The sequence below is a fragment of the Acinetobacter sp. S54 genome, from assembly GCF_016624945.1.
In the GTDB taxonomy this organism is placed as follows: Bacteria; Pseudomonadota; Gammaproteobacteria; order Pseudomonadales; family Moraxellaceae; genus Acinetobacter.
In genome coordinates, this window is sequence record NZ_JACVUI010000004.1 from 173,015 (window position 1) to 230,685 (window position 57,671).

Here is a 57,671-nt window from a genome sequence, read left to right on the forward strand (position 1 = left end):
GCATTCATGCATAACTCAGCGCGAGATGAAGAACCAGTTTTAGTGGTGGGTTTATTATTGGGTGCAGTTGAGAAAAACCAACTTTATGAAATCAAATTGGGCAGGTTGTTTACGATAGTCTTGGAGAAGTAGTTGATATTTTTATCATTGATCCACAAGAATCTTCAAATTTATCTGGTTATCTGCTTGAGACCGAACCTTTTTATCTGCGTCAAAATAAAAACGAGCTTTCTTTACTCAGTTATTTTCACGAAAATAATGCAAAATAAATGGCTAAAAATAGAAAATGAATTCCGTTAAACATGTAATCTTTCTTCCTGGCGCATCAGGAAGCACTTCATTTTGGTTTCCTTTAATTGAGAAGTTACCCCAAGATATCACTCTACAAATGATGGCTTATCCTGCTTTTGCGAATGAGCCTGCACATCCAGACATCCATAATTTTGACCAATTGCAGCAATATATCCTTGAAAAAATTGATCGCCCATCGGTATTAATCGCTCAATCAATGGGAGGGATTTTTGCTGTAGCAGCAGCTTTGCAGAAAACAGAATTGATACAGGGTTTAGTACTGATTGCTACATCGGGCGGTATTGATCTGAGCAAATTCAAAGTGGCTGATTGGCGACAACATTATGCAAAAGAATTTTTAGATTATCCGGACTGGTTTATCACCACTAATATAAATTATGAGGATCAACTTGCACAGATCCAGCAGAAAACTCTGTTAATCTGGGGGGATCAGGATCTCATCAGTCCTGTTGACGTGGGCCAATATCTAGAGCAGTCATTCAAAGATGCTAAACTGAAGATTATTCAGGGTGGAGAACATGATTTAGCCCATCACTATGCTGAACAGGTGGCAAAAGAAATTATGCTATATTTATATCAGATCGATAAGAATATTTTAACTTAAGCAAGGAGAAATGATGTGATGCTTGATAACCATCAACTTCTTGAAATGTGGCTTAAAGAACGCACTATTCAAAATCAGTCTGAACATACGATTCATGCATATCAACGAGATTTAAATGATTTTTTTGTGTTCTGTGAGAACAAAAAGTTGGGGCTCAATGAGATTGAAGCCTCAGATTTACGAGAATACCTAGCCTTTAAAGTCGAACAGTCAAATTTGAGTAGCAGCAGTATTCAACGCCATTTATCTGCGATTCGTCAGTTTATGAAATGGGCACAACAAAGTAATTATCTCAACATGAATCCAACTGAGGACTTTAAGCTCAAACGTAAAGCACGACCTTTACCCGGCATGATAGATATTGAAACAGTTAATCAAATACTGGACCAGCCGGCACCAGAAAAAGTAAAGGATCAACAACTTTGGCTACGTGATAAAGCCATGTTGGAATTACTTTATTCCAGTGGTCTGCGTTTGGCAGAACTGCAAAGTTTGAAAATGAATGATCTTGATTTTAAACGTCAGCTTTTACGTGTAACGGGTAAAGGCAATAAAACTCGTATCATCCCTTTTGGAAGTAAGGCTAAACAAAGCTTAATAGAATGGCTGAAAATTTATAAGATTTGGAAAGGGAATGTTCTACCAGATAGCCCTGTCTTTGTTTCACAAAAAGGGGGGGCGCTTACACCACGCCAAATTGAATCAAGAGTGAAAATTCAGGCACAACGTGCGCAGGTCAATGTTGACTTGCATCCACATTTATTACGTCATTGCTTTGCGAGTCATATGTTGAGTGCCAGTGGTGATTTACGTTCAGTTCAGGAAATGCTCGGCCATAGCAATCTTAGTACGACCCAGATTTACACACATGTCGATTTTGATTATTTGGCACAAAGTTATGATAAAGCCCATCCTAGAGCCTAGGATTTTCATCTTAAAAAGATGAGTTGAGTTTTATTGTTACATTTCGAATGGCTTAAATATTTAAAAATTAATGGACTGACATTTTTGATCTGATGAGTCAGTAACGGTCAAATATCTAATTTTGTATAAAAGCTAAGCAAAAAAAGTGGCCTATCAGTCAGACTGATGAATTAAATCAAAATAAAACATATTATAAATCAAACATTAATAAAATATAAAAATTGCTGTAATTTCATGGAGAAACCTCCAAGAAAAAAAAGAATGAACTGACCATTTCAGGCTTTTTACGACTTTTTCGCATTGTTGGTGTAATTGTGACTTGACCGAAATGCCAAACACATTGCAAGATAAAGCACCTAAAAAATTCAATATGAAGCGTTAATATAACTCTTCTCAACATTTACTTGCTGAAACAGCCGAGGATTACATGAAGGCTCTTGTTGCTGTAAAACGTGTGGTTGATGCCAACGTTAAAGTTCGCGTTAAGCCGGACAATAGTGGGGTTGACCTTACTAACGTTAAAATGTCAATTAACCCATTCTGTGAAATCGCAGTGGAAGAAGCGGTTCGCCTAAAAGAAAAAGGAACAGTATCTGAAATCGTTGTGGTTTCTGTTGGTCCTAAAGAAGCTCAAGAACAAATCCGTTCTGCAATGGCTTTAGGGGCAGATCGCGGTATCTTGGTTGAAACGACTGATGAAATTGGTGCTTTGGAAGTTGCCAAAATTATTAAAGGTGTCGTAGAACAAGAAAAACCAGAATTGATTCTCCTTGGTAAACAAGCGATTGATGATGATTCAAATCAAGTTGGTCAAATGCTTGCTGCGTTGCTTGGTGCAGGTCAAGGTACTTTTGCTTCAGAAGTAAAAGTCGATGGCGGTAAAGTTCAGGTTACTCGTGAAGTTGACGGTGGTTTACAAACTGTTGAGCTTGCGCTTCCAGCAATCATCACCACAGATCTTCGTTTGAATGAGCCACGCTATGCGGCACTTCCAAACATTATGAAAGCGCGTAAAAAACCGCTTGATACTAAATCGCCTGCGGATTATGGCGTGGCTACAGGTACTAAACTTAAAACAGTTAAAGTTGAACCACCTGCTGAGCGTAAAGCTGGCGTGCAAGTGAAATCTGTTGATGAACTTGTTGAAAAATTGAAAAATGAAGCGAAAGTGATCTAATACAGAAGGATAAAATCATGAGTATTTTAGTAATCGCTGATCACAACAACCAAGCGCTTAACGGTGCGACTTTAAACGTTGTTGCGGCAGCTCAAAAAATCGGTGGTGATATTGCTGTATTGGTTGCTGGTTCTGGTGCTCAAGGCGTAGCGGATGCTGCGGCTAAAGTTGCTGGTGTAAGCAAAGTATTACTTGCAGACAATGCACTTTATGCTAACCAATTGGCTGAAAATGTTGGAAAACTAGTGGCCGATGTTGTGAAAGAAGGTGGCTATAAATATGTTTTAGCTGCTTCCACCACAACAGGTAAAAATATTTTACCACGTGTTGCCGCATTACTTGATGTCAGCATGATCACGGATATTATTTCTGTGGAATCTGCAAATACATTTAAACGCCCAATCTACGCGGGTAACGCGATTGCGACGGTTCAATCTGATGAAGCAGTGATTGTGGGTACTGTACGTGGTACAGCATTTGATCCTGTGGCTGCAGAAGGTGGTTCTGCTGCGGTTGAAACTGTGGGTGAAGCGGCTGATGCTGGCGTTTCTTCTTTCGTAAATGAAGAAATCGTGAAACTTGACCGCCCTGAATTGACTGCTGCACGTATTGTTGTTTCGGGTGGTCGTGGTGTCGGTTCTGGCGAGAACTACCATAAAGTTCTTGATCCATTAGCGGATAAACTAGGTGCTGCACAAGGTGCATCGCGTGCTGCGGTAGATGCTGGTTTTGTTCCAAACGATTTCCAAGTGGGTCAAACTGGTAAGATCGTTGCACCTGATCTCTATGTTGCGGTTGGTATCTCTGGTGCGATTCAGCATTTGGCAGGTATGAAAGACTCTAAAGTAATTGTTGCGATCAACAAAGACGAAGAAGCACCAATCAATAGTGTTGCTGACTACTGGTTAGTAGGCGATTTGAACACTGTTGTACCAGAATTGGTATCTAAGCTTTAATTCTTAGGATTAAGTCTTAGTCAACGCCTTTAAGCAAATCCTGAAGTTAAATACTTTATGATTTGTTTTAAAGGCGTTTTTTATTAGAAGTGATAAAAATAATGTGGTTTTATACCATTTTGCTGTTAAATATTTCACAAATTTTAAAAAAGAATGTGTTCTAAGTATTTGATTTATTCCATTACGAATAGATCTGTGGAACTGTCTGTTTTTTCAGCATAAATTTACTCAAATATAAAGAGATACACTGCATTAATCCATCACATTATCCGCATGATTTATGCTATACTTTTTAGCTATGTTTTTTACTTTTAGTTCAGTCTTTTGGACTAAGTTTTGCGAGATTAATACATAATTTGTGGCTAGCTTTGCTTTGCCGCATAGAAAGGAGTATGCATGAGCGTATCGGAAATCCGACCGATTGCCATTGAAGATGAGCTTAAAAACTCATATCTCGATTATGCAATGAGTGTAATTGTTTCACGTGCATTACCTGATGTGAGAGACGGCCTGAAACCAGTTCACCGTCGTGTGCTCTATGCGATGCATGAGCTAGGTAACGATTATAATAAAGCTTATAAAAAGTCTGCTCGTGTGGTGGGTGATGTGATCGGTAAATATCACCCGCATGGTGATACTGCTGTTTACGATACCATTGTTCGTATGGCTCAGGATTTTAGTCTGCGTTATCTTTTGGTAGATGGTCAGGGTAACTTTGGTTCTGTCGATGGTGATAGCGCTGCTGCAATGCGTTATACCGAAGTTCGTATGACAAGACTAACTCATGAGTTATTAGCGGATCTTGAAAAAGATACGGTTGATTGGGTCGATAACTACGATGGTTCAGAGCGTATTCCCGATGTATTGCCAACACGTGTTCCTAATTTATTAATTAACGGTGCAGCAGGTATTGCGGTCGGTATGGCGACTAATATGGCGCCACACAATTTAAATGAAGTGATTCATGCTTGTCTGGCATATGCAGATAATCCGAATATTTCGATTGAAGGATTGATGGAACATATTACGGGGCCAGATTTTCCGACAGGTGGTATCATTTACGGTAAATCAGGTATTGTAGATGCTTACCGTACAGGTAAAGGCCGTTTACATATTCGTGGTAAATACCATTTTGAAGAAGATGAGAAAACAGGTCGTACGACGATTGTTTTCACAGAAATTCCCTATCAGGTCAACAAGGCACGTGTCATTGAACGTATTGCTGAATTGGTAAAAGAAAAGAAACTGGAAGGAATTTCTGAGCTGCGTGATGAGTCTGATAAAGACGGAATGCGGATTGCGATTGATTTAAAGCGCGGTGAAAATGCTGAAGTTATCGTCAATAATCTGTTCTTAAATACTCAACTCGAAAATTCGTTTAGCATCAATATGGTCTGTCTGGATAACGGACAGCCAAAATTGATGAATTTAAAAGATATTATTGCGGCCTTTATCCGACATCGTCAGGAAGTCGTGACTCGCCGTACCATGTTCGAATTGCGTAAAGCACGTGAGCGTGGTCATATTTTGGAAGGTCTAACTGTTGCCCTTGCCAATATTGATGAAATTATTGAAACCATCAAAACCTCTGCTAACCCTGCAGAAGCACGTGAGCGTTTACAAGCGGGTGAATGGGCGGGTGGTGGCGTAACAGCTTTACTTGAAAAAGCAGGTGCGATCTCAGTACGTCCTGATGAAATCGAAGGTGAAGATCCAAATCGACCATTTGGTTTGTCTGGTGATATTTATCGTTTGTCACCAACACAAGTTGCTGCGATTTTAGAGTTGCGTTTACATCGTTTAACGGGACTTGAACAAGATAAACTTCATGCAGAATATTCTGAGATTCTTGCGCAAATTGCTGAACTCACTGCTATTTTGAATGATTTTAATCTTTTGATGGGTGTTATTCGTGAAGAATTGGCTCAAATTCTTCAGCAATATGGTGATGCTCGTCGTACCGAAATTATTGAATCACGCGTAGATTTCTGCCGTGAAGATTTGATTCCAGAAGAACAGGTCGTATTGACTGTTTCTCAAACTGGTTATGCCAAAACGCAACCATTGTCTGACTACCAAGCACAGCGTCGTGGTGGTCGTGGTAAATCTGCAACCTCTATGAAAGATGACGATATTATTCGGCATCTTGTAGTGGCTTCAAACCATGCAACTGTGTTGTGCTTTACCAATGTGGGTAAAGTTTATCGCCTGAAAGTATTTGAAGTTCCTCAGGCTTCGCGTGGCGCTAAAGGTCGCCCAATGGTGAATTTGTTACCACTGGATGCCAACGAAACAATTACTGCAATTTTACCTTTGACAGAGTTCCTCGAAAATCACTACGTCTTTATGGCAACAGCTTCGGGCACAGTAAAACGAGTTGAACTTGAGCAGTTTGCCAATATTCGTTCAAATGGTTTACGTGCTATTGAACTGAATGACGAAGACACTTTGATTGGCGTTGCCATTACAGATGGTGAGCAGCAAATTATGTTGTTCTCCAATGAAGGTAAGGCGATTCGTTTTGCTGAAACCGATGTTCGTGCGATGGGACGAACTGCTAAAGGTGTACGTGGTATGCGCGTGACGCTAGCCGCAACACTGGATGTGGAAGAACCAGACGTTGAAAATGATGATTCAGATGAAAGTGATGATTCAGATTCGAATGTAGTGAGTCGCATTGTATCGTTGGTGGTTGTGCCTGAAACTGGCGAAGTATTATGTGCTAGTGCTAATGGCTACGGTAAACGTACGCCAGTCGATGACTTCCCGACCAAAAAACGTGGTGGGAAAGGGGTCATTGCGATCAAGACTTCAGAGCGTAATGGTGAATTAATCAGTGCGGTTTCAATTGATGAAACGAAAGAACTTATGTTGATTTCTGATGGCGGTACTTTAGTGCGTACTCGTGCAGCTGAAGTCGCGACTACAGGTCGTAACGCACAAGGCGTTCGTTTGATTCGTTTAAGTGAGGATGAAACACTCGTTGGTGTAGTTTCCATTGAAGCGGTAGAAGAAGATGATGAGATTCCTCAAGTGATTGAAACGGAATTATCTGAAACTCCACCTGAAGATGCTATCTCTCAAAATGACGATATCAGTGAAGAATAATTAATTTCCTGATTACTATAATAAAAAAACCTGAGTTTTCGTACTCAGGTTTTTTTATTTTGAAACTGTCATATTTCATCTTTTTTACGGATTTGTCTTTTGCTTTAAATCCATCAAAATAGGGCAACAATCAGTTTCTGTCGATTTACATTCATCAATCCAACTGCTTAGGCGTTGCTTTAGACCCTGTAACTCTTGAATACGCAGATCAATTTTTTCAAGCCGTTGTTCAATGACGTGGCGAACTTGTTCGCGATCATCAAGTTGTAACTGAAGAAGTTCTTTAATCTCAGTCAGTTGTAATCCTGCATCTTTGGCTTTTTGTATAAAACTTAAAGTTTCTTTATCCTGATCATTATAATAACGATAATGATCAATTGTTTCAGGGGTACGCATGAGACCAATACGTTGATAATAACGAATCGTTTCGACATTTAAATTTGCTTGTTTTGCGAGTTTTCCAATGGTCAACATGTGTAATATCTCTTATCTGTATAAATAAAAAGCTTGACTCCGTACCTAGGTACAGAGTTTATCTTAACATAATCCTAAAAAATATGAGAACATCACTATGACTGAGCAAAAGCAAACCTCATGTTGTTCTGAACCTACTGTACAGTCGAAATCAGTTGTTTTGATTGATCCTGTGTGTGGTATGAAGGTCTCGGAAGATAGTCAGTATTTTGTTGATTTGGATGACGTTCGTTATCTATTTTGTTCAGCCAGTTGTAAACAAAAGTTTGAGCAGAATCCTGAAAAATATTTGGATAAAAGCGCTGGATCTAAGACATCTAGTTGTTGTTCGGATCAAGTTGTAAAAACTAAACAGCCAGAAAAAAGTTGTTGTGATGAAAGTTTAGAAAATAAAACGATGGCATCAGGATGTGGATGTTCCAGTCAAAAACAGTCTAAAGCTGTTTCAAATTGCTGTGGCAATGATTCAAAGCAAATAGATCGAATGACGAAGGTGACTGAAACTCCAGAAATGGCATCATGCTGTGGGGAAAAAACCGTTGAAGCAATTATACCTCAAGCTAAAAGCTGTTGTGGTGGTGGACAGCATCAGCATGTCGATCAGGAAAACTCTCAAACGGAAATAGATCCAGTTTGTGGTATGAAAGTCAGTACAACAAGTCCCTTACATACAAATTATCAGGGTAAAGAATATTACTTCTGTAATCCTTCCTGCCTAGAAAAATTTAAAAACGATCCTGAAACCTATTTGATCCCGCCAGAGGAACGTCCAGTACCAGAAGGTGCAATGGATATTGATTATACCTGCCCAATGGATCCTGAAATTGTGCAAAAAGGCCCTGGAACCTGCCCGATTTGTGGGATGGCTTTGGAGCCTATGCAACCCACACTTGATGAAGGACCGAATCCTGAACTGGTCGATTTTAGTAAACGGTTCTGGACGACGTTGCCTTTAACCTTATTGGTAGTCGTATTAGCAATGGGTTCACATATTCATGCTTTTATTTCACCGCATATACAACCTTGGATTGAATTGGTTTTAAGTATTCCTGTTGTTTTATGGGCAGGGTTGCCATTTTTGGAAAGATGCTGGATTTCCTATAAAACCCGTCATTTGAATATGTGGAGCCTGATTGGTGTCGGGGTGCTTGCAGCTTTTATATATAGTGTTATCGCGACTATTTTCCCATCCATGATTCCAATGGAAGCGAAAACAGGGCATGGCGTTGCAGTGTATTATGAAGCGGCTTGTATGATTGTCTCTCTGAGCTTACTTGGGCAAATCATGGAGCTTAAAGCACGAACACAGACGGCGGATTCTCTGAGAGCATTATTACGTTTACAACCGCATACTGCAAAACGTGTACGTAACGATGTGGTTGAAGAAGTGGATATCAGTCAGATTAAAGAAAATGATATTTTACAGATTTCTTCTGGTGAGCAAATTCCGTTAGATGGTGTCGTGACTGAAGGAAAGACTTATGTCGATGAATCGATGATGACTGGTGAACCTTTACCTGTAAAAAAACAAGCAGAAGACAAAGTGATTGGGGGAACGGTCAACCAGCAGGGGAGCATTCGTATTCAAACCACAGCGGTTGGAACGAATACGACATTATCAAAAATGATTCAGGCAGTAGCAGAAGCACAGCGTTCAAAAGCTCCATTGCAACGGATTGCTGATGTTGCAGCCAAATACTTTGTAATGGCAGTACTTTCGATTAGCGTGATTACCTTTCTAGTGTGGATGTTATTTGGGCATGCTCAGTTTGATTTGGCCTTAATGTGTGCTGTGGCGGTCTTAATTATTGCTTGTCCTTGTGCATTAGGTCTGGCAACCCCAATGTCGGTCATGGCGACTACAGGCCGTGCTGCGCAAAAAGGAGTGTTATTTAAAGATGCCGAAGCAATTGAAGCATTGAGTAAAGTCAATGTTTTAATTATTGATAAAACAGGAACATTGACAGAAGGAAAACCCAGCTTAAAACACATTCAGTTATTAAATGAAACTCTCGAGCAAAAAACAGTTGAACTTTATATTGCTTCCATTGAGCAATATTCAACTCACCCTATTGCCCAAACCTTAACAAAACTTGTGAAGACAGAAGAATTATTAAAAGTAGATGACTTTGAGGACGTAACGGGCTTTGGGGTAAAGGGACTTGTGAATGGCCAAAGTTATTATATTGGTAGTCAGAAGCTCGTTGATCAGCTTGGATTAAAGCTAGATGCAGCTATTTCACATGAATTGGATCAACGACGTGAGCAAGGCGATGTCATTAGCTTCTTACTTGATGAAAATGCAGTCATCGCTTATATCGTGATTCATGATGCGATTAAAGAAAATGCTAAAGCTGTGATTGATCAATTACATCAAGATGGTATAGAAGTCATTATGGCAACAGGTGATCATGATAAAAATGCGCAAATGGTTGCGGGCCAATTAGGTATTGAACATGCCTATGGTGATTTAGATCCAAAACAAAAATTAGAGATTGTTAAACGTTATCAATCGCAGAACAAAACGGTTGCAATGGCGGGAGATGGTATTAACGATGCACCTGCACTGGCACAGGCAAATGTTGGTATTGCAATGGGTACTGGTACTGACATTGCCAAACAAACTGCTCAGATTACATTGGTAAAAGGTGATATACAGGGCGTAGCTCAAGCGGTGCATATGGCCAAACAAGGCGTAAAAAACATGAAACAGAATCTTGCATTTTCATTTATTTATAATGGATTAGGGGTGCCTGTTGCAGCAGGAATTTTTTATCCACTCACAGGCTGGTTATTAACTCCGATGTTTGCCGCAATTGCGATGTCACTAAGTTCACTTTCTGTCGTACTAAATGCTTTACGACTACGCAAGCTTTAATCATATTGAAAAACGGGAACCGTAATCTGGTTCCCGTTCTATTCGCTGGATTTAAGTTTTATTTGTGTTTATTTAAAAAGATCAAGTATTGCTGTGCGAGAATCTGATCAGCTTCCAGAATGGGCATATGGCCTATACCTTTTAAAATCAAAGGTGATTCAGCATTTTTTAGTAAATCTTTTAATTCTTGAGCAGCTTCAACATTGATAATTTTATCCTTGTCTCCCCAAACAATATAAGTTGGTACATCAATAGACTTCGCGGCAATAGCAAAAGTCTCTGGTGTGTAAACCTTAGACATGGCAACCAATTGATCAACCATGCGCTGAGTACTTTTTGACTGAGAAATCATCAACTTTTCCTGCTCGGTTTTTAACTCAGTCGGAATAAAGGGTGGGGTAGCAGTGGCAAGTTGAAATAGTTTGTCAAAATCCCCTGGTTTTTTAACAATCAGCTCGCTTAATAAAGTCGGATTTTTCAAATAAGGTGTATTTGCTGTTTTAAACACACCTGCACTATCAACCAATAATAATGATTTTGTTTCGGTTGGATACTGTGCTGTATATAACAGCGCAATTGCACCACCCATACTATGTCCCGCTATATTGGTTTCTTTTTCAAAATGTCCAGCTTCAGCAAAACGTCTTAATTTTTCAGTTAAATTGGGAATAGATAAGTCAAAGTCATCGGCAACTTTGGTGTCGCCATGTGCAGGCAAATCCGGAATAATCACATGGTAGTCAGGCGTTAAATAACGTGCTACACGGTTCCAGTTATCCCGAGTACCCGCTAATCCATGAATGAGAATGATGGTGGGTTTTGAGGATTGCCCCCCTTCACTGTAAACCCATTCGATTTCGCCCACTTTAAGTTTTTTGGTTTGTAATCCCGCCCATGCACGTTCTTGTTGTAGAACATTCTGAATATTAATGCTTGGGGCTGCCATTGTACTACTGGAGTAGCAAGTGATTATTGTCGTTCCTAAAGTAAGGCTTAGCGCTAAGCATAGATGAGATAACGTCCGTTTCATTGTAATGTGCTCTAGTTTTATTCGTCCTGTCATGGGAGTCTATCTAAAAGCCTGACTTAAAACATTTGCAACAAATACAGCAACAAATAAATAAAAGCCAATACAGTGGAACCATTAAGAAGTTGTGGCATGACAAAGTATAAGACTGTTAGCTGCTTTTAACTTTTATAAAATTCGACTGTATTGTGTCTTGAATCAGTTGCTATCCTACATGTTATGCTTATACTTTTGATTTTTGATGGAATTTATGTGTTTAAATTTACGTGGTTTTTTAAAACTCTCTTTCAAATAGATCGATTTTCTTTATGAATTTAATCTATATCACTAATATTTAATGTATTTGTATTTAAACTTTGTCTTTTTGGGTTAATCACCTTAAAAGTTAAGAAGGAACGATATTGAATGATTTTTTGTCACTTTGATTTAATTTTAAACGTTTAGTCTTTTTATACATTTTTTCTGATTAAAACTGTTTGACACGCTGCGGAAATCGCCCTAACATACGCCCACCTCTGAAACGTCCCTATCGTCTAGAGGCCTAGGACATCGCCCTTTCACGGCGGTAACCGGGGTTCGAATCCCCGTAGGGACGCCAATTTATTTATACTATTAAATATTACATAACTTATTATTTTCTCAGTTTCAGTTATTATCTTTTAGATCTCACATAATGTAATTTTTATTTATATGGAAATTTATTCTTTATTTTTTACTCGCGTTTAGGCTTAATCTTTATTCGGATATTTTCATTTTAATAGGCGATATATCCTAATTATCATGAATACTCACAACTTATTTTCGTATAGATATAGAACATTGAACACCAAAATTAAAACAAAGTCATGGATACAGCGAGATTGATGTAAAAATAATGAATTAAAAAAGGAATTTATTGTCTTAAACAAATTCCCCGAAGAATTATTTGCCTCAAAGTCTTTTTTTGAATTATTGCATTGTGTTTAAAAGTATTAAAAAGTTAAATTGATCAATTACCTCGATAAGTAGAATAGCCATAAGGACTCATAAGTAGAGGAATATGATAGTGATCGACAGTTCCATCAATAACAAAAACGACAGGAACTTCGGGAAAGAAAGAACGCTGATTGTGTTCACGAAACCAATCGCCCGTTTTAAAAGTCACTCTGTAAATACCCTTATCTATAGCTTTATCGCTAGGATAAAGTGCAGTGATTCGCCCATTTTCATCGGTCTTTGCCTGATTAATCTGAACCCATTTTTCACCTTGTTGCGCTTCAAGTACAACATTTACATCTGACGAAGGTAGACCATTTTCTAAATTGAGTACATGTACGCTTAAAGGATTTTGGGCAAATGTAAGCGTCGTCGCGGCTAGACTTAAAGCAAAAAAAATTGTTTTATACACAGGATTTTTAACCATAATTAAACGATGAATTTTATTCTATGGCTTTGTCTTAATAATTTTGATAGAAAATATGTAAAATTAAATCAAAAAAATGTATGAATAGCTATTGAAATAACTGGCTTTGGCCTCATATAAGGGGTGTATTGATGTCTAACGGTTTATTCAAGCTAAAAAAATAACAAATTTAACGCATCAGGGCTGTGAAGATGTGTCCCTATTATTTTCTGGCGAAATGTCGTTATCACTGGATATTACGTTGACTGAAATGCAATGAGAGTCGATACTCTCAGGGTTTTATTTAAGCAAATCGGTTCGTAGGAGAGGGTCACAAGCTCGTTCCTCACAACTCAATCCAAAGCAGGAGATATATATGGCTGGTGGAAAGTCAACAATCATTTACACACTGACCGATGAGGCGCCACTATTAGCGACCTACTCACTGCTTCCAATCATTGAGACTTTTACCAAGCCAGCTGGCATTGAGATTGATAAAAGCGATATCTCTGTGTCTGCACGCGTACTCGCAGAGTTCTCTGAATATTTAAAAGATGAGCAGAAAGTACCCAACAATCTTGCAGAGCTTGGTCGTCTTACACAAGATCCTGATACCAACATTATTAAATTGCCAAATATCAGTGCTTCAGTTGCCCAGTTAACAGCATGCATCAAAGAATTGCAGTCAAAAGGATTCGCAATTCCAGATTATCCTGAAAATCCTGCGAATGAAGAAGAAAAGGCACTTAAAGTACGTTATGGTAAATGCTTGGGTTCAGCAGTAAACCCAGTTTTACGTGAAGGTAACTCTGACCGCCGTGCGCCTGCTGCGGTAAAAAACTATGCCAAAAAACATCCTCATTCGATGAGCGAATGGAAACAGTGGTCTCAAACTCACGTTTCACATATGGAAGAAGGTGACTTCTATCATGGTGAAAAATCATTGACACTTGATCGTGCGCGTAAAGTGAAAATGGAGTTGATTACCAAGAGTGGTGAAAACATCGTGCTTAAGCCAGAAGTCGCTTTGCAAGATGGAGAAATCATTGACTCTATGTTTATGAGCAAAAAAGCACTTTGCGACTTTTATGAGAAACAACTCGAAGACTGTCGTGAAGCGGGTATTTTGTTCTCGTTACATGTTAAAGCGACCATGATGAAGGTTTCACACCCGATTGTATTTGGTCACTGTGTTAAAATTTACTATAAAGATGCATTTGAAAAACACGGTAAATTATTTGACGAGTTAGGCATTAACGTCAATAACGGTATGGCAGGTCTTTACGAAAAAATTGAAACATTGCCGACGTCATTACGCGAAGAAATTATTGAAGATTTACATGCATGTCAGGAACATCGTCCTGCATTAGCAATGGTAGATTCAGCTAAAGGTATTACTAACTTCCATTCGCCAAACGACATTATCGTTGACGCTTCTATGCCTGCAATGATCCGTGCTGGTGGTAAAATGTGGGGTGCTGACGGTAAACAGTACGATGCTAAAGCGGTAATGCCAGAATCGACCTTTGCACGTATTTATCAAGAAATGATTAATTTCTGTAAATGGCATGGTAACTTTGACCCGCGTACAATGGGAACTGTGCCAAACGTGGGTTTGATGGCACAAAAAGCGGAAGAATACGGTTCTCACGACAAAACTTTTGAAATTCCAGAAGCTGGTATTGCCAATATTACGGATATTGAAACGGGCGAAGTATTGCTTTCTCAAAATGTTGAGGAAGGAGATATCTGGCGTATGTGTCAGGTAAAAGATGCACCGATTCGTGATTGGGTAAAACTTGCGGTAACACGTGCACGTAACTCTGGTATGCCGGCAATTTTCTGGCTTGATCCATACCGTCCACACGAAAACGAATTGATCAAAAAAGTTGAGAAATACTTGAAAGATCACGACACGGCTGGACTTGATATCGAGATCATGTCACAAGTCCGTGCAATGCGTTATACGCTTGAGCGTGTGGCACGTGGTTTAGATACTATTTCTGTGACGGGTAATATCTTACGGGATTACCTGACCGACTTGTTCCCAATTATGGAACTTGGAACTTCTGCGAAAATGCTTTCTATCGTTCCGTTAATGGCGGGCGGTGGGATGTATGAAACAGGTGCAGGTGGTTCAGCACCAAAACACGTACAACAGTTAGTTGAAGAAAATCACTTACGTTGGGATTCTTTGGGTGAATTCCTTGCTCTCGCGGTTTCTCTTGAAGAGCTTGGTATTAAGGAAAATAACGAACGAGCTAAGCTACTGGCGAAAACCTTAGATCAAGCGACGGGTAATTTACTAGATAATGGTAAATCACCATCACGTCGTACTGGCGAGATTGATAACCGTGGTAGCCATTTCTATTTGGCATTATATTGGGCTCAAGCACTTGCTACTCAAAATGAAGATGCTGAGTTAAAAGCGAAGTTTGCACCTCTTGCCAAAGCCTTGGCCGACAACGAAGCTAAGATCGTTGCAGAACTTGCAGAAGTTCAAGGTAAACCTGCTGATATCGGTGGTTACTATGCAGTAGATCCAGCGAAAGTGAATGCAGTGATGCGTCCAAGTTCGACATTAAATGCTGCGCTTGAAACGATTTAAGTCAAAACAATATTGGTAATTCTACTAATGCTGTAAAAAAAAACCGATGCAAACGCATCGGTTTTTTTATGCCACAGTATTTTGTGTGATGATATAAAAAAAAGCCCACTTTTGTGAGCTATAAGAATTTTCTAAATCTTAACGGCCATTACGGTTACGGCCACGTGGTGCTTTGGTGTTTGGACGAGTGGTACCATTCGTTTTACGACGCGGCTTCTCATTTTCATCCATTTGCCAGATGCGTTTGGTTCCTGACTTTTTCTTATTCGGGTCTTTTTTATCCCCTTCAGGTTTCTTATGCTGTATAGGTTTTCCACCTGTGCCCCCTGGTTTTTTTACATAAGAACGTGAGCGATACGGTTTATCCTCTGGCACACCTTTAAAGTCAGGATAAAGTAAGGGTTCAATTTCAGCTTGTTCCCCAGGTTGCAGACCCAACCGGACTAAATCAATAGAACCAATTTTGGTGCGAATCAAGCGTAAAGTTGGAAAACCAACGGTTGCAGTCATACGCCTTACTTGACGATTACGACCTTCACAAATCGAAATTTCAACCCATGAGGTTGGAATACTGGCGCGATAACGTACAGGTGGATTACGTTCCCAAAGCCACTCTGGTTCTGAAACTTTTATCGCTGTAGCGGGTAAGGTTAAACCGTCAGCAAGTTCAACACCTTTACGTAATTGTTGTAATGCTTCTTCTGTAATATCGCCATCCAACTGAACCAGATAGGTTTTATATTTTTTATTACTCGGATGGGTAATAAATTGATTTAATCCCCCATGATCGGTCAGAAACATAAGGCCTTCCGAATCTAAATCCAAACGTCCTGCGATGCGTAAATCAGGATCATTGATAAAACTCGAAACAGTCAAATGCGCACTGTCTTCACGAAACTGAGACAAGACATCAAATGGTTTGTTGAATACAACTATTTTCATATAAATAAACTACTTGGGGTTATAGTCATAACCGTTAATAAAAGGTTTTTATTTAATGGAAAAATGTAGTTATTCATCCTTTAAATCTCAAAAAAACCTATGTTGGATTAGACTATCAATGATTAAAAAATAAATTTGAGAGTATGTCCTCTAGGGCATACCTTCTATTCGCCAGCTACATAAAGGAGAACCTGCACAATGGGTTATCAAAAGATCGTGGTTCCTGCGGATGGTGACAAAATTACAGTCAACGCGGATTTGTCACTCAATGTTCCCAACCATCCGATCATTCCTTTCATTGAGGGTGACGGTATTGGTGTGGATATTACACCAGCAATGAAGGCAGTGGTAGATGCTGCTGTGCTAAAAGCGTATGGTGGCAAACGTTCGATCGAATGGATGGAAGTATACTGCGGCGAGAAAGCAAATACCATTTATGGTACGTATATGCCAGAAGAAACTTTTGAAGCATTGCGTGAATATGTGGTGTCAATTAAAGGTCCACTTACTACGCCGGTCGGTGGTGGTATTCGTTCACTCAATGTTGCTTTACGTCAGGAGTTGGATTTATATGTTTGTATCCGTCCAGTTCGGTGGTTTAAGGGAGTGCCTAGTCCAGTTCAGCATCCTGAACAAACCAATATGGTGATTTTTAGGGAAAATTCAGAGGATATCTATGCGGGTATTGAATGGAAGGCAGATTCACCTGAAGCCAAAAAAATGATTAAATTTCTTGAAGAAGAAATGGGAGTTACCAAAATCCGTTTTCCTGAAAGTTGCGGTATTGGGGTTAAACCTGTTTCTAAAGAAGGGTCACAGCGTTTAGTACGTAAGGCGATTCAGTTTGCTATTGATAACGACAAGCCGAATGTCACTTTAGTACATAAAGGCAATATCATGAAATATACCGAAGGGGCCTTTAAAGAATGGGGGTATGAACTGGCAATTGAACGTTTTGGCGGTAAACTGATTGATGATGGCCCATGGGTCAAAATTAAAAATCCTAAAAATGGAAAAGATATTATTATTAAAGACGTAATTGCAGATGCTTTCTTACAGCAAATTTTGCTGCGTCCTACGGATTATTCTGTCATTGCGACATTGAATTTAAATGGTGACTATATTTCTGATGCACTGGCGGCAGAAGTAGGCGGTATTGGTATTGCGCCTGGGGCAAATATTGGGGGCGCAATTGCGGTCTATGAAGCAACACATGGCACAGCGCCTAAATACGCAGGGCAGGACAAGGTTAATCCAGGTTCGATTATTCTTTCTGCGGAAATGATGCTACGTGATATGGGGTGGATAGAAGCTGCAGATTTGATTATTCGAGGGATTTCGGGTGCAATTGCAGCCAAGACCGTAACTTATGACTTTGAGCGTTTAATGCAGGGCGCTACTTTATTACGCTGTTCTGAGTTTGGCCAAGCCATCATTCAACATATGGATGAATAAGTGGGAGAACCTCTCGTGTATGAGAGGTTTATTTTTATCCTCGCAGTTTGTTAAAATTTTGATAAATCATCAGGTTGCCTAATCAATTTATTTAACGTAATCATTTATGATTAAAAATAATAAATATAGACGTTATTGTCTGATCAATTAAATAAAGAGGGGCTGGTTTAATGGCTTATATCTATGCTCCAATATTACTCACGAATTCTATCAATTTTCAGGTGTCTGTATGAACTGGCCCTTACTGATCAATATTATTCTTTTTATTGGGCTACTTATTTTGCTTGCTCAGACCCGAAAGACCCAGTGGAGTCTGGCTAAAAAAGTGCTGAGTGGTTTACTACTTGGAGTACTTTTTGGATTAGGTTTACAACTGGTATATGGTGAATCTAGTTCGATTATTGCCGAGTCAATGCAATGGTTTAATATTGTCGGTAATGGCTACGTAAAGCTATTGCAAATGGTCGTGATGCCTTTGGTTTTCATTTCTATTTTAGGGGCTGTTGCGAAACTTCATAATGCCAGTTCATTGGGTAAAATCAGTTTTTATACAATTGGAATTTTACTGGTTACTACTGCAATAGCAGCTTTTGTTGGGGTTTGTGTTACTCATTTATTTGGCTTAACTGCTGAAGGATTGGTACAAGGAACCCAAGAAACTGCACGTTTAACTGCATTGCACAGTGACTATATGGGTAAGGTGACAGATTTAAATGTACCGCAATTATTATTGTCATTTATCCCAACCAATCCATTTGCAGATTTAACTGGAGCAAACCCAACATCCATCATTTGTGTTGTTATTTTTGCTGCCTTTTTAGGTGTTGCTGCATTAAAGCTTTTGAAAGATGATGAAGAAAAAGGTCAGCGTATTTTACGCGGGATTGAATCTCTACAAGGCTGGATCATGAAGCTTGTGCGTTTGGTCATGACCTTAACTCCCTACGGTGTGTTTGCACTCATGACCAAAGTTGTTGCAGGTTCCAATATGGCTGACATTTTAAAGCTAGGTGGCTTTTTAATCGCATCTTATATTGGCCTCACGATTATGTTTGCGGTTCATGCGTTGTTATTATCGCTTTCGGGCATCAATCCGTTACGATTCTTTAAAAAAGTTTGGCCTGTTTTGACTTTCGCATTTACCAGTCGTTCTAGTGCGGCCAGTATTCCTTTGAGCATTGAAGCACAAACACGCCGTTTGGGTATACCAGAATCTATTGCCAGTTTTTCAGCATCCTTTGGGGCTACGATTGGTCAAAATGGTTGTGCAGGCTTATACCCAGCCATGCTTGCAGTGATGGTTGCGCCAACTTTAGGAATTAACACATTTGATCCTTTATGGATCGCCACACTGGTATTTATTGTGACTTTAAGCTCGGTCGGTGTTGCTGGTGTCGGCGGTGGAGCAACCTTTGCTGCACTTATTGTTTTGCCAGCGATGGGTTTGCCAGTGACTTTGGTTGCCTTGTTAATTTCAATTGAACCTTTGATTGATATGGGCCGTACCGCATTGAATGTAAATGGTTCCATGACCGCTGGAACCATTACGAGTCAGTTAATGCATCAGACTGACAAGGACATTTTACAAAGTGATGATGATCCAGAACTCAGCCATGGTTAAAATGATCCTTGGTGAAAGCACGATTTAAGTTATTTAAAGTGGAATAAATCGCTAGAAAGCGTTAAGCTTATTTTCATGTCGTCATGATAATAATAGCGATATATTTCCATTTTAATAAACCAATAGCCTTCAGTATTTATGAAAGTTTTTCCGTCTTCTGAATACACACAGATTTTTCGTTACTCAGCTTACTGGGCGGTTGCTTCTGTGCTGATCGGAGTGATCTCGGGATTATGTTCAAGTCTTATTTTTGTTTGTTTTGATTTAGCCAATCAGACTCGAATTGCTTACCCGTGGCTAGTTTATTTTCTACCTTTTATTGGCCTGTTTATGGGCTATCTATTTTATTATTATGGAACGCCTATCGAAAAAGGAACGCATTTGCTGATTGATGAAATTCATCATCCAAGAGCATTTATTCCTAAACGAATGACGCCTTTGATTTTTTTTAGTGCGATTCTAACCCAAATTTTTGGGGGATCTGCTGGACGGGAAGCGCCTGCGGTACAGCTTTCTGGTGCATTGACCGATCATATGACCCAAGTGTTTAAAGTACCTGGTGATAATCGCAAGATTTTTTTAATTGCCAGTATCGGTTCAGGTTTTGCGGCTATTTTCGGGTTGCCTCTAGCAGGGGCAATTTATGGCCTAGAAATTACCTCTCTTGGTAAATTACGTTATTCCGCTGTATTTCCTTGCTTTGTCTCAGCGCTTGTGGCGTCACAGATTCCTGAACTCTTTCATATCAGTCATCCGCATCAGTATTATGTAGTTTCCAGTTTTCCTGAACTCAGCTTGACCACGATTGCAAGTTTGATTGTCGCAGGTTTACTATTTGGTTTTATTGCTCGCCTTTTTATTGTTTCTATTTTATTTGTGAGCAAACAGCTGAATCAGCGTATTCGTTTTATGCCACTTAGACCCATGGTTGGTGGTATTTTAATTATGCTCATGACCATTATTGTGGGTCATCAGAAATTTAATGGCCTAGGTATCGGCAGTATTATCTCGTCATTTTATCTTGAGCTGCCTGTAACTGATTTTTTAGGCAAATTAATTTTTACAGCCACTACCTTAGGTTCAGGTTTTAAAGGCGGTGAAATTACCCCATTGTTCTTTGTCGGTACAACCTTTGGAAATGCATTAGGTCAATTTTTACCTTTGCCTATTTCATTGCTTGCGGGTTTAGGTTTAGTGAGCTTATTTGCTGGAGCGAGTAAAGCTCCTTTGACGTCCATTGTTTTGGCGATTGAATTATTTGGTGTGGATATTGCGCAATATGCTGTAATTACCTGTTTGCTGGCTTATCTTTTTTCAGGAAATTGTGGCTTATATACCCATCAGAATCTTAAATTGCGTGATGAAGATTAAAAAAGGTGTGACATTCATTGCATCGGTTTAGTCCGATTATTTGTAAGTTGCAAGTTGATACAGTTGGGCTCTCGTTTCAAAACTTAACTATAAAAAACTTCATGATTCTCATAGTATAGCTGCGTTCAAATAATTCATATTGCTCAATTATTTTTTTGGAATTTTTATGTTAATGCGGTTTAAACAACTTACTATTTCATTGTGTTTTCTTGGCTTGAGTGCAAGTGCTTGGTCACAAACCGTATTGGTTAAAAGTGAAAAGAATATCGAAGAATATAAACTTGATAATGGTTTTCGGGTGGTACTTGCGCCAAACAATAAAGAAAATAAAGTCTTTGTAAATACTATTTATTTTACGGGTTCTTTGAATGATCCGAAAGGTAAGGGTGGACTTGCGCATTTGTTGGAACATTTGGCATTTAAAGGTACTCAGGATGTCAAAGGAGATGAGTTTCAACGTCGACTCGATCAATACACCCTCATGACCAATGCCAGTACGGAATATTATTCTACGCGTTATACCAACATTGTCCGCCCAGAACCGCAAGCTTTAAATGAAATTCTGTATTTAGAATCTCAGCGCATGGACAAATTAGTATTACAAGAAAAATTTGTACCATCTGAAATTGAAATCGTTAAACGTGAGCGCGAAATCCGTATGGATCAGCCATTTTCAGTGCTGATGGATCAAATGTTTAAAGCGGCCTATGGCAATCAATATCTAGGTCGCTTGCCTATAGGCGATTTACCAGAACTTAAATCCATACAGCTCAATGAGGTGAATAAGTTTTATCGGACATGGTATGCACCGAACAATGCAGTGATGGTCATTTCAGGAAAGTTTGATAAAGCAGAAGTATTGAAGAATATTGATAAAAACTTTAGCCCAATTCCTGCTCGTACTATTCCTGCCAGTGTACAAGTGCCAAAACTTGATTCTAGCAAAATCAATCCACGTAGCTTTCTTGTACAAAAGGGAAGTGATTTGGCCAAGTTTCATATTTATATGAATGGACAAAATCAGAAAATCCAGCCTGCATTAGCACTTTCACCATTACTTTACACGATGCAACCAAGTGGTCATTTATATCAAGGTTTGGTTGAAACAGGTTTAAGTACTGCGGTTCAGTCAACCACATGGCTAGATCAGGATTTTAATTTGGTCTTTTTGGGCGCGATTTATGCACCAAACAATGATGAGAAAAAGGTCGAATCTACACTTATTTCTCAGGTAGAAAATGGCAAGGCTTTTAACGACACTGAATTAAAAAGAGTTAAAACTCTGATGCAAAATCAGGCTGATCTGATTATGAATGATTCAACCGCTCTAGGTTCGCGTCTAAGTGATTATATTGTGTCATCTAAAGGGAATTGGGGACAATATTTCAATAATTTGGACGCCGTACAAAAGCTAAATGTGAGTGAAGTCAACCAAACTTTAAACCAGTTTTTAACACCTGAACATCGTATTTCTGGTGATATTAAACCGACGCCAGAAGAACAGAAAAAAGCACTTGAGCAAAAAAAGCAGCAGGAAAAACCGAAAACGTTAGATCAGCAATCCACTGCTGAAGAGCCATTAAAAGATGCCAGTGTGTATAAGCAGGAAGTCAGTCAATATGTAAAATCCTCGGCAGATTATTTACAAAATACTGAGAAAAAGATTCAACGTGGCACACTTAAAAATGGAATGCAATATGCGTTGTTTCCTACTCAAACTCGAGATGATCGTGTGTATGCAACGATTACACTAGACTTTGGTACGGAAAAATCACTATTTGATAAAGGGACTGTTCTGGATTTAACTTCTTATTTGTTACTACGTGGTTCAGATAAATATAGTTTACAGGATGTGGCTGATAAATCGATTGAAGCGGGCGGTGCTGCAACAGCAACCAGTTCGGATAATGGGATGACCATTAATATTCAGGCACGTAAAGATAAGTTTGAGGAATTTTTTAAATTTGTTATTGAGGTGATGAAGCATCCAAGCTTTGAACAAAGCCAGTTTGATTTAATCAAGTCACAAAGTCTTTCCAGTCTTGATCGTCCATATACTGAACCTGAAACAGTAGCTGCATTAAATTTGGCAAGATTAATCGAAATTTATCAACCGGGTGATTTACGTTATCACTTTGAGCCTGAATTTGCCAAGAAACAGTTGAATCAAGCGACTCAGATGCAAGTCAAACAGCTGTATGATCAGTTTTTTGCCATGAATCATGCTCAAATTGCGATCACAGGTGATTATGATGCGAAGAAAATGCAAACCTTTATTGCTCAGTCATTTGGTTCTTGGACAAGTGCGCAACCCTACCAAAAGATTTTATCGGTAGATACAGATTATCCTGCCCAAAAAGTGCATGCATTGTCTGAACAGCGGGAATTTGGTAATTATCAAAGTATTTTGACATTCCCTGTTGGTGTAGATCATCCGGATGCGCCTGCACTCATTGTTTTCACTAATATTTTGGGACAATCACAACTTTCTTCGCGTCTAGGACAAGAGCTTCGTGAAAAAAATGCGCTTGTTTATGGATTTGGTAGTGATTTGCAACTGGATAGCGACACCAATGTCGGCGCATTGACTATTGAAGCGAACTATACTGCAGGGCGAGGGGAGCAAGTTTCTCAAACTGTGCATCATGTCTTAAAAAAGCTATTACAGACTGGGATAACTGAACAAGAACTTGAATCTGCTAAAGCTGATATTTTGAAAAAACGAGTTACTACACTTGAAGATGAGCGCAGTATTCACCGTATGCTCAATAGTCAACTGGAGCGTGGTAAGAATATGCTGGATCGTGGTCAACGTGACCGTGATATTGCCAAACTTAGCAAGGCAGATGTTGATGCTGTGATTAAGAAATATATTAAACTCGATCACTTTGTCGAGGTGATGGCAGATCAATACGGTCAAGTCACTAAAAAATAATAAAATGAGTGTTCTACCAGCTAAAGACTGTTTCGGCAGTCTTTTTTACGAGTCTTGATTTGACTATTCAATAAAAAAAAGTCTATGTTAATATTTTCGAAATTTTAAAGATAAAAAATAAAGGTTAAATATGTCTAATAAAATCAAAAAACTGGTAGTGGTTGTCTCTTTAATGACTTTATTGACCAGTCCAATGATAGTTTTCGCCTATAATGAAACACGTTCAATGCGTAGTCAAAATGGCAGTCTAGTCTATATTGGCGACAGTTATATCAATTTGATGCAAAAAATGCAGCAGGCACCCGTTTCACAGCGCAGTTATGAATGGGAAGAAAATCGAAAAAAATTAAACGCTGTGGATTATATCTATTTGATAGATAACACCTATTATACAGTCACTGTAGTTAATAATACGGTGAAGAAAATTGTCTGGGATCGCAAGATTTAATTGCTAAGTTTTATATACTAAAAATGAAAAAGCCCTAAAGGGCTTTCTTTAATGATCATGATCGTGTTTATGAGTATGAAATTCTTCGTTTTCACGAAAGCGTAAATAGTTATCAAACTGTTCGCAATACTCATCATAATTATCTTCAAGCATCATTTGAAACTGTTGTAACACGTAAGACATAACTTGCTCTTTTGCATCACGCATCTCATTGCCATCTTTAAAATTATTTGCTGCAACCCATGTGTTAAAACGTGCTGTACCAAATAACATGGCTGCACTCACTTGACCTCGAACGGCTTCAGGATCAGGCTTTTCCCCCTTTTTTGGGCGGCAAAACTCATTGGCAAGTTTAATAAAATCATCAGCGCGCTCAAAAAAAACTGCATTTAAAGCTTCTTCTTCAGTGATATCGGTGGCATCAATTTTTTGAGACATAGCTTTTTCCAACACAAACGAATGCACTATTATACGTTAAAGCCTTGCATAAACTAAACCTTTGATCTACTCTCAAAATAGCCTAAGTAAATTTAAAGCAGGTACTATCTATGCAAGATGTCATTGCTATACAGCGTTTAAAAACTGATATTGCTATATTGCGCCAGCATCATTGGCCCCCTGAAAACTTGAACCATGTTGAAGGTTTGCCAATTTATTATGGATTACAAACTGAAGTTGAACACTATTATCGCCAATGGAATGAACTGATTGAAAGGGCGAAAGTACTTTTTCAGCCTTTTATGCAGGATGAAGCATTGGATGCTATTCATTTACCTAGTCATTTGAATTTACCACTTTTCTTCTTTCATGTTGATCGTATTCGGATTAACAAAACTCGGGCAAAAGAATCTAAAACATTTAGAGGTATTGCCAGCTTAATTGAAAAATGTGGCCAATTTGACACAGATCAAATTTTTGCCCTACAACAATGGCTAGAAACTGATGAAACTGCCGCTTTAGTTGCCCATCGTGAATTTATTGATTTAAGAACGTATGTGTTTCAACATGGACAAAGCGACTATACTCGAACTCGGTTTTATGTAAATGGTATTATTTTAGGAGTCGAGCTAGATTTTAAATTGATAGATGCACGTGAGAAACCACGAAAGCAACGCAGTGATAGTTATCACGACCCAATCGCTGACAACGGCGTCTGGAAAATATTTGGTAAAAATCGTTAATTCATACAATAATATTTGATTGTAAAATTCTTCAGACTTTTTTGCTTACCAAAACACTTCAATATCGGCAAATTTTATTAACTCTTGTTCGGATTCCAATAAAAGTTGTTCCTGTTTCGCTTTACTCCAACCTACAGCAAACCAGAATTCAGGTTGTGCTTGAGCCGATTCAATAAAAACACGCTCAGTAATGTGTAGATCGTTATAAAAACCCAATTTTTCCTGAACGACTTGAAGTTGATTCAGATATTTTTTTACTGACTTTTCATCATATAAACTTGCAACAAATTCAATGCAATAGCGTAAACGCTTACATTGTTTACGGGTACGATGTCTTTCTTCAATTTCAAGCTGAGTAAAATGGTCTGCATCCTGAATAATTTTTTTGTGTAAGTGATTCAGTGAGTTCTTAATTTTCTTTTTTAATTTGGAAGATTCTTTTTGATGCGATTGTTCATGGTAGCTAAATGCCAAGAGTTGCAGTAATAAACATACTGTTTCTGCCTTTTGAAAAAGCAGATGTGTTTGATCATCAATCGTGGCTGATTCAGGTAAAGCTGAAAAAGGTGCATCTGCCTTTAATAACTCAGGAAAGATTTCATCACGTATCACATCTAAATCACGTGTTGTACCCAAAGCTTGAAAAATCTGTGCGAGCTGCTTTTCCCATTGAGGATCAATATCATCTGACCATGACTTAAAGCTTTTGAAAATACTGCGTATACGTCGAATTGCAACACGTGCCTGATGTATATGTTCAGGATTGGCAACGTTATCTGCAATCACTGCGGCATTAGGTAATAGTTGCTGTAACGCATTCCCAATCATTTTACGAATAGCAACATCAGTTGAATCATTTTTATTTAAAATCAATGTCTTTGCTTTAACCGCAGGTGAGGCTTTTTGGTGAATGGATAATAAATTTCCTCGTTCTGCTTTACTTCGGACATCCAGCCACAGTTGATATTTTTTGACCCAATCTTGTGTAAAGAAAATGAGTTGTTCTGGGGAACCTTGTTTTAATTCAAATTCAACCTCACAAATCTTTTCTGATTGCTCGGCAGTGGAAACGGTACCATCATCCAGACAGACCTCTATCTCAGTTTCATTGAAGCTCAAAAGTCGAAAGGTGCGTTGTACATCTGTCTTAAATTGCAATATCAACTGATCATGTTGTGTACCTAGAACCTGATTTAATAAATTTTTGACAATTTTATTTTCTGAAAACAGATCAAGGTTTAATTTGGGTTCGACCTTACACTGTCCTAAATGAACTTCATTTTCAATACGTTCCAGATGGCTTTTACCTGAAGCTTTAAATGTTTGTACCCAATGATCACCTTCTTGGCGCAAGCGAATAGCCATATGGTTTTGCGCAAGTAATCGATCAGGCGTGTCATAGTATTTGGCTTGTAAGCGAATTTTCTGGGCAGTGTTTGCCTTCAGTGCTTGTAATACACTTTTTTTCTTACCCTCAGGAAGCTGAAATTTTAGTTCAATTTCGACCATGAGCTGACTCCCAAAACTTCTTTAGATTTTAAGGATTTAATTTTGCTTAAGCATACCACTAAAAACGTACCAATGATGACGTGATTTACCGATGATTGGTTCGCCTTATATGTATTTGATTTGTTGTTAAATATTCAGTTAATCCTTTCTAATTTGAATTAAAACGGGCTTTTTAAAAATTTAAGTTTCAGGTAAAGTGATGAATAAATAGTCTCAGGATGACGACCATGAATGCGCCAGTCAAATTTCAAAAAAATTCCGCCAGCGATCATAAAATTCAATTACCTATTAAGAATTATCAAGAATTTTATGATTTCTATCTGACGGAACACCGAAATATACTTAGCCGTCGATTACACATTGCAGGTAGCAGTGTAGGGCTTTATTTTTTAAGTAAAGCAGTTCGAAAGCGCAAACCAAAGTATGTAGCATATGGGTTACTTTCAGGCTATGCGTGTGCTTGGGTTGGACATTTTATTTTTGAAAAAAATAAACCTGCAAGTTTTAAACAGCCACTTTATAGCTTCATTTCGGATTGGAAAATGTTTTCAGATGTGGTTCGGGGAAGAATCAGTTTAAAAGATCGTAAGTTTGATAAAATTCGCAGTTAATTTATTTTTCTAAAATTATAACTCGATGGAGTTTTGCAGTAATTACAAAGATATCCCTACATGATAAATCTTTTAAAGATGGAATTTTTATTAGTATTAAATTAAAGCATTGTTAGTTGTTAATTTTAAAAAATGACAATGGCAAGTTGTAATTGATTATTACTTGCCTTTTAAATGTATAAAATTTAACAATGTAGTTTTATTTTTATAAAAATAATTATAATAAAATTCATACAATTATAAAAAATGAACTTACTAAGTTATAAATCTGTATTGATCTTTTAAGTATTTATTCTAATAATTGTTGGACAATAAGGTTTGGAAGCCTTAGACCTTATCGTATATACGACAAATTGATAGGATTTCCCATGAGAAAATTAACAACAGCACTCCTACCAGTAGCACTATTGGCTACAAGCTTTGCAACACACGCAGCTACTTCAGACGGTAAAACTTTTAGTGTTTCTGCTGGCTGGTTACATATTATGCCTCAAGGCGAAAAACAGGGTGTATACGGTCAAAATAATTTAACTCAAACTCCAGTTAATGATCCTCATGCCGGTTTTGAAATTGATGATGCAGATACTGGCGCAGTACTTTTTGATTACTATGTAAATGATAATGTATCTTTAGAACTTGTTGCTGGTGTGCCACCTAAAATGGAAATTTTAGGTAAAGGTAGTATTTTAGGCGGGGCTGTTGATCTTTCTAAAGTAGGAAAAGTGGGTGAAGTAGATGCTTATACCCCTGTTCTTCTTGGTAAATATCAATTTGGTACAGTAAATAGCAAATTTCGTCCATTTGTAGGTGCAGGTATCATGTATGCACATTTTGATGGTTTTGAACTTGAATCGACTGTAAATCCTGCTTTAAATGCAGCTGTAGGTAATGGACAGTTAGGACTATCTGCAACGAATGTAAGTATTGATGATGCTATCGCTCCTGTAGCTACTATTGGCGCAGACTATAACTTTAATAAAGACTGGTTTGCGACAGCTTCGGTAACTTATGCTCACTTAAAGACTAAAGCGACTTTAGATATTAATTCATCTACTTTAAACAGTACACTTATTAAAGGTGAAACGGATATTGAGATTAATCCGATTGTAACTTTTGTTGGTTTGGGTTATAGATTCTAAATTTTATCTCATATCGAAATAAAAAAAGACCTCGATTAATCGAGGTCTTTTTTATGGAAAATATAAATATTAAAAAAAGCTTAAAAATAATATTATTTAATTATCATTTTTTGTTATATTGAATGCCAATTTTATTATCCGAAACGAGTATATAAATGTCAGTGGCTCATCATCGTAACGCATTAATTTTCATGGGTATGGGATTATTATTTCTCATATTTATTATAAGTATGGCTTTTCTAGCAGCCAAAAGTGATGCGGAAAATCAGCGTAAATATAAACAACAACATGAAGAAATTGCAAAAAAACATGGGCTATCTGATTCTAAATAAATCAATCTTATACATTTAAGAATTTAAAGAATATCTCTGTGTAATTGACGGATATTTGGAATGTCAGTATATCGAAATATAGAATATCCAGCTTCTTTAAACATCTGATCGCGTAATTGATCTTCTTTAACTTTTTCTAAATGGCTGGGATCATCAAGTTCGATGATTGCGATAACGTCAAGGGCATCATTTAGGATCACGAAATCTGTTACTTTTCGGTTGAATTTATGTCTAACTTTATAGTGATCACTAGTAATCAAAGCGCTAAAAGCAACTTGAGCTAAGATATGATGATCTGGAAAAGCAATTTTTAAGCGACGAAACATTTTTGCTTCAAAAGGAGTAATAGGAGCCCGTGCAAAAAACTGTTGTCTAGAAAAGATAAAAGATTTTAAACAAGTTAAAATAAGAAATAAGCTAGAGATGCAGCCCAAACTTAAAAAAAATATTTGAGATGAACTCAACACATTTCCCTTACTCAAAAGAAAACCCACTCTAATGAGTGGGTTAAAAATTTGGCTCTCCCACCTGGGCTCGAACCAGGGACCTGCGGATTAACAGTCCGTCGCTCTACCGACTGAGCTATGGGAGAATCTGAAAGCGATTATAAGGGGATTTTAATTAGGGTCAAGTCTAATCTGTCATGTTTCTTACATTTTAAGTGTGTATGTTGTTTATTTGAACAAAAACCAAGTGTAGCATGAAAACGCTTGTGCTTTGAGCAATAGGTTGTTATGTTTAAAAGCGTAATAGTGTTTGAATCAAATTCAAACTGTGTGGATTTAACCCAACTTGCCAGCACTAAATGGCTAAATCGGAGGGCAGTGTGATGCCAATTCTTCATATTCAAGATATCTTTTCTCAATTTCAATATTATCAGTCTCTCTATCTGGATATTTTGCATAATCCAGAATTGTACTACCAACCAGTTTTAGATGCTCATATTCATTTTTCTATTGTTAGTGAAGAAAAAATTTATCTGGGCGATTTATTACAATTGTGGCTGGGCGATAAATGGACAGAGCATCAGGTTAAAGTTTTGAGTGACGTCAATCAAGGTTTATGGACACAACTTAACGAATGCTGGCATAACTCATTGTTTCTTTTTGCTATTGAGAGGAAAGGACTTTTTGCAAAAACATCTGCATTGGCATGGAGTACGGAAGAACAGCAAGTTAAAGAAATTACCTTGGAACAGGCCTTACCTTATTATTGCCATTACTTAAGTCTGGAACGACCTAAGCGTTTTAGTTAATTTTTAGCAAACTAAAATCTTTGTATATAAAAGAAAAAAACCTATCCGAAGATAGGTTTTTTGATGTTCAAAGCGGATTAAGCTTTTTTCTCAGCTTCAATTGAGGCAATCGCAGCGTCTATTCCATCAATAGATTCGGCTGCTTTTTTAATGCGTGCTAATGCATCCACTAGGACTTCATCTGCTGTAGCATAAGAGATACGCATAAAACCACCTAGCCCAAAAGCATCCCCTGGTACAACTGCAACGCCTGTTTCTTCAAGTAACCATTCTGAAAACTCTGTACAAGATTTTAAACCTTTAGCACGAATGAGCGGACGAATATTGGCATACGCGTAGAAAGCACCATCTGCAGGTAGACAGCTAATACCATGAATTTCATTTAAACCATTCACCACTAAATCATGACGGCGTTTAAATGCTTCAATCATGGGCTCAAGTACATCTTGCGGGCCATTTAATGCAGCCTCAGCAGCAACTTGTGAAATTGAAGTTGGGTTTGACGTTGATTGAGACTGAATTTTTTTCATTGCACCAATAAGTTTTGCAGGACCTGCCGCATAACCAATACGCCAACCTGTCATCGCATAGGCTTTAGATACACCATTTAGAACAATCGTGCGGTCATACAAATCTGGAGCAACAGTTGCGATATTGTAGAATTCATCTTCCCAGCGAATAGGTTCATACATGTCGTCAGATGCAATATAAACTTGTGGGTGTTTACGCAGAACATCAGCCAACGCTTCGAGTTCAGCTTTTGTATAAATCATGCCTGTTGGGTTAGAAGGGCTATTGAGTACTAATAAACGTGTATTCGGTGTAATAGCAGCTTCTAATTGTTCAGGTGTAATTTTGAAACGTTGGTCTTCACCACATTTCACAATAACCGGTGTCCCTTCAGCGATAATCACCATATCTGGATAACTTACCCAGTAAGGTGCGGGAATAATCACTTCGTCACCTTTATTTAACAATGCTAATGCAAGGTTGAAAAATGACTGTTTACCGCCACAAGATACTAAAATCTGGTTGGCTTGATAATCAAGATTATTGTCGCGTTTAAGTTTTGCAATGATTGCTTTTTTTAGGCCTGGCGTACCATCAACTGCTGTATATTTAGTAAAACCATTATTAATGGCTTCAATAGCAGCATCTTTGATGTGTTGCGGGGTATCAAAATCTGGTTCACCTGCACCCAAACCAATCACATTTTTACCCGCTGCTTTAAGTTCAGCAGCTTTATTGGTAACAGCAAGAGTAGGGGACGGTTTGATGGCATTTACACGATCAGACAGACGTACGTCCACGGCAGCATTCCTTCTAATGGGATTAAAAAAATAAAAGCATACTATCTTAGCCCAAAATCGTTGACACGTGTTTTATTATCAAAACAAATTTATAAAAAACCTAAAATCAATGTCGGTGAAATAATCAAATTGTAAGTTGCAGTGTTATTTTTAAGGGCATCTCGGGACAAAATCATTTAAGATATGCAAAGATCACCCAATTTAAGTGAACATCATGAGTGAACAAAAGCCCAAAGCAAAAAAGGCTGTGGTGAAATTACCTTTTCCAATGCCTAAAGCGACTGATTGCGATGACGAAGACGCCGTGCATAATCAGGTTCGTCCTAAGCCTGAACAGTATGCAGATCGGACTTGGATGCCACCACGTGGTACGCGTAGATCGATGGGAAAACGTTAATTTTAATTGTTTTACCTCAGCTATGAATTGAAAAGCCCCTTTATAAAGTAAGGGGCTTTTTCATAAATAATGCTTATCTTTTGCTTGACGAATGTCTACAAAGTAGTTATTGTTATATTATAACATTTCAATAAATGAGATTATCCTATGCAAGTTCTCTCTTCTCTTAAAAGTGCAAAAAAGCGCTCACCTGATTGTCAAATCGTTCGTCGTCGTGGCAAGCTTTATGTGATTTGTAAATCCAATCCACGTTTTAAAGCAAGACAAGGTTAAAACAGGCTTTTGCCTGTTTTTCAAATTGCTTCTTTATCCTGATAAAAATGTTTTTTGCGCTGATACATTTGCTGATCCGCTCGTTTGAGCATAGATTCGATACTTTCATTTTCAAGCGTGATTGCAGAACCCAAGGACATGCTAATAGGTTGACTTGAATAATATTGGTTATCGATATTAAACAATTCCTGAATGGTTTGTAACATGACTAAAACGGCTGTTTCATCTGTTCCCGGCATGAGAATGACAAATTCATCACCGCCGATACGTGAAGCTGTATACGTTGTATTTTGAATAGCCTGAGTCAAAACACTACCAACACGGCGTAATAATCCATCGCCTACATCATGCCCGAGTTGATCATTGATTTCTTTCAAGCCATTCATATCCAGAAAAATACAGGATACTGGCCGTAAAATGCTACGTTCAAGCCGATTGAGTTCTTCTGTAAAAAAAGAACGGTTATAAAGTTTGGTGAGCACATCATGCTTGCCTAGATATTCCAGATAATTTTCAGCCTTTTTCCGTGCAGTAATATCTGTTAATGCAACCTGTACCAATCCCCAATCTTCTTCATAACCGGGAAAAACGGTAAATTGCAACAGTACATTTCGAATGCTGCCATCTAACGCATAATTTACGGCCTCACGCTGGTGATGAATGTTACCTTTCCATAACTCAATCAGTTGTTCACGGAAGGTACTGAGCATTTCATTGGCAAATACTTTATGAATATTTTTTAGTAGAGTTTGTTTATCTGAGGCCTGAAATAAATCCAATGTGGCCTGATTAATGTCAAGTATTAAAATATCCTCGATGCATTGATTAACAAATTCAGGATGTACATCTAGAAAGGTACGAAAATCATCAATTCCCATTTGTTTTAATTGATCGATTCGAACTTTAACCCGACTGAAATCTTCCACCCAAAGCGAAGCGGGTGAATATACAAATCTTGCTTCTGCCAGGCGACGGTTTTTTTCTTCCTGTCTGCGGGCATTTTGATAAGATGTTACATCCTCAGTCGTCACAAGAACTTGTGCAAAAGACTGTTCGTAACCCGGTAAAATTGCGCCACGCAATTGAATATCAAGACGTTTTCCAGATAAGCTGTAATTAACTGCAACACTGGAAAAATGTGTTTTACCCTCCCATAAATCGACTAACTCGTACAGATGCGATTTGAACATATCTTCCTGAAAAATACGATCCAGATTGCCACATAAATGTTCCTGCGAATCAGCTTCAAATAAATTAAGAGTTTGTTGATTGACTGAAATAATTTTTATTTTATGCGCACATTGGCGAACTCGATCAAGATCTTCATTCAAGAAAGTATATAGATCTTGAATGCCCTGAGCACGCCATGCATTAAACTGGTTTTTTATATCGCTATAATCTTCCAGCCACATTGGAATAGGTGCAAGGTCAAAAATAGATGAATCTAAAGTCGGCATTTAGGGCAAATTCCAATGAATTATTTAATTTTTAAAGGAGTATAAAACCAACGCTTATACTTGGAAATAGAAAGGTGTAAAAAATAGACAATTTAAGTGAAGTATTTAGAAATACTAGAATATAATTTTAATGCATACCTGATTATTTTGCTCCTTTAGTGGTATAAAAGAGCAAACAGCAAACTATTTTATGATTTTACCCGATTAATGGGGTGCTGGATGGTAATGTCTCCACGCCACAATTTGATAAAGTCTTGTTCATCAATATCATAAAGTTCCATAAGGGCTACGATAACCCCCACAAAAATCATAGCACCTTCGCTATTACCATGAAAATTAAAAATCTTGCCATTTAGCTTACTGAGAATATCTTCAAGTTCACGCTCACGACCACGACCATAGCGGTCACGGGGGTACATTTCTTCATTTAAAACAATTAAGGCGATGGCCTTTTCGGCATCACTTAATGCAGTTTTATTCAATGCTTCTTCAAAAGAGTCACTACCATGATCAAAATAGAAAATTACATCGTCATTAATAAAGGCATGTACTGTGTTTGAAGTTAAATCGGGGAACTGAGAAATAGCATTTTCATCAATATAGGGCTTAAATGATTCAGGTAAAATCACATTGGAATGAATACCTTTAAATAAAGGTGCAATTTCTGAAACTTTATAGCCCGCGATACCACAACCCAAAGCAGTGATGAAATATTTTATTTTGGGATGATGTTGGACATAGGTTTTAAAATCATTCACATAATGCTCAATTTGAGACAAGGGCATTCGTTGTAAATGTTCATTTAAAGTTGGAATAGCAAAACTTTGACCAGCCCAACCACGACCGACATTATTTACGGCACCAAAATGCTGTGCGGCAACACGAGCTGCACCATGTGTATGCTGTCCAGCCATATTACTGCCAAAGACAAAAACCGTATCTTCAGGAAGTTCAGTGACAATGCTTTCGTCGTGATAATGGTATGCCATGTCGTTTCAGTTCTGATCTTGATTTCCTCCATGTTGCAGAGGAAAAGGGGATGGGTCAAGTACAATATGTAGAAATTAAATTTACAGGAAAAGCCTTTAAATTGAGGGGGAATTGCCCCATAAAGGGCTTAGTGAAATGAAATTTAGAAAAAGAGAGCGTGTGCGTGAGCGATAAACAACCCTTTGAATTAGTCACTAGTTACCAGCCCGCAGGTGATCAACCGCAGGCGATTGAAAAGCTGGTGCATGGTGTTGAAAGTGGTTATCGCAATCAGTTGCTATTGGGGGTCACTGGTTCAGGTAAAACTTATACCATGGCCAATGTGATTGCACAGACTCAGCGACCAACTATTGTTATGGCACACAATAAAACTCTAGCGGCACAGCTTTATGGAGAGTTTAAGGCGTTTTTTCCCAACAACGCAGTAGAATATTTTGTCAGTTATTATGACTATTATCAGCCTGAAGCTTATGTGCCTTCGTCCGATACTTTTATTGAAAAAGATGCCGCAATTAATGATCATATTGACCAGATGCGCTTATCGGCAACTCGTGCTTTATTGGAGCGTCGTGACGCGATTATTGTAGCTTCGGTTTCTGCAATTTATGGTTTGGGTGATCCCGAAGCCTATATGAAAATGTTGCTGCACGTGGTTGAAGGCGATCGGGTTAATCGTGATGACCTGATTCGTCGGTTGGTTGAAATGCAATATACCCGTAATGAACTGGAATTTTTACGCGGTACGTATCGCATTCGTGGTGAAATTTTGGATGTATTTCCTGCCGAATCTGATCAAAATGCAATTCGTATCGAGCTGTTTGATGATGAAGTTGAATCTATTCGCTGGTTTGATCCATTGACTGGTAAAATGTTGCGTAAAGTACCGCGCGTGACGATTTACCCTAAAAGTCATTACGTCACGCCAAAAGACAATTTATCGCGCGCGATTGATACCATTAAGGTTGAGTTACAGGATCAACTTAAATTTTTCCGTGAACATGACAAACTGATCGAAGCACAGCGCATTGAACAACGTACTCGTTATGATCTGGAAATGATGCAGCAATTGGGCTACACCAATGGTATCGAAAACTATTCACGTCACTTGTCTGGTCGTCCATCGGGGGAAGCACCACCGACTTTATTTGATTACGTGCCTGATGATGCGTTACTGATTATTGATGAATCACATGTTACGGTTCCGCAAATTGGTGCAATGTATAAAGGTGATCGTTCGCGCAAGGAAAATTTGGTCAATTATGGTTTCCGTTTACCAAGTGCACTTGATAACCGTCCTATGAAATTTGAAGAATGGGAGCGAATTGTTCCGACTACGATTTATGTCAGTGCAACACCAGCCAAGTACGAACTAGAACGATCAGATCAGATCGTAGAACAAGTCGTACGTCCGACAGGTTTAGTTGATCCTGAAATTGAAATTCGTCCAGTATTGACACAAGTTGATGATGTTCTTTCTGAAATTAATCTTCGTAAAGATCTGGATGAGCGTGTTTTAGTGACCACCTTGACTAAACGTATGGCGGAAGATCTTACCTCTTATTTAAAAGAATATGGGGTGAAAGTAGCCTATCTGCATTCCGATATCGATACTGTCGAACGAGTCAAGATTATTCATGAACTACGCACTGGGGTTCATGATGTGTTGATCGGTATTAACTTGCTGCGTGAAGGTCTAGATATGCCAGAGGTGTCTCTGGTCGCAATTCTGGATGCAGACAAAGAAGGGTTTCTGCGTTCGGAACGTTCACTTATTCAAACCATCGGGCGTGCCGCACGTAATCTAAAAGGTAAAGCAATCTTATATGCAGACCGTATCACGGACTCTATGCAAAAAGCCATAGATGAAACAGAGCGTCGCCGTGCCAAACAGATTGAGTTTAATGAAGAGCATGGCATTACTCCACGTAGTGCGGTACGACAAAAAATCAAGGAAATTGATACCGGTGAAGTCTTTAATGACGATGAGATTGATGCCAAAGTTTCTGCTCAGGCGAAAGCACTTTCAGCAGATGAACGGCACATTCTTGCGGATCCAAAACTCTTTACCAAGCATATTTCTAAACTGGAAAAAGAGATGATCAAGGCATCCAAAGAATTGCAGTTTGAACAAGCTGCACGTTTGCGTGATGAAATTGTGCGATTAAAAGCACAGATGCTGCAATAAACTCATAAACTATTTACTCTGTAAATTGCTACATATTTATACATAATTTGCATATAAAACAAGCTAATGTGAGTATTGTTTATAAATTGATGATGAATAAATCAGGCAATTGACAGGGGAATACAAATGTCATTAAAACAGAATCTCCCAAAAGCCAGTTGGAGACTGACCAAAATTGCAGTGGGTGGAATTGTATTGACAGGTTTGGCAGTCGCAACGGTTGCTTATGCACAAAATAAGCCTTTACCTACAGTTGAACGAGTAGAGTTAGATAAGTACTTGGGTGTTTGGTACGAAATTGCGCGTAAACCGATGTTTTTTGAAAACCAATGTGTCAAAGATATTACTGCGACGTATACCTTAAATGAAAATGGTAATGTGGTCGTGGATAATCGTTGCTACAGTAAAGATGGTTTGCTGAAACAATCAATCGGTGAGGCTTTTGTTGAAAACCCACCTTTTAATACCAAACTAAAAGTAAGTTTTTTACCAGAAGCGGTGCGCTGGATTCCTGTGGCCCGTGGAGATTACTGGATACTTAAACTCGATGAAAATTATCAAACTGTGCTAGTGGGTGAACCTTCACGTAAATATCTTTGGGTTTTGTCCAGAACACCAGAACTTTCTGAAGATGTAGTCAATGAATATTTGAACTATGCAAAATCCTTAGGTTATGAACTCAATGATATTATTCGCCCTCAACATACCTTAAAATAAACGTTATCATTGTAATAGAAGGCCATGCTGATGCATGGTTTTTTATTTTTTAATAGATGATTATTCAAGTTTTTCCAATTTTGCAATTACGAGTTCAAGATGTTTAAAGGCATTATGCTGTCAGTTATCGCATCGGTTACCTTTGGTGTGCTGTATTTTTATACCAAGCTATTAACTGGTCTGGATAGTGAGCAGACTTTTGGCTGGCGTATGGTGGCGACGTTGCCTTTTCTCACCCTATTGATGTGGCTACTGGGTGATTTAAATCATATTAAAACGATTTATCAGCGAATTATTGCTCAACCTGCATTTTTCTTACTTCTGATTTTATCTTCTATTTTAACATCGGTTCAGCTTTGGCTCTTTTTATGGGGTCCCATGAATGGGCGTGGTTTACAGGTTTCATTGGGTTATTTTTTATTGCCACTGGTTTTAGTCTTGAGTGGCAGTTTATTGTATGGTGAAAAGCTTTCTAAATTTCAGATCGCCGCTGTTGTTCTGGCAGTAATAGGTGTCAGTCACGAAATCTTTCGTTTAGGTTCTATCGCGTGGGAAACTGCCTTGGTAGCGTTTGGATATTCGGCCTATTTTTTATTGCGTAAAAAAATTGGTACCGATAATTTAGGCGGTTTTTGGTGGGATATCGTTATTATCTTACCTATTGCGTTGTACTTCATTCAAAGCGGCAAGGGAAGTCTGGTTGTGTTGCAGCAACAGCCCCTTATGTTATTGGTGGTGCTTGGATTAGGGGTATTAAGTGCGATTGGTTTGGGAAGCTATATTCTAGCGAGTCGTTTTTTGCCCATGATTCTTTTTGGTTTGCTTAGTTATTTGGAGCCCATTTTATTAGCACTTGCATCTTTGGTATTGGGTGAAAAAATTACATCAGAAGAATGGTACACCTATATTCCAATTTGGTGTGCGGTATTATTGCTGGTGATTGAAGGAAGTTGGCATCTTTATCAGCAGCGTAAAAATAAAGTGGCTTTTGAACGAAATATAGAGGTTTATCAGAAACGTTTAAAAAATGGAGAATGAGTAAAATATCAGCAGGATTTTATGATTCATCCTGTTGATGAAGCTCGCGGATCGAAATACCTTGATATAAAAGTTAAACATCAACACGCTTTTACTAAAAATTAAAATAAAAAATCATAAGTATTTTATAAATTTATAGTGAATATCACTGAAAATATCATCGACATCAACAGCTTTTGATTCAATCTTGATGATAATTCCTTTACAATTATGGGGTTTTGAAATTCACGCCTAGAAATTATTCATTAGAGGACGTATTTGTGAGCAAAGACACTATCATCGCCCTACACGCGGAACACCAGGGTCGTTGGAAAAACCGCGAAGAAATTGCGGAACATATGATTGCGCTAATTGGCCAGTTATACCGCGAAAAAAATATTGTCGTTTCTGTTTACGGTCGTTCTTTAATCAACCGCTCTGTGATTCAGATTTTAAAAACGCATCGTCGCACTCGTGTAGTGGACGTAGAGCTTTCTGTTGTTAATACTTTTCCGATTTTAGAAGCGTTGGCAAAAGTTGAAAATATTGGTTCAGCTGAAGTTGATATCGGTAAGCTTGCTGTTGAATACAAAGAAAAAGGCGGCGATATCGATGCTTTTGTTGCTCAAGCGGTTGAGTCAATCAAAGGCAATGCAACCTCTGAACAACCTAAAGATGTAGTGTTATACGGTTTTGGTCGTATTGGTCGTATTTTGGCACGTTTGATTATTAGTCAATCTGGCTTGGGGCGTGGTTTAAGCCTTAAAGCAATCGTTGTGCGTAAATCTTCTGATGGCGACTTGGCAAAACGTGCGTCTTTGTTACGTCGTGACTCTATTCACGGTACTTTTGCAGGTACAATCGCTGTTGATGAAGAAAACGAAGCAATTATCGCCAATGGTAATTACATCAAAGTGATTTATGCGTCTAATCCAAGTGAAGTGGATTACACCCAATATGGTATTAACAATGCGCTTTTGATTGATAACACCGGTAAATGGCGTGATGTTGATGGTTTAAGCCAACATCTTAACTGCGCTGGTGTTGCCCGTGTTGTGTTGACTGCACCGGGTAAAGGCGACATGAAAAATGTGGTATTTGGTGTAAACCAAGCTGACATTTTAGATGAAGACAAAATTATTTCTGCTGCAAGCTGTACCACTAATGCAATCACTCCAATCTTAAAAGTAGTGGATGAAAAATATCATGTGTTAAATGGTCACGTTGAAACTGTTCACTCATTTACCAATGATCAAAATCTGATTGATAATTATCACAAGGCAGATCGTCGTGGTCGTGCGGCAACCTTGAACATGGTGATTACAGAAACAGGCGCTGCTAAAGCTGTTGCTAAAGCATTGCCACAGTTGAAAGGTAAATTAACAGGTAACTCTGTTCGTGTACCAACGCCAAATGTTTCTCTTGCAATCTTGAATTTGACGTTAGATAAAGAAGTTGATCGTGATGAAGTGAATGAATATATTCGTCAGATTTCAATTAATTCTAACCTGCAAGGTCAAATTGGTTATACCAACTCAACTGAAGTGGTTTCAAGTGATTTTATTGGTTCGCGTACTGCGGGCGTATTTGATGCTCAGGCAACCATTACTTCAGGTAATCGTTTAACTGCGTATGTCTGGTATGACAACGAAGTCGGTTATAGCTGCCAAGTATTGCGTATCGCTGAACAAATGTGTGGCGTAAGTTATCCAAAAGTTCCTGCTGGAACTGATGCATAATTTATTACTTCATGTTTGTTTTAAAAAGCTCAGTTTCGACTGAGCTTTTTTTATGTCGATCTGTTTTATAAAGACTAACAGCATTTCACAGATACAAAATCGATGCTGAATGTTTCTATTAAATCGTAAACACTGTGCTTTCAAAGAAATAAAAGAATTTGTAATTTAAGGATAGAACATTGCAAGTGAGAAATGTGCTGAGTGGATTAGCATTGATTGCATTGGCGACCCTAATAGGTGTTGGTATTGCAATCTGGGTTTTTAAATATTTCAATATTTATATTCCCTTGAAAAATCAAGCGGTGAATATTGATTTACAAGAGCCTTTGCAGGCAAAAGTCAAAATTCAGGATGCACTGGATGTGGATGTTACAGGTCGTGTGAATGCTGCGATTCCTATTCGGGAAAATCTCAATATTCCTTTAACCCAAACTCTGACGCCGCGTGTTTATTTTGATAATCAGGTGCCGATTAAAACGACCATTCCTGTAAAGGAAACGTTGAAGGTTAATCAAAACTTACCCATTGATACGAACGTTCAAGTCAAGGTATTGGGTAAGGATATTACTTTGCCGTTGAAAGGAACTATTCCAATCAAATTAGATGTGCCGATTGATATACAAGTTCCGCTTGAGCAAAACGTCCATTTAAAGTTTGATGCACCAGTGCGCACAGTACTAAAAGAAAATTTAAATATTCCATTAGATACCACTTTAAAAACTAATATTCCTATTAGTGGTCATTTGAATGTTCCCATTGAAACAGCTTTAGCTGCTTCGGTAGATGTGCAAAATACTTTACCGATCAAAATTCAGCAGGGGGAGTTAAAAATTCCATTGTCGAGTATGCGCATTCAAAAAGTGGGTGATTCGCCACCTACTTCGAAAATAGCAACGCCTGTTCCTTTACCACACAAGGAATAGCAATTAATGTGGTTCTTTAGCTCCTTAAAACGTACTTTACTGATTTTTATTGGCATCGTGAGTCTAGTTGCAGTCTTATTTTGGCTTTATTTGAATATTCAGGCATCTGTTTCTGTGTCTTCTCATCATGCTCAAATTCATTTACCCGAATCACTTCCTACAAAAATCCATGTCGGAAATTATTTGCAAACTCGGTCGATAGGTAAACTTGATACCAGCATTGATATTAATCGACAATTAGATTTACCGCTACGTGGTAAATATCTAGCAGAATTGAGTTTTGAGGTGGAAACTCCGATTACAGTGAATATTGATTATTCCACGATGCTAAAAATCGATGAAACTATGCCACTTGAAACCACAACCGATCTGATCTATCAAAATAAGTTATTGCCACAGTTTCCTTTAAAACTGGATATTCCCATCCAGTTGGATGTACCGTTTCAGCTTAAACGCAGTTATACCTTACCTGTCAAAATTTCATTTAGTGGGCCCGTATATTTTGAGTTTAATGAGCCTGTACGCCTCAATGTCCAGCATCAGTTTAATCCCACTCTAAATATCAATGATCCGATGACAATGCGCAAAATTGCGACTTTCAATGCCATTATGTATAACTCCGTACAAACGACTCAGGCAAACCTTGATATGCAGATGAATCTCCCTTTGAAAAATATTCATCCTTAAAAATTGACCTTCATTTTTAATCTTTAAATTCTCAGTTTCTACAGCGCCTTTAGGCTTTTTCATGAAACTGGGAATTTGCTTGCATTTTCTATTCGAGAATTTTAGTAAAATATGGCAGAATAGGCGGTTTTTAGAGATTTCAGAGGATTGGCACATGCGCTTTGTTGATGAAGCAGTCATTACCGTAGAGGCTGGCGACGGTGGCAATGGCGTAGCCAGTTTTCGCCGTGAAAAATTTGTACCGTTTGGTGGACCTGATGGCGGCGATGGTGGTCGTGGGGGCAGCGTGTATATTCAGGCTGATGATGATACTGGTACACTGGTCGACTTTCGTTATACCCGAAAATTCCGTGCAGAGCGTGGAAAAAATGGTTCAGGTGCGAACTGCTCAGGCCGTGGCGGTGACGATGTTATTTTAAAGGTTCCCGTAGGCACCACGATTGTCGATACAGATTCAGGCGATATTATTGGCGACCTGGTCAAAGATGGTCAGCGTGTTTTGGTGGCTCATGGGGGTGATGGTGGTTTGGGTAACACCCATTTTAAATCATCGACTAACCGTGCACCTCGTAAATTCACTACGGGTGTAAAAGGCGAATTCCGTGAAATTCGTTTAGAGTTAAAAGTACTGGCTGATGTTGGTTTGCTGGGCATGCCAAATGCAGGTAAATCAACCTTTATTCGTGCCGTAAGTGCAGCCAAACCGAAAGTGGCTGATTATCCGTTTACGACTATGGTGCCAAATTTAGGTGTGGTCGATGCCGATCGTCATCGTTCTTTTGTCATGGCCGATATTCCAGGTTTGATTGAAGGCGCAGCAGAAGGGGCTGGGCTCGGCATTCGCTTTCTAAAACACTTGGCACGTACACGTATTTTGTTGCATATCGTGGATGTACAACCGATCGATGGTTCAGACCCTGCGCATAATGCCAGAGCAATTATCGCAGAGTTGGAGAAATTTTCTCCGACACTGGCGAAACTACCGATCGTATTGGTTCTTAATAAACTCGATCAATTGGATGAAGACAGCCGTGATGAATGGTGTCAGCACATTATTGATGAGTTGCAGTGGACAGGGCCGGTCTTTAAAACCTCTGGCTTATTGGAAGAAGGCACTAAACCTGTAGTGTATTACCTCATGGATCAAATTGAGCAACAACGCGAGCGTGAAGTTGAAGATCCAGAGTACGCAGCAGAAGTTAAAGCATTCCGTGAACAGCTTGAGGCTGAAACACGTGAACAAACTATCGCGGCAAAAGAAGCATATCGTGCCATGCGCCGAGCCCAGCGTTTGGAAGGCTTACTGGCTGGTGAAGACGATGATGACTTCGATGACGAAGATGATGATAACGATGTAGAAAGTATCTACGTGCGTGATTAGACTTTTCACAACCCCTTTAATTCCTCCTGTGAGGTGATGTGGCTTTGCAAGATGGAAAGCAATTTGAGGAAAACATGATAGAAGTGGTGGATGGGCAACGTCAGCTCAATGAGTGTAAACGAATCGTTGTTAAAATCGGATCCTCTCTACTCACAGCAAATGGGCAAGGTTTAGATTTAGATGCAATTTCGCATTGGGCAACTCAAATTGCCAATCTACATACTGCTGGACATGAAATTATTTTAGTGTCCTCTGGTGCTGTGGCTGAAGGGATGGTGCGCATGAAGCTGTCGAGTCGACCCACCGATCTACCCAGTCTGCAAGCTTGTGCAGCTATTGGCCAAATGGGCTTGATCCATACGTGGTCGAGTGTGCTGGAAAAACATAGCATTCAAACTGCACAAGTTCTTCTGACTCATGATGATCTGGCAGATCGTCGGCGTTATCTTAACTCTTGTGATGCATTACAAAATTTGATTGACTGGCGTGTGATTCCCGTCATCAATGAAAATGATACGGTTTCAACCGATGAAATTCGTTTTGGTGATAATGATACGTTGGCGGCAATGGTTGCGGGGCAAGTACATGCGGATTTGTTGATTATATTAACGGATCAGCAAGGTATGTTTGATTCTGATCCACGTAGTAACCCTGACGCGAAATTATTGACTGAAGTTCGTGCTTTAGACGATAGTTTGTTTGAAATGGCGGGCGGTGGTGGCGTGCTAGGACGAGGAGGCATGGTCACTAAAGTTCGTGCTGCGCGCCTTGCGGCTAAATCGGGATGTCCAACGCTCATTGCTAGTGGTGAAAGTGATCATGTTTTGTCGCGTTTAATGGCAGGTGAAATGCTCGGCACTTTATTCAGTACGGATAAAGATCGTATGACGGCGCATCAACAGTGGTTAGCGGCACATTTACAAACTGCAGGCCGTTTGATTATTGATGATGGTGCTGTAGACGCAATTAAAGAACGTCATCGTAGTTTATTGCCTGTTGGTGTCAAAACTGTTGAAGGGCATTTTGATCGTGGTGATGTCGTTGAATGTGTCGATAAGTCTGGAAAGCGGATTGCGGTAGGACGGGTAAATTTTAGTTCGCAATCGGCCGATATTATCAAAGGATTAGCATCTGATAAGGTTTATCAAGTTTTAGGCGAAGCGCGTTCACTGGAAATGATTCATCGCAACCATATGGCGATTTACTAAGGTTAAAAAATAAAAAACTCGCTTAGGCGAGTTTTTTTACATCTGCGAGTCGAGGTAGCTGTTGATCTTCTCCGACCATATAACAGCTATCTGCCAAGCTAAACATTTCTAAATCTTCATAGCTGTTGCCATAAGCGTATACATGGGCGTAATCATTGAGATGATAAGCGTTATGAATTCTGATTTTTTTCTGTTCAGAACTACAGTCGGGTGTAGAATATTCGCCCGTAATTATTCCATTAAGGATCTCAACTTGTGTACAGATCAGATCGATATTGAGAAGTTCACAAACTGGTTTTAAATATAAATCGATCGAAGCAGAAACCAAAACCACTTTATCGCCTTGTGACTGATGCTGTAATAGGCGCTGTAGCAATTGTGAATCTAGGCTTTTAAGCAAAGTCTTGGCATAGTCCTGCCCCAATTGTTGTAATTGTTCTGCTGAATTGCCTTTAAACATCGTGGTAAAAAGCTTGGCGCGCATGGCATCAGCGGGATAAAGTTTTAAATAATAGGCCTGAATCCACGGAAGAATCTTCAGACCCTTACGCATGATATGCCTTTTAGATAAAGTATAAAAAATAAAACCAGTGAAACTATCTTTAGTACAGAGTGTTCCATCAAAATCAAACAGGGCGAGATTTATATTTTTATTCGTTTCGCTCGTTGCATACATGTTTCATATCTTCCATTGACTCGGGAGGCAAACCAGTTGGTGTTGTAATCTCGACTTAATTTTGGTCCAGAAATAATGACTTGCGGCATGATGGCATAAATTGGTTCTTTACCAGTTTTTGCCTTATACAATTTTTTAACCGCTATATAAGTTTGGGTATCTTCAAAAGATTTCTCTTTCTCTTTTTTCAGGTCTGAGCGAATTTGCCGAGGTGTAACTAACACGTTATTTTGCGCAAAGACAGAGATAAGTTCTTTCTCAGATTGACTGAGTACAGCGCGGGGACTACCATCTTTATTGTAAAGCAGTAAATCGCCATCCAAATCCAGTTCTTTTGGTGTTAAATCATTTAGCATACTTTGAAAAGCCGCATTACGGCTAGAATACATACCAGAATTATAATCAGCAAATCGATAAATCGACTTATCATAATCGGCAGGATACATCATCAAACGATGGATACCGTAATATAAACCACCATATTGTGTATATAAATCGTCACGCAATTCATTGGTATTCATACGAGAACGTTTGTGATCCTGTGCGTAAGTAATCAAGACTTGCATAGAACCTAACGTAGTAATTGGATTCATTTTTTCGCCAATATCTTGCCCTACTAATTTGGCCGCTCCAGTTAAAGCACTGACATGATAATGACTCGCCATAAAATCAAAAATTTGACGATAAAGTAAATCCAGATCACGCTCCGTGCGGACTTTACGCATTTGGCTCATATAATTATTATCTGGAGACGGCTGATTTTTAAGGACATCCTCAAAATAACCTGCCACTTGACCGCCAATAGTGGTTCCTAATTTTTCTTCAAACTTTTCATTTAGACGTGTATTGACTTCCTTAACTGCTTTTTCACCTAGCCCAGGAACGACTGGGTCTGCAACGAAATTAGACTCTTGATCAACCACAGCAATAATGCTGCATACATTCTCTTTAGTTTTGGGAATACCTAATTTTCCCATAATATCATCGATATCATTTGCCCATGATTCACGGCCACTCACACGCGTAGGAATCACACGTTTAATTTGCTCAGCTTTAAATTCAGGTTCATCCTTATGCGACCACCAATTACCATCACCACATCCAGCCAACACCAGACTTAATACAATCGTGCTGAATGACTTTAGGTATAAACCAGATTTAAAGGGGGTATTCATGCAAACAAAGCACCCTGATAAAAAGATGAGCAATAAAACAGATGCAGTATACTATGTTGATCGAAAAATGCATGAATATTATGCATGTGGTGTTTTCTGATTTTAAATCAGCATTGTTTACTTTTTGAGTAATTAATTGATTTGAAATGGTTTTATTAAAGTTATTCAAATGCGTTGTTAAGGCTCTTTGTGTTTACATCTTCAATTTTGATCCTATTTAAGCCTTCATTTACTTTATTTAGCAGATGTATGAGCGTTACTGCATCATCAAAAGCAATTCCGTCCATGGCCTGATGATAAAAACTAAAAATTTGTTCCTGCAAATTTTCCCAGTTCTTATGTCCTAATGCGGTAAGTGCTACATTTTTTGCACGTCGATCCTGATGATCAATTAAGCGTTCAACAAAGCCATCACGTTCAAGACGTTTTAAGATAAGCGTCAAATTTTGACGACTTACCCCAAGATATTCAGTTAAATCGGAAAAGGACATTCCTGTTTTAGCATGAGGGCGTGATAAAGCACCGAGTACCGACCAGTGTACCGGCGAAATTCCAAGCTGGTTAAAACATTGTCGATCCAGAGAGTTTCCTACTTGGAATAACCTAAAAAACAATCGGTTATGAATTGAATATAAAGCTGGATCATACATTTTTTCTTGTGTGTTATTCATTCGCATCTCAAAGATCCTTACTTAGAGCATCATACCTGAATTAAAAGTGGGAATTCAAAAGATTCATGTGTGGGGCCTTTAAATCAAATTTTATAGAAAAATACTTACCGTCCGTCAGAGTTTTCCTAGATTTCAGAAACGTCAATTTCATTCCCTCGTAGTCACATGTTTATTTAACTGAATCAGTTGAATCTTATCCAATGGTATTTTTGACTAATCAAAAATATAAGTATTTTGGGATATTATGTAAATATGATGATTTAAAATAATTAATTATTATTTAAAATTCAATAAATTAAAATTTTTAAAATTTAATATATGTAAATGTATTGACATAAATCCGCCGAATAATTATGCTGAATTTATAACAAGGACAAAGGAAAGAAGATGAAAGGACTAAAAGACAAAGTCATTATCGTGACGGGCGGTGCAGGTGGAATTGGATCTGCTACTTGTAAACGTCTTGCGCAGGAAGGTGCAAAAGTTGCGGTATTTGATATGAATTTACAAGTTGCTGAATCTCTAGTGGCAGACATTCAAGCGAACCATGGACAAGCGGTTGCCGTACAGTGTGATATCACGAACCGTGAAGCTGTAGATCAAGCCGTACAAAAGACGCAGACTGAACTGGGTTCAATTGATGGTTTAGTGAATAACGCAGGTTGGGATGTTTTCAAGCCTTTTATCAAAACTAATGCAAATGAATGGGAACGACTGATTCAGATTAATCTGGTGGGTATGTTGAATATGCATCATGCAGTTCTACCCTTCATGATTGAAAAAAATGCAGGCCGTATTGTCAATATTGCATCGGATGCTGCACGTGTCGGCTCTTCAGGTGAAGCAGTATACGCCGCATGTAAGGGGGGGCTACTGTCTTTCTCCAAAACTCTGGCGAGAGAGCATTCACGTAATAATATTACTATTAATGTGATTTGTCCGGGACCAACAGACACGGCATTGTTGGCTGGTGTTACAGAAGGCGCATCTAATCCAGAAAAATTACGCGAAGCATTTACCCGTGCGATTCCATTAGGTCGTTTAGGGCAGCCTGACGATTTAGCCTCATCCATTGCTTTTTTCTTGAGTGATGATGCGAGCTTTATAACGGGACAAGTATTAAGTGTGTCGGGTGGCCTAACCATGAATGGTTAACACAATCAAGATTTGGATTGAGAAAAATTGAAAAGGAACAAATAAAATGAATTTTGAAGATATTTTATACGAAGTTAAAAATAGCGTGGCATGGATCACGATTAACCGCCCCGAAAAAATGAATGCTTTTCGTGGTCAGACTTGTGATGAAATTATTAAGGCTATGAATCGTGCAGGTTATGATCGAGAAGTGGGAGCTATTGTCTTAACAGGCGCGGGTGAAAAAGCATTTTGTACTGGTGGTGACCAGTCTGCACATGATGGTAACTACGACGGGCGCGGCACTATTGGCCTGCCAATGGAAGAGTTGCATAACTGTATTCGTGATGTTCCTAAACCCGTTATTGCTCGGGTACAAGGCTATGCGATTGGTGGTGGCAATGTATTGGCTACGATTTGTGATTTAACGATTTGTTCTGAAAAAGCAATTTTTGGTCAGGTTGGACCAAAGATGGGTTCGGTTGATCCTGGTTATGGTACGGCATTTCTTGCACGTGTAGTCGGTGAGAAAAAAGCTCGTGAAATCTGGTATATGTGCCGTCGTTATTCAGGTCCGGAAGCCGTTGAAATTGGTCTTGCCAATAAATGTGTTCCTGCCGAGCAATTAGATGCTGAAGTACAGGCGTGGGGCGAAGAACTTTGCCAACGTAGCCCTACTGCGCTAGCGATTGCCAAACGTAGTTTCAATATGGATACCGCACATCAGGCAGGGATTGCGGGTATGGGGATGTACGCGTTGAAATTGTATTACGACACAGAAGAGTCTCGTGAAGGCGTTAATGCGCTAAAAGAAAAACGTCAACCTGAATTCCGTAAATACTTTAAGTAAGGAGTGAACAAGATGAGTAAAAATCCTTATATTACGGAAGATTTGGAATTTTTGGCTGAAACTGCCGATAAATTTGCTCAAAAGTTTATTGCTCCCGGTTTTTTAGAACGAGATCAAAGCCGTGTGTTTGATCGGGATCTGGTCAAGAAGATGGGTGAAATGGGCTTTATTGCACCTGAATTACCTGAGCAATATGGCGGTCAGGGCATGGGGCGTCTGGCAGCAGGTGTGATTCATGAGGCCATTGCTAAGGCTGATTTAAGCTTCTCTTATGTTAATTTGCTGGCTTCTTTAAATGGTCAGATATTGGCAGAGCATGGAGATCCCGAAGTTGTACGCCCTTGGCTAGAAAAGCTCACTGCAGGTGAAGCGATTTTTGCCATTGGGTTAACTGAACCACGTGGTGGTTCGGATGCAGGAAATCTACGCTTAAAAATTGAACGTGATGGCAATGACTATATTTTGAATGGGGAAAAAACCTCCATCTCTGCAGCCGATCAAGCTGATGCATCTGTCATTTTTGGACGTACAGGTAGTATTGAGTCTGGCGCGCATGGTATCACCGCTTTATTAGTTCCGATGAACTTACCAGGCGTTAGTACGACACGTTTTGATTGTCATGGACAACGTGCGATTGGTCGTGGTTCGATTTTCTTTGATAATGTGCGTGTCCCAGTAAATCACCGTTTAGGCGAAGAAAATAAAGGTTTTGTACAAGTCATGCAAGGCTTTGATTTTTCTCGTGCTTTGATTGGTTTGCAAGTGTTGGCGGTTGCGCGTGTTTCACTGGATGAAGCCTGGGAATATGCTGCACAGCGTGAAGCTTTTGGCAAGCCTTTAACTGCTTTTCAGGGCGTCTCTCATCCTTTAGCTGATTATGAAACGCAGGTCGAAGCGGCCCGTTTACTTTGTCTGCAAACCTTGTGGCTTAAAGATCAGCATTTACCGCATACCTCAGAAGCCGGAATGTGTAAATGGTGGGGGCCAAAACTAGCTTATGACGTGGTACATCAATGTTTACTGACCTTTGGGCATGCTGGATATGACCGTGGTGTGATGGAACAACGTTTGCGTGATGTATTAGGGTTTCAGATTGGTGATGGGACAGCGCAAATCATGAAAACCATTATTGCCCGTCATAAAGCAGGACGCAAAGCCGTTCCGGCATAAGAGAATGATGCAGAATAGATTGTTCAATATTCAGAAGGAATATGTTTAGGTTTTGAATAAAGCTTAAATATATTGATATTGCGCAATCTTTAAAGCTTTAAATAATAACAAAGGATGAGAAGAATGGAGTTCGATACGGTTCTGATCCCGTCACGTCGGGATAAAATGCTAGAAAAAGGTTTTTGGTATAACAAAACAATTCTGGATTCATTGAATGAAGCGGTCAAATCTTTTCCAGATAAAACTGGGTTGATCAGTTTTAAAACAGTTGATCAATCTGAAACCCGTTTTAGCTATCGTGAAATATTGGAAGTTAGCAATAAAATTGCGTTAGGTCTTCAAGCGCTCGGTGTTAAAAAGCAGGATGTAGTCTCATGTCAGTTGCCAAATTGGTGGGAATTTTCATTGCTTTATATTGCTTGTCGACGCATTGGGGCCGTGCTTAATCCTTTAATGCCGATTTTTCGTGAGCGCGAATTGGAATTCATGCTTAAACATGCAGAGTCCAAAGTTTTTGTTGTTCCTCAAAAATTTCGTAATTTTGATCACGAAGCATTAGCCAATCAGCTTCAGAGCAAAATTCCAAGCTTGAAACATATCATCGTTGTAAACGGCGAAAATGCAAATAGTTATGAGAAGTTGCTGGTTAATCATAAGCTTGAAAATAATCAAGAAGCAGCAGAGCAGCTAAACAATATTCAGATTAACGCAGATGACGTTGCCCAGTTAATTTTTACCTCGGGTACAACAGGTGAACCCAAAGGCGTGATGCATACGGCCAATACTTTATTTGCCAATATCATTCCCTATGCACAGCGGTTACATCTGAATGAAAAGGACGTGATTCTCATGGCGTCTCCAATGGCGCATCAAACTGGCTTTATGTATGGTTTAATCATGCCGGTTGAACTGAAGGCAACAGTCGTTTTACAGGATATGTGGGACGTGCAGCAAGCCGCCAGATTAATTGAAAAACATCAAGTGACGTTTACGATGGCCTCTACACCATTTCTAAATGATTTGTCGAATTCAGATACACAGGCACATCGCCAACTGCAGTCTCTAAAAACTTTTCTGTGTGCTGGCGCGCCCATTCCGAGTCCATTGGTACAAAAGGCTAGAGAAAGTTTAGGAGTCAAAGTTATTTCTGCATGGGGAATGACTGAATGCGGGGCGGTTACCATGACCCGCCCAGAAGATGATGATGAGCGCTCTTTTAATACGGATGGTTTGCCACTGTCTGGAGTTGAAGTCAAAATTCTCGATGAGGATGGGATACAAAAACAAGCAAATGAAGCAGGACGTCTGGTCATTCGTAGTTGTTCAGGTTTTGCAGGCTATCTCAAACGTCCGCACTTGAATGATACAGATGCACAAGGCTGGTTTGAAACAGGCGATCTAGCCTATCAAGATGAGAAAGGGTATATCCGTATTTGTGGACGTAATAAAGACGTGATTATCCGCGGCGGAGAAAATATTCCGGTCGCAGAAATAGAATCTTTATTATATCAACATCCTGATATTGCTGTAGTCGCCTTGGTGGCTTATGCCGATGATCGGCTAGGTGAACGTGCTTGTGCCGTCATTAAGCTCAAAGAGCATCGGACATCCATCGAGTTAAAAGAAGTCAGTGATTTTTTGAAACAGCATAATCTGGCAATTCAATATATCCCTGAGCGTCTTGAAGTCTGGAATGAAATTCCAACCACACCTTCTGGAAAAATCCAGAAATTTAAACTGAGGGAAATGATTGCCACACAGGCACCGTCATTGAACTAATTTTTTTTAAAATTTCCTGAGTCTCTTATTAGGAAAATAAATACGGATTAAATCGGCACAGTTTTAAAACAAGAAGTTTTGAGATTGACGTATTTCTGTGCCTTAAAAATGGAGTTTGCTATGAAAAAGTCACGTAGTTTGATCTATCAGCATATAATTGGTTTGGGGGCGATCATGATTGCATTCCCTAGTCATGCCAAAAGTATGGAAGAACAACTGGCTGAATTGAAACAACAGATTCAGGCGTTGGAACTCAAAATGGAGCAACAAGCGCAACAACAAGAAAGTAAGGAAAATCAAACAAAATCAGCGCCATTGGATCTAAAACATATGGTGACCAAAGGTGGTGCAGAATTAGAATTATATGGAAATGTACGGGCAGATGGGACTTATCAAATGAAAGGCCCTAATACCATGTATAACTATATTAGCTCTGTGCCTTTGAAAGGATCTGAAAATGAAGGACATAACTCGGATAAGTTTCTAAGCACTTTAAATGCGACGCGTTTCGGATTCAATTTTACCACTCCAAATCTGGGCGCCCATCGCTTAGGTGGAAAAGTTGAGATGGATTTTTTTGGCGGGACAGGGCGAGATACTTTCCGTATCCGACATGCCTATTTAACGTATGACAAATGGTTAGTTGGTCAAACATGGTCAAACTTTAATGCAGTAGAATATTTTCCTGAAACTGTAGATGCATCTTTATCGGTGGGCGGTTCGCTGACACGTGTTTCACAAATTAAATATAGTTATCCTATTGATAAAAATATGAATCTGGCGGTAAGCCTAGAAGATCCAAAAGCTGAAACAGTGACTACATCTGGGACACAGGACTTTAAAACTGATCCAAATGCAAAATTAAAAATGCCTTCTGCTGTAGGTCGTTTAAATTATAAATTTGAGAATGGTTCTATAATTTCTGGGCGTGTATTTCTCACTCAAAAGGCAACTACTTTTGGCAATGGCGATGATTTTTTATCGTGGGGCGCGGCTTTAGGGGGGAAATATCAAATCACCGCGGATACATTACTTCGCTTTGACTATAATCATATTAAAGGTGATACCAAAAATGTGTTGTGGTCAAACTATGCGTATGTTTTTGATGCCAATGAAAAAATGAAACCAAATGAATTTGATACGCTTACTGTAGGACTTACTCACCAATTTACTCCAAAAATCCGTTCAACACTTGGTTTTGGTTATATGCTGGCAAATGATGACAATAGTTTCGCACAATTGGTACGCAATGACTCTACGCAAAATAAAGAACTAAAAGAAGGATGGATCAATATTTTTTACAACCCTGTAAAACCTGTCAATTTTGGACTTGAATATATGTATGGGGAACGTAAAACTTTTGCAGATCAAAAAGGGATAGATAACCGTGTGAATGTCACTGCAATTTATGATTTCTAAAATAAAAAGATGATATTGAATTAGTTTTTACAGGCAAAATGTTCAATATTTTATCCGATATCAGATTTAATCTTAAATAAAAACACAGTGTTAAATACTGTGTTTTTATTTTAATAAAACGCATTAAAAATGATGTTCGAGGTCAGGCGTTTTATTGATCATCTAAATTGGTTTTTTTCTCGATTAAAGTAAACCTTCAACAATACTAATCATGACTTCGGCGCAACCTTGACGTGCAGCTCTGGCTTTGGTGTATTCTTCCGAATGATAACAAGCTTGTGCAGTGGCCATATCGACAAACTCAATCACTACTTGTCGTTGGTAAACTGGCCCTTCCAAAATGATGGATTCGCCACCGCGAGCAAGAAATTTAGCGCCATACTTTTCAAAGGCTAAAGGAGCCAAAGCCATATATTGTTTATATTGTTCTAAATCATGGATGGTGACATGGGCAATCCAGTAAGCAGACATTGGTTTCCTTCCTTCGTGTAAAGTGGCTCGTAAATTTTTATTTAACAGGGAATTAACTGTTTAGAATCTTTTTCGCAACTGCCGCGGCTTCGGCAATATGCTCAGCGACTGCTTGTTTTGCTTTTTCAGGATCCTTATATAAATAAATTGCTTCACACATATTTTTAATGCGTTGATAACCTGAAATTTCACGTTGAGTTGATTTCATTGTCATCGCTCGAAGCCGGCTAATTCGACCATTCAAACGTTGTACTACCTCCCAGGCAATCTGGTGTTTAGCCGTTGTAAAAATAGTTTCGTACAATTTTGCCGAGGTTGAAATAATCAAATTAATATCATCATGAGCAAAAGCTTGCTCAAGTTCTGACAGCAATTCTTTAAGGGTATTACTGGTTTGTTCGGTGAGATTTTTGGTGCAATCTGCAACGGCACTTTGCTCTAATAAGAGTCGAATCTCGTAGATTTGAGACGCAATTTCCCAATTAAGTAGGGAAACAATTGGGCCTTTATTGGGCAAAATTTCCACCAACCCTTCTGCTTCAAGATAGCGAATTACTTCACGCACTACAGAGCGACTAACTCCTAGTTCTTCACATAGCGTTCTTTCAACCAGCCTTTTGCCTGAAGGAAAGTAACCCGTAATAATGGCATTTCGGACTTTCCCTAAGCAGAGTTCGCGTAGGGTAACGGGCGGATTTTCAATTTTAAGATTCATAAATAACTAATTCATTCCCAATTTCATTATGCAATTTTTGTTACATCTCTTTTATCTAAAAAGAGCATAGCAAACTCTTGCTTTTTTTTCATTATGTATTATGGTATACCATAATACAAGTTGAAGATAAATTCACCCGCAAGGAAATGCCATGAATCTAATCCGTAAAACAGTACTTCACGTTGAAACGACTTATGTCGATGGCGGTAAAGAAGCATCAAAACCTTTAAAAATGGTCGCAGCAGCTGCGGTTATTAAAAACCCGTGGGCAGGTCAGGGGTATGTTGAAAACTTGACTCCTGAAATCCGTCGTATTGCACCTATTTTAAGTGAGCATTTAACCAAACTGATTATTGATGAAATTGGTTCAGGTGAGGCCGTTGAAGCATTTGGTAAATGTGCAGTGGTCGGTTTGGATGGTGAACTTGAACATGCCTCTGCATTAATTCACACCTTACATTTTGGTAATACCTACCGCAGTGCAGTGGGTGCGAAATCTTATCTGGCCTTTAATAATACGCGCGGCCCTGCGAATGCACCGATTTTTATTCCAATGATGGATAAAAATGACGAAGGACGTCGTTCTCATTATTTAACCTTACAGTTTGCAATTCCAGATGCACCTGCGGCAGATGAGCTAGTGGTGGTGATTGGTGCAGCAACTGGTGGTCGTCCTCATCATCGTATTGGTGACCGTTATCAGGATTTAAAGGAATTAGGTCATGATCTCGAAAACCCAGCAGCTGTCAAATAATCGTATCGCTCATTATTTTGAGCAGGGTAACGGCGAACCGTTAGTGCTGATTCATGGTGTGGGTATGCAGGCGGAAGCATGGTATCCACAAATTGAATATTTCTCCAAACATTACCGGGTGATTTCTGTCGATATGCCAGGTCATGGGCAAAGTACTAAACTGGCTGACGATGCTCAATTACAGGATTTTGTAAACTGGGCAATTGAATTCATTACTGCCCTAAATATAGGGGCTGTAAATTTGGCAGGCCATTCTATGGGGTCGCTAATTACCACGGGTGTCAGTGCTACTCGTCCAGATTTGGTCAAAAGAATGGCGGTGCTCAATGGTGTGTATAAACGTACCTCAGAGGCCAAAGATGCAGTCATTCAAAGAGCTGAAGAGTTAAAAACAGGTCATATTGATATTGAAACACCATTACAACGCTGGTTTGGTGACCGTGAGATTGAACGTCAGGCTGCACTTAAAGTGAAGTCATGGTTAGAAAATGTTGACATGTCTGGTTATGCAACAGCTTATTCAGCCTTTGCAAAAGGTGATGCAATTTATGCAGATGAATGGGCCAGAATCGCCTGTCCAGCCCTAATCTTAACAGGGACAGGAGATCCGAACTCTACTGCTGAAATGGCGGTTAAAATGGCAAATCAGGCTCTCCATGGTAAAGCAGTCGTGATTGAAAATGAGCGACATATGGTGAATTTGACTGCACCCGATCAAGTAAATCGTGCCATGCAAGCGTGGTTAGAAACCAGCATTTAGATGGTTACACATTCATTGATGAAGGAATATGAAAATGAGCGAAATGGAAAGTGTCAATAAAATACGTGAACTACGTGATGCCTTTGGATCATTTATGACAGGCGTAACGGTAGTCACTACGTGTAAAGATGATGGAACACCATTAGGTTTTACAGCCAACTCTTTTGCTTCGGTGTCTTTGGACCCAGCCTTGCTTCTGGTAAGCATTGCCAAGACATCAAGCAATTATGACAATTTTGCCCATGCGTCACACTTTGCGATTAACATTTTGGCGGAAGAGCAAAAAGATGTTTCCAATACTTTTGCTCGACCAAGTGATGACCGCTTTGCCAATTTTGCATGGTCGAAAAGTGAAAATCAGAATCCGTTAATTGATGGTGTGAGCGCATGGTTTGATTGCACTACTTATCAAATAGTTGATGCGGGTGACCATGCGATTCTAATTGGAAAAGTAGAAAATTTTGCTTCAGCAGGTTTTGCGGGTCTGGGGTATTACCGTGGCGCATATTTTACACCAGCAAAATCATCTACCGATGTCATTTCAAGTATGAAAGTCATGATGATGGCGCTTATTGGGCACGAAAATCAGATTTTGCTTGAACAGACTTCAGATCAAAAATGGACTCTACCACATTTGGTTGTAGATAAAGATGGTGCAGAAAAAGCGCTGGAAAAAATCTTTGCTGCTTATCAACCTGAAGCTTCGCCGAGCTTTATTTATTCCGTCTATGATGATGTGACCACTCAACAACAATATATCGCATTCTTATGTAACACCCCTGTTCCAACCGCACATAAAGGTCAATTTGTCGATTTAAATGATCTTGAAAAGCTTACGTTTGTTGATAGCGCTTTGCAAAGCATGTTAATGCGTTATCGTAAAGAAAATTATCTAAAAACCTATGGTGTTTATTACGGTAATCAAACCAGCGGTACGGTTCGTCAAATTGTTAAAGAGGAAGTTTAACCATGCGTTTTTCATTATTTGTACACATGGAACGTGTTTCTGATCAGCAAACGCAGAAACAGCTTTATGATGAAATGATCGAGCTTTGTCAGATTGCCGACCGTGGCGGTATGCATGCAATCTGGACAGGTGAGCATCATGCTATGAATTTTACCATTGCACCTAATCCATTTATTAATTTGGTTGATATTGCCAACAAAACTCAACATGTGCGTTTGGGTACTGGAACAGTAGTTGCACCTTTTTGGCATCCGATCAAATTGGCTGGTGAAGCAGCCATGACAGATATTATTACCAATGGCCGTCTGGATATCGGGATTGCACGTGGTGCGTACTCATTTGAATATGAACGCATGGTTCCGGGCATGGATGCTTGGAGTGCGGGACAGCGTTTACGTGAAATGATTCCAGCCATTAAAAATTTGTGGAAAGGTGATTACGAACATAACGGTGAGTTTTGGCAATTTCCAAAAACGACCTCTGCACCGCAACCTCTACAACAACCGTATCCTCCAATCTGGGTCGCGGCACGTGATCCAAACAGCCATGAATTTGCAGTACAAAATGGCTGTAATGTACAAGTTACTCCATTGCATTT

52 protein-coding genes and 2 tRNA genes (1 of these 54 cut by a window edge) are annotated in these 57,671 nt (G+C 39.0%); 38 read left to right on the forward strand and 16 right to left on the reverse strand.

Annotated elements, in window-relative coordinates; all coding sequences use genetic code 11:
• Positions 1–6: 6 nt before the first annotated feature.
• The 6 genes from IAE20_RS16860 to gyrA all read left to right on the forward strand — a co-directional run bounded on the left by IAE20_RS16860 (position 7) and on the right by gyrA (position 7,081).
• Positions 7–132 carry a hypothetical protein gene (locus IAE20_RS16860; protein ID WP_265092539.1) on the forward strand — a complete coding sequence of 42 codons (126 nt, stop codon included), beginning with the start codon at positions 7–9 and terminating at the stop codon, positions 130–132.
• A gap of 154 nt (positions 133–286) precedes the next feature.
• A complete protein-coding gene (locus tag IAE20_RS08990) occupies positions 287–916 on the forward strand; it encodes an alpha/beta fold hydrolase (RefSeq protein ID WP_200460362.1) in 630 nt (209 codons plus the stop codon).
• Between the two features lie 45 nt (positions 917–961).
• A complete protein-coding gene (gene xerA, locus IAE20_RS08995) occupies positions 962–1,840 on the forward strand; it encodes a site-specific tyrosine recombinase/integron integrase (protein ID WP_200460495.1) in 879 nt (292 codons plus the stop codon).
• A 427-nt stretch (positions 1,841–2,267) separates the two neighbouring features.
• Positions 2,268–3,017, forward strand: coding sequence for an electron transfer flavoprotein subunit beta/FixA family protein (locus tag IAE20_RS09000; protein WP_200460361.1), 750 nt, complete (start codon positions 2,268–2,270; stop codon positions 3,015–3,017).
• Between the two features lie 17 nt (positions 3,018–3,034).
• Positions 3,035–3,973, forward strand: coding sequence for an electron transfer flavoprotein subunit alpha/FixB family protein (locus IAE20_RS09005; RefSeq protein WP_200460360.1), 939 nt, complete (start codon positions 3,035–3,037; stop codon positions 3,971–3,973).
• 396 nt (positions 3,974–4,369) lie between these two features.
• On the forward strand, positions 4,370–7,081 hold the full coding sequence (gene gyrA / locus IAE20_RS09010) for a DNA gyrase subunit A (protein ID WP_200482194.1): 2,712 nt from the start codon (positions 4,370–4,372) through the stop codon (positions 7,079–7,081).
• Between the two features lie 84 nt (positions 7,082–7,165).
• Here gyrA and IAE20_RS09015 read toward each other — a convergent pair whose 3' ends face one another.
• Positions 7,166–7,555, reverse strand: a complete 390-nt coding sequence (locus IAE20_RS09015; protein ID WP_200460358.1) for a MerR family transcriptional regulator — start codon at positions 7,553–7,555, stop codon at positions 7,166–7,168.
• Positions 7,556–7,652: 97 nt separating this feature from the next.
• Here IAE20_RS09015 and IAE20_RS09020 point away from each other — a divergent pair, with 97 nt between their 5' ends.
• The gene (locus tag IAE20_RS09020; protein WP_200482193.1) at positions 7,653–10,433 is read left to right on the forward strand and encodes a heavy metal translocating P-type ATPase; all 2,781 of its coding nucleotides are present in this window, start codon (positions 7,653–7,655) and stop codon (positions 10,431–10,433) included.
• A gap of 58 nt (positions 10,434–10,491) precedes the next feature.
• On the opposite strand, the gene IAE20_RS09025 is transcribed toward IAE20_RS09020, so the two are convergent.
• Complete coding sequence (locus tag IAE20_RS09025) at positions 10,492–11,463, reverse strand: alpha/beta fold hydrolase (RefSeq protein WP_200482192.1); 972 nt, start codon at positions 11,461–11,463, stop codon at positions 10,492–10,494.
• 519 nt (positions 11,464–11,982) lie between these two features.
• On the opposite strand from IAE20_RS09025, the gene IAE20_RS09030 reads away from it, so the two are divergent.
• A tRNA-Glu gene (locus IAE20_RS09030) sits at positions 11,983–12,058 on the forward strand.
• Between the two features lie 390 nt (positions 12,059–12,448).
• Here IAE20_RS09030 and uraH read toward each other — a convergent pair.
• The gene (gene uraH, locus IAE20_RS09035; RefSeq protein WP_200482191.1) at positions 12,449–12,862 is read right to left on the reverse strand and encodes a hydroxyisourate hydrolase; all 414 of its coding nucleotides are present in this window, start codon (positions 12,860–12,862) and stop codon (positions 12,449–12,451) included.
• A gap of 355 nt (positions 12,863–13,217) precedes the next feature.
• Between uraH and IAE20_RS09040 the strand changes: the two genes are divergently transcribed.
• Positions 13,218–15,449, forward strand: coding sequence for an NADP-dependent isocitrate dehydrogenase (locus IAE20_RS09040; RefSeq protein ID WP_200460354.1), 2,232 nt, complete (start codon positions 13,218–13,220; stop codon positions 15,447–15,449).
• 138 nt (positions 15,450–15,587) lie between these two features.
• Here IAE20_RS09040 and IAE20_RS09045 read toward each other — a convergent pair whose 3' ends face one another.
• Positions 15,588–16,391: an rRNA large subunit pseudouridine synthase E gene (locus IAE20_RS09045; RefSeq protein WP_200460353.1), complete on the reverse strand. Its 804-nt coding sequence runs from the start codon at positions 16,389–16,391 to the stop codon at positions 15,588–15,590.
• A 198-nt stretch (positions 16,392–16,589) separates the two neighbouring features.
• On the opposite strand from IAE20_RS09045, the gene icd reads away from it, so the two are divergent.
• The 5 genes from icd to IAE20_RS09070 all read left to right on the forward strand — a co-directional run bounded on the left by icd (position 16,590) and on the right by IAE20_RS09070 (position 24,221).
• Complete coding sequence (gene icd, locus IAE20_RS09050) at positions 16,590–17,846, forward strand: NADP-dependent isocitrate dehydrogenase (RefSeq protein ID WP_200460352.1); 1,257 nt, start codon at positions 16,590–16,592, stop codon at positions 17,844–17,846.
• A gap of 229 nt (positions 17,847–18,075) precedes the next feature.
• Complete coding sequence (locus IAE20_RS09055) at positions 18,076–19,467, forward strand: L-cystine transporter (RefSeq protein WP_200482190.1); 1,392 nt, start codon at positions 18,076–18,078, stop codon at positions 19,465–19,467.
• Between the two features lie 138 nt (positions 19,468–19,605).
• Positions 19,606–20,838 (forward strand): voltage-gated chloride channel family protein, encoded by a 1,233-nt coding sequence (locus tag IAE20_RS09060; RefSeq protein WP_200482189.1) that lies wholly within the window; start codon positions 19,606–19,608, stop codon positions 20,836–20,838.
• Between the two features lie 166 nt (positions 20,839–21,004).
• Entirely contained in the window at positions 21,005–23,773 is a 2,769-nt protein-coding gene (locus IAE20_RS09065; protein ID WP_200482188.1) for a M16 family metallopeptidase, read from the forward strand.
• 130 nt (positions 23,774–23,903) lie between these two features.
• Entirely contained in the window at positions 23,904–24,221 is a 318-nt protein-coding gene (locus IAE20_RS09070) for a hypothetical protein (RefSeq protein WP_200460348.1), read from the forward strand.
• 48 nt (positions 24,222–24,269) lie between these two features.
• Here the strand turns inward: IAE20_RS09070 and IAE20_RS09075 are convergent, their stop codons facing one another.
• Positions 24,270–24,659 carry a DUF3144 domain-containing protein gene (locus IAE20_RS09075; protein ID WP_200460347.1) on the reverse strand — a complete coding sequence of 130 codons (390 nt, stop codon included), beginning with the start codon at positions 24,657–24,659 and terminating at the stop codon, positions 24,270–24,272.
• Between the two features lie 110 nt (positions 24,660–24,769).
• Between IAE20_RS09075 and IAE20_RS09080 the strand changes: the two genes are divergently transcribed.
• A complete protein-coding gene (locus IAE20_RS09080) occupies positions 24,770–25,402 on the forward strand; it encodes a hypothetical protein (RefSeq protein WP_200460346.1) in 633 nt (210 codons plus the stop codon).
• A gap of 45 nt (positions 25,403–25,447) precedes the next feature.
• Here IAE20_RS09080 and IAE20_RS09085 read toward each other — a convergent pair whose 3' ends face one another.
• Positions 25,448–26,911 carry a CYTH and CHAD domain-containing protein gene (locus IAE20_RS09085; protein WP_200482187.1) on the reverse strand — a complete coding sequence of 488 codons (1,464 nt, stop codon included), beginning with the start codon at positions 26,909–26,911 and terminating at the stop codon, positions 25,448–25,450.
• A 227-nt stretch (positions 26,912–27,138) separates the two neighbouring features.
• Here IAE20_RS09085 and IAE20_RS09090 point away from each other — a divergent pair, with 227 nt between their 5' ends.
• The 3 genes from IAE20_RS09090 (at position 27,139) to IAE20_RS09100 (ending at position 28,993) form a co-directional block, all read left to right on the forward strand.
• Positions 27,139–27,522 carry a DUF962 domain-containing protein gene (locus IAE20_RS09090; RefSeq protein WP_200482186.1) on the forward strand — a complete coding sequence of 128 codons (384 nt, stop codon included), beginning with the start codon at positions 27,139–27,141 and terminating at the stop codon, positions 27,520–27,522.
• Positions 27,523–27,890: 368 nt separating this feature from the next.
• Entirely contained in the window at positions 27,891–28,661 is a 771-nt protein-coding gene (locus IAE20_RS09095) for an OmpW/AlkL family protein (protein WP_200482185.1), read from the forward strand.
• Between the two features lie 155 nt (positions 28,662–28,816).
• A complete protein-coding gene (locus tag IAE20_RS09100; RefSeq protein ID WP_200482184.1) occupies positions 28,817–28,993 on the forward strand; it encodes a hypothetical protein in 177 nt (58 codons plus the stop codon).
• A 23-nt stretch (positions 28,994–29,016) separates the two neighbouring features.
• On the opposite strand, the gene IAE20_RS09105 is transcribed toward IAE20_RS09100, so the two are convergent.
• Together IAE20_RS09105 and IAE20_RS09110 are read right to left on the reverse strand one after the other, a co-directional pair.
• Positions 29,017–29,460 (reverse strand): DUF2726 domain-containing protein, encoded by a 444-nt coding sequence (locus IAE20_RS09105; RefSeq protein ID WP_200482213.1) that lies wholly within the window; start codon positions 29,458–29,460, stop codon positions 29,017–29,019.
• Positions 29,461–29,509: 49 nt separating this feature from the next.
• Positions 29,510–29,585 (reverse strand) — tRNA-Asn (locus IAE20_RS09110).
• A 237-nt stretch (positions 29,586–29,822) separates the two neighbouring features.
• On the opposite strand from IAE20_RS09110, the gene IAE20_RS09115 reads away from it, so the two are divergent.
• A complete protein-coding gene (locus IAE20_RS09115) occupies positions 29,823–30,248 on the forward strand; it encodes a hypothetical protein (protein WP_200460341.1) in 426 nt (141 codons plus the stop codon).
• A gap of 77 nt (positions 30,249–30,325) precedes the next feature.
• On the opposite strand, the gene IAE20_RS09120 is transcribed toward IAE20_RS09115, so the two are convergent.
• A complete protein-coding gene (locus tag IAE20_RS09120; protein ID WP_200482183.1) occupies positions 30,326–31,558 on the reverse strand; it encodes a pyridoxal phosphate-dependent aminotransferase in 1,233 nt (410 codons plus the stop codon).
• Positions 31,559–31,772: 214 nt separating this feature from the next.
• On the opposite strand from IAE20_RS09120, the gene IAE20_RS09125 reads away from it, so the two are divergent.
• Together IAE20_RS09125 and ykgO are read left to right on the forward strand one after the other, a co-directional pair.
• Positions 31,773–31,955, forward strand: a complete 183-nt coding sequence (locus IAE20_RS09125; RefSeq protein ID WP_200460339.1) for a hypothetical protein — start codon at positions 31,773–31,775, stop codon at positions 31,953–31,955.
• Between the two features lie 147 nt (positions 31,956–32,102).
• The gene (ykgO, locus tag IAE20_RS09130; protein WP_010588981.1) at positions 32,103–32,228 is read left to right on the forward strand and encodes a type B 50S ribosomal protein L36; all 126 of its coding nucleotides are present in this window, start codon (positions 32,103–32,105) and stop codon (positions 32,226–32,228) included.
• 20 nt (positions 32,229–32,248) lie between these two features.
• Here ykgO and IAE20_RS09135 read toward each other — a convergent pair whose 3' ends face one another.
• Both IAE20_RS09135 and IAE20_RS09140 read right to left on the reverse strand, forming a co-directional pair.
• The gene (locus IAE20_RS09135) at positions 32,249–33,685 is read right to left on the reverse strand and encodes a sensor domain-containing diguanylate cyclase (RefSeq protein WP_200482182.1); all 1,437 of its coding nucleotides are present in this window, start codon (positions 33,683–33,685) and stop codon (positions 32,249–32,251) included.
• Between the two features lie 188 nt (positions 33,686–33,873).
• Positions 33,874–34,674: a hypothetical protein gene (locus tag IAE20_RS09140; RefSeq protein WP_200460337.1), complete on the reverse strand. Its 801-nt coding sequence runs from the start codon at positions 34,672–34,674 to the stop codon at positions 33,874–33,876.
• 164 nt (positions 34,675–34,838) lie between these two features.
• Between IAE20_RS09140 and uvrB the strand changes: the two genes are divergently transcribed.
• The 8 genes from uvrB to proB all read left to right on the forward strand — a co-directional run bounded on the left by uvrB (position 34,839) and on the right by proB (position 44,532).
• Positions 34,839–36,860: an excinuclease ABC subunit UvrB gene (uvrB, locus tag IAE20_RS09145; RefSeq protein ID WP_200460336.1), complete on the forward strand. Its 2,022-nt coding sequence runs from the start codon at positions 34,839–34,841 to the stop codon at positions 36,858–36,860.
• A 126-nt stretch (positions 36,861–36,986) separates the two neighbouring features.
• Positions 36,987–37,577: a lipocalin family protein gene (locus IAE20_RS09150; RefSeq protein ID WP_200460335.1), complete on the forward strand. Its 591-nt coding sequence runs from the start codon at positions 36,987–36,989 to the stop codon at positions 37,575–37,577.
• Positions 37,578–37,676: 99 nt separating this feature from the next.
• On the forward strand, positions 37,677–38,615 hold the full coding sequence (gene rarD / locus IAE20_RS09155) for an EamA family transporter RarD (RefSeq protein ID WP_200482181.1): 939 nt from the start codon (positions 37,677–37,679) through the stop codon (positions 38,613–38,615).
• A gap of 260 nt (positions 38,616–38,875) precedes the next feature.
• Positions 38,876–40,333, forward strand: coding sequence for a glyceraldehyde-3-phosphate dehydrogenase (locus IAE20_RS09160; protein ID WP_200482180.1), 1,458 nt, complete (start codon positions 38,876–38,878; stop codon positions 40,331–40,333).
• Between the two features lie 179 nt (positions 40,334–40,512).
• The gene (locus IAE20_RS09165) at positions 40,513–41,256 is read left to right on the forward strand and encodes an MFS transporter (protein ID WP_200482179.1); all 744 of its coding nucleotides are present in this window, start codon (positions 40,513–40,515) and stop codon (positions 41,254–41,256) included.
• A 6-nt stretch (positions 41,257–41,262) separates the two neighbouring features.
• Positions 41,263–41,943: a hypothetical protein gene (locus IAE20_RS09170; protein ID WP_200482178.1), complete on the forward strand. Its 681-nt coding sequence runs from the start codon at positions 41,263–41,265 to the stop codon at positions 41,941–41,943.
• Positions 41,944–42,097: 154 nt separating this feature from the next.
• On the forward strand, positions 42,098–43,324 hold the full coding sequence (gene cgtA, locus IAE20_RS09175) for an Obg family GTPase CgtA (RefSeq protein WP_200460330.1): 1,227 nt from the start codon (positions 42,098–42,100) through the stop codon (positions 43,322–43,324).
• A gap of 74 nt (positions 43,325–43,398) precedes the next feature.
• Positions 43,399–44,532: a glutamate 5-kinase gene (proB, locus tag IAE20_RS09180; protein ID WP_200460493.1), complete on the forward strand. Its 1,134-nt coding sequence runs from the start codon at positions 43,399–43,401 to the stop codon at positions 44,530–44,532.
• A 22-nt stretch (positions 44,533–44,554) separates the two neighbouring features.
• Here proB and IAE20_RS09185 read toward each other — a convergent pair whose 3' ends face one another.
• From IAE20_RS09185 to IAE20_RS09195, 3 genes are all read right to left on the reverse strand, one after another.
• Positions 44,555–45,208 carry an HAD-IB family hydrolase gene (locus tag IAE20_RS09185; RefSeq protein ID WP_200460329.1) on the reverse strand — a complete coding sequence of 218 codons (654 nt, stop codon included), beginning with the start codon at positions 45,206–45,208 and terminating at the stop codon, positions 44,555–44,557.
• Positions 45,175–46,383 carry a DUF1615 domain-containing protein gene (locus tag IAE20_RS09190; protein ID WP_200460328.1) on the reverse strand — a complete coding sequence of 403 codons (1,209 nt, stop codon included), beginning with the start codon at positions 46,381–46,383 and terminating at the stop codon, positions 45,175–45,177. The genes IAE20_RS09185 and IAE20_RS09190 overlap by 34 nt, the downstream gene beginning before the upstream one ends.
• A gap of 161 nt (positions 46,384–46,544) precedes the next feature.
• Positions 46,545–47,054: a MarR family winged helix-turn-helix transcriptional regulator gene (locus tag IAE20_RS09195; protein WP_200460492.1), complete on the reverse strand. Its 510-nt coding sequence runs from the start codon at positions 47,052–47,054 to the stop codon at positions 46,545–46,547.
• A gap of 387 nt (positions 47,055–47,441) precedes the next feature.
• Here IAE20_RS09195 and IAE20_RS09200 point away from each other — a divergent pair, with 387 nt between their 5' ends.
• From IAE20_RS09200 to IAE20_RS09220, 5 genes are all read left to right on the forward strand, one after another.
• Entirely contained in the window at positions 47,442–48,209 is a 768-nt protein-coding gene (locus tag IAE20_RS09200) for a glucose 1-dehydrogenase (protein WP_200460327.1), read from the forward strand.
• 46 nt (positions 48,210–48,255) lie between these two features.
• A complete protein-coding gene (gene badI, locus IAE20_RS09205; RefSeq protein WP_200482177.1) occupies positions 48,256–49,038 on the forward strand; it encodes a 2-ketocyclohexanecarboxyl-CoA hydrolase in 783 nt (260 codons plus the stop codon).
• A gap of 12 nt (positions 49,039–49,050) precedes the next feature.
• Positions 49,051–50,208, forward strand: coding sequence for a cyclohexanecarboxyl-CoA dehydrogenase (gene aliB, locus IAE20_RS09210; protein ID WP_200482176.1), 1,158 nt, complete (start codon positions 49,051–49,053; stop codon positions 50,206–50,208).
• Positions 50,209–50,331: 123 nt separating this feature from the next.
• Positions 50,332–51,987, forward strand: coding sequence for a cyclohexanecarboxylate-CoA ligase (gene aliA, locus IAE20_RS09215; RefSeq protein WP_200482175.1), 1,656 nt, complete (start codon positions 50,332–50,334; stop codon positions 51,985–51,987).
• A gap of 120 nt (positions 51,988–52,107) precedes the next feature.
• Entirely contained in the window at positions 52,108–53,406 is a 1,299-nt protein-coding gene (locus tag IAE20_RS09220) for a DcaP family trimeric outer membrane transporter (RefSeq protein ID WP_200482174.1), read from the forward strand.
• 183 nt (positions 53,407–53,589) lie between these two features.
• On the opposite strand, the gene IAE20_RS09225 is transcribed toward IAE20_RS09220, so the two are convergent.
• Together IAE20_RS09225 and IAE20_RS09230 are read right to left on the reverse strand one after the other, a co-directional pair.
• Positions 53,590–53,877: a DUF1330 domain-containing protein gene (locus IAE20_RS09225; protein ID WP_200460322.1), complete on the reverse strand. Its 288-nt coding sequence runs from the start codon at positions 53,875–53,877 to the stop codon at positions 53,590–53,592.
• 52 nt (positions 53,878–53,929) lie between these two features.
• Positions 53,930–54,592 (reverse strand): GntR family transcriptional regulator, encoded by a 663-nt coding sequence (locus IAE20_RS09230; protein WP_200460321.1) that lies wholly within the window; start codon positions 54,590–54,592, stop codon positions 53,930–53,932.
• Positions 54,593–54,743: 151 nt separating this feature from the next.
• Between IAE20_RS09230 and IAE20_RS09235 the strand changes: the two genes are divergently transcribed.
• The 4 genes in view from IAE20_RS09235 to tgnB are tightly spaced (at most 34 nt apart) and all read left to right on the forward strand, a layout consistent with a single transcriptional unit that may run on beyond the window.
• Positions 54,744–55,346 (forward strand): amino acid synthesis family protein, encoded by a 603-nt coding sequence (locus IAE20_RS09235; RefSeq protein ID WP_200460320.1) that lies wholly within the window; start codon positions 54,744–54,746, stop codon positions 55,344–55,346.
• The gene (locus IAE20_RS09240) at positions 55,315–56,106 is read left to right on the forward strand and encodes an alpha/beta fold hydrolase (protein WP_200460319.1); all 792 of its coding nucleotides are present in this window, start codon (positions 55,315–55,317) and stop codon (positions 56,104–56,106) included. The genes IAE20_RS09235 and IAE20_RS09240 overlap by 32 nt, the downstream gene beginning before the upstream one ends.
• A gap of 34 nt (positions 56,107–56,140) precedes the next feature.
• A complete protein-coding gene (gene tgnA, locus IAE20_RS09245) occupies positions 56,141–57,073 on the forward strand; it encodes a flavin-dependent trigonelline monooxygenase reductase component (RefSeq protein ID WP_200482173.1) in 933 nt (310 codons plus the stop codon).
• A 2-nt stretch (positions 57,074–57,075) separates the two neighbouring features.
• Positions 57,076–57,671 carry the 5' portion of a flavin-dependent trigonelline monooxygenase oxygenase component gene (gene tgnB / locus IAE20_RS09250; protein WP_200460317.1) on the forward strand. 442 nt of this gene lie beyond the right edge of the window, so 596 of the gene's 1,038 nt are visible here — the first part of the coding sequence; the start codon lies at positions 57,076–57,078; the stop codon falls past the right edge of the window.

Coding starts and splice junctions, on each gene's coding strand:
- IAE20_RS16860 (WP_265092539.1), top strand. CDS start 7: ATGCATAACTCAGCGCGAGATGAAGAACCAGTTTTAGTGGTGGGTTTA.
- IAE20_RS08990 (WP_200460362.1), top strand. CDS start 287: ATGAATTCCGTTAAACATGTAATCTTTCTTCCTGGCGCATCAGGAAGC.
- xerA (WP_200460495.1), top strand. CDS start 962: ATGTGGCTTAAAGAACGCACTATTCAAAATCAGTCTGAACATACGATT.
- IAE20_RS09000 (WP_200460361.1), top strand. CDS start 2,268: ATGAAGGCTCTTGTTGCTGTAAAACGTGTGGTTGATGCCAACGTTAAA.
- IAE20_RS09005 (WP_200460360.1), top strand. CDS start 3,035: ATGAGTATTTTAGTAATCGCTGATCACAACAACCAAGCGCTTAACGGT.
- gyrA (WP_200482194.1), top strand. CDS start 4,370: ATGAGCGTATCGGAAATCCGACCGATTGCCATTGAAGATGAGCTTAAA.
- IAE20_RS09015 (WP_200460358.1), bottom strand. CDS start 7,555: ATGTTGACCATTGGAAAACTCGCAAAACAAGCAAATTTAAATGTCGAA.
- IAE20_RS09020 (WP_200482193.1), top strand. CDS start 7,653: ATGACTGAGCAAAAGCAAACCTCATGTTGTTCTGAACCTACTGTACAG.
- IAE20_RS09025 (WP_200482192.1), bottom strand. CDS start 11,463: ATGAAACGGACGTTATCTCATCTATGCTTAGCGCTAAGCCTTACTTTA.
- uraH (WP_200482191.1), bottom strand. CDS start 12,862: ATGGTTAAAAATCCTGTGTATAAAACAATTTTTTTTGCTTTAAGTCTA.
- IAE20_RS09040 (WP_200460354.1), top strand. CDS start 13,218: ATGGCTGGTGGAAAGTCAACAATCATTTACACACTGACCGATGAGGCG.
- IAE20_RS09045 (WP_200460353.1), bottom strand. CDS start 16,391: ATGAAAATAGTTGTATTCAACAAACCATTTGATGTCTTGTCTCAGTTT.
- icd (WP_200460352.1), top strand. CDS start 16,590: ATGGGTTATCAAAAGATCGTGGTTCCTGCGGATGGTGACAAAATTACA.
- IAE20_RS09055 (WP_200482190.1), top strand. CDS start 18,076: ATGAACTGGCCCTTACTGATCAATATTATTCTTTTTATTGGGCTACTT.
- IAE20_RS09060 (WP_200482189.1), top strand. CDS start 19,606: ATGAAAGTTTTTCCGTCTTCTGAATACACACAGATTTTTCGTTACTCA.
- IAE20_RS09065 (WP_200482188.1), top strand. CDS start 21,005: ATGTTAATGCGGTTTAAACAACTTACTATTTCATTGTGTTTTCTTGGC.
- IAE20_RS09070 (WP_200460348.1), top strand. CDS start 23,904: ATGTCTAATAAAATCAAAAAACTGGTAGTGGTTGTCTCTTTAATGACT.
- IAE20_RS09075 (WP_200460347.1), bottom strand. CDS start 24,659: ATGTCTCAAAAAATTGATGCCACCGATATCACTGAAGAAGAAGCTTTA.
- IAE20_RS09080 (WP_200460346.1), top strand. CDS start 24,770: ATGCAAGATGTCATTGCTATACAGCGTTTAAAAACTGATATTGCTATA.
- IAE20_RS09085 (WP_200482187.1), bottom strand. CDS start 26,911: ATGGTCGAAATTGAACTAAAATTTCAGCTTCCTGAGGGTAAGAAAAAA.
- IAE20_RS09090 (WP_200482186.1), top strand. CDS start 27,139: ATGAATGCGCCAGTCAAATTTCAAAAAAATTCCGCCAGCGATCATAAA.
- IAE20_RS09095 (WP_200482185.1), top strand. CDS start 27,891: ATGAGAAAATTAACAACAGCACTCCTACCAGTAGCACTATTGGCTACA.
- IAE20_RS09100 (WP_200482184.1), top strand. CDS start 28,817: ATGTCAGTGGCTCATCATCGTAACGCATTAATTTTCATGGGTATGGGA.
- IAE20_RS09115 (WP_200460341.1), top strand. CDS start 29,823: ATGCCAATTCTTCATATTCAAGATATCTTTTCTCAATTTCAATATTAT.
- IAE20_RS09125 (WP_200460339.1), top strand. CDS start 31,773: ATGAGTGAACAAAAGCCCAAAGCAAAAAAGGCTGTGGTGAAATTACCT.
- ykgO (WP_010588981.1), top strand. CDS start 32,103: ATGCAAGTTCTCTCTTCTCTTAAAAGTGCAAAAAAGCGCTCACCTGAT.
- IAE20_RS09135 (WP_200482182.1), bottom strand. CDS start 33,685: ATGCCGACTTTAGATTCATCTATTTTTGACCTTGCACCTATTCCAATG.
- IAE20_RS09140 (WP_200460337.1), bottom strand. CDS start 34,674: ATGGCATACCATTATCACGACGAAAGCATTGTCACTGAACTTCCTGAA.
- IAE20_RS09150 (WP_200460335.1), top strand. CDS start 36,987: ATGTCATTAAAACAGAATCTCCCAAAAGCCAGTTGGAGACTGACCAAA.
- rarD (WP_200482181.1), top strand. CDS start 37,677: ATGTTTAAAGGCATTATGCTGTCAGTTATCGCATCGGTTACCTTTGGT.
- IAE20_RS09170 (WP_200482178.1), top strand. CDS start 41,263: ATGTGGTTCTTTAGCTCCTTAAAACGTACTTTACTGATTTTTATTGGC.
- cgtA (WP_200460330.1), top strand. CDS start 42,098: ATGCGCTTTGTTGATGAAGCAGTCATTACCGTAGAGGCTGGCGACGGT.
- proB (WP_200460493.1), top strand. CDS start 43,399: ATGATAGAAGTGGTGGATGGGCAACGTCAGCTCAATGAGTGTAAACGA.
- IAE20_RS09185 (WP_200460329.1), bottom strand. CDS start 45,208: ATGTATGCAACGAGCGAAACGAATAAAAATATAAATCTCGCCCTGTTT.
- IAE20_RS09190 (WP_200460328.1), bottom strand. CDS start 46,383: ATGAATACCCCCTTTAAATCTGGTTTATACCTAAAGTCATTCAGCACG.
- IAE20_RS09195 (WP_200460492.1), bottom strand. CDS start 47,054: ATGAATAACACACAAGAAAAAATGTATGATCCAGCTTTATATTCAATT.
- IAE20_RS09200 (WP_200460327.1), top strand. CDS start 47,442: ATGAAAGGACTAAAAGACAAAGTCATTATCGTGACGGGCGGTGCAGGT.
- badI (WP_200482177.1), top strand. CDS start 48,256: ATGAATTTTGAAGATATTTTATACGAAGTTAAAAATAGCGTGGCATGG.
- aliB (WP_200482176.1), top strand. CDS start 49,051: ATGAGTAAAAATCCTTATATTACGGAAGATTTGGAATTTTTGGCTGAA.
- aliA (WP_200482175.1), top strand. CDS start 50,332: ATGGAGTTCGATACGGTTCTGATCCCGTCACGTCGGGATAAAATGCTA.
- IAE20_RS09220 (WP_200482174.1), top strand. CDS start 52,108: ATGAAAAAGTCACGTAGTTTGATCTATCAGCATATAATTGGTTTGGGG.
- IAE20_RS09225 (WP_200460322.1), bottom strand. CDS start 53,877: ATGTCTGCTTACTGGATTGCCCATGTCACCATCCATGATTTAGAACAA.
- IAE20_RS09230 (WP_200460321.1), bottom strand. CDS start 54,592: ATGAATCTTAAAATTGAAAATCCGCCCGTTACCCTACGCGAACTCTGC.
- IAE20_RS09235 (WP_200460320.1), top strand. CDS start 54,744: ATGAATCTAATCCGTAAAACAGTACTTCACGTTGAAACGACTTATGTC.
- IAE20_RS09240 (WP_200460319.1), top strand. CDS start 55,315: ATGATCTCGAAAACCCAGCAGCTGTCAAATAATCGTATCGCTCATTAT.
- tgnA (WP_200482173.1), top strand. CDS start 56,141: ATGAGCGAAATGGAAAGTGTCAATAAAATACGTGAACTACGTGATGCC.